Source organism: Algoriphagus aquatilis (assembly GCF_042657405.1).
GTDB classification, from domain to species: domain Bacteria; phylum Bacteroidota; class Bacteroidia; order Cytophagales; family Cyclobacteriaceae; genus Algoriphagus; species Algoriphagus aquatilis.
The window spans coordinates 115343-172647 of sequence record NZ_JBHSKS010000009.1; the positions used below are offsets into that span (position 1 = coordinate 115343).

54 protein-coding genes (2 of these 54 running past the window's edge) are annotated in these 57305 nt (G+C 44.9%); 35 read left to right on the plus strand and 19 right to left on the minus strand.

The window, feature by feature from the left end; translation table 11 throughout:
* Positions 1–67, minus strand: partial view of an enoyl-CoA hydratase/isomerase family protein gene (locus ACFPIK_RS12360; RefSeq protein WP_377915691.1) — the 5' portion only. 716 nt of this gene lie to the left of the window's left edge; the window shows 67 of its 783 coding nt (coding positions 1–67); its start codon is at positions 65–67; its stop codon lies beyond the left edge, outside the window.
* 209 nt (positions 68–276) lie between these two features.
* Between ACFPIK_RS12360 and ACFPIK_RS12365 the strand changes: the two genes are divergently transcribed.
* The 7 genes from ACFPIK_RS12365 (at position 277) to ACFPIK_RS12395 (ending at position 7654) form a co-directional block, all read left to right on the plus strand.
* Entirely contained in the window at positions 277–1731 is a 1455-nt protein-coding gene (locus ACFPIK_RS12365) for an NADP-dependent isocitrate dehydrogenase (RefSeq protein WP_377915693.1), read from the plus strand.
* Between the two features lie 223 nt (positions 1732–1954).
* Positions 1955–3244 carry a glycosyltransferase family 4 protein gene (locus ACFPIK_RS12370; RefSeq protein WP_377915695.1) on the plus strand — a complete coding sequence of 430 codons (1290 nt, stop codon included), beginning with the start codon at positions 1955–1957 and terminating at the stop codon, positions 3242–3244.
* Positions 3225–4310, plus strand: coding sequence for a DegT/DnrJ/EryC1/StrS family aminotransferase (locus ACFPIK_RS12375; protein WP_377915697.1), 1086 nt, complete (start codon positions 3225–3227; stop codon positions 4308–4310). The genes ACFPIK_RS12370 and ACFPIK_RS12375 overlap by 20 nt, the downstream gene beginning before the upstream one ends.
* Positions 4311–4356: 46 nt before the next feature.
* Positions 4357–5490 (plus strand): DUF819 family protein, encoded by a 1134-nt coding sequence (locus ACFPIK_RS12380; RefSeq protein ID WP_377915699.1) that lies wholly within the window; start codon positions 4357–4359, stop codon positions 5488–5490.
* Positions 5491–5635: 145 nt separating this feature from the next.
* Positions 5636–6499, plus strand: a complete 864-nt coding sequence (locus tag ACFPIK_RS12385; RefSeq protein WP_377915701.1) for a bile acid:sodium symporter family protein — start codon at positions 5636–5638, stop codon at positions 6497–6499.
* 26 nt (positions 6500–6525) lie between these two features.
* Entirely contained in the window at positions 6526–7122 is a 597-nt protein-coding gene (locus ACFPIK_RS12390) for a hypothetical protein (RefSeq protein ID WP_377915703.1), read from the plus strand.
* A gap of 1 nt (position 7123) precedes the next feature.
* Positions 7124–7654 (plus strand): GNAT family N-acetyltransferase, encoded by a 531-nt coding sequence (locus ACFPIK_RS12395; protein WP_377915705.1) that lies wholly within the window; start codon positions 7124–7126, stop codon positions 7652–7654.
* A gap of 11 nt (positions 7655–7665) precedes the next feature.
* Here ACFPIK_RS12395 and ACFPIK_RS12400 read toward each other — a convergent pair whose 3' ends face one another.
* Complete coding sequence (locus ACFPIK_RS12400; RefSeq protein WP_377915707.1) at positions 7666–8991, minus strand: glucoamylase family protein; 1326 nt, start codon at positions 8989–8991, stop codon at positions 7666–7668.
* A 76-nt stretch (positions 8992–9067) separates the two neighbouring features.
* On the opposite strand from ACFPIK_RS12400, the gene ACFPIK_RS12405 reads away from it, so the two are divergent.
* The 4 genes from ACFPIK_RS12405 (at position 9068) to ACFPIK_RS12420 (ending at position 12962) form a co-directional block, all read left to right on the plus strand.
* A complete protein-coding gene (locus tag ACFPIK_RS12405; protein ID WP_377915709.1) occupies positions 9068–10300 on the plus strand; it encodes an alkaline phosphatase family protein in 1233 nt (410 codons plus the stop codon).
* Complete coding sequence (locus ACFPIK_RS12410; protein WP_377915711.1) at positions 10297–10695, plus strand: group III truncated hemoglobin; 399 nt, start codon at positions 10297–10299, stop codon at positions 10693–10695. Before ACFPIK_RS12405 ends, ACFPIK_RS12410 begins: the two co-directional genes overlap by 4 nt.
* Positions 10696–10855: 160 nt before the next feature.
* On the plus strand, positions 10856–11893 hold the full coding sequence (locus ACFPIK_RS12415) for a hypothetical protein (protein ID WP_377915713.1): 1038 nt from the start codon (positions 10856–10858) through the stop codon (positions 11891–11893).
* A gap of 394 nt (positions 11894–12287) precedes the next feature.
* Positions 12288–12962 (plus strand): 3-keto-disaccharide hydrolase, encoded by a 675-nt coding sequence (locus tag ACFPIK_RS12420; protein WP_377915715.1) that lies wholly within the window; start codon positions 12288–12290, stop codon positions 12960–12962.
* A 1-nt stretch (position 12963) separates the two neighbouring features.
* Here the strand turns inward: ACFPIK_RS12420 and ACFPIK_RS12425 are convergent, their stop codons facing one another.
* The 5 genes from ACFPIK_RS12425 to ACFPIK_RS12445 form a co-directional block, all read right to left on the minus strand.
* On the minus strand, positions 12964–13920 hold the full coding sequence (locus ACFPIK_RS12425) for a DUF1295 domain-containing protein (RefSeq protein ID WP_377915717.1): 957 nt from the start codon (positions 13918–13920) through the stop codon (positions 12964–12966).
* 79 nt (positions 13921–13999) lie between these two features.
* A complete protein-coding gene (locus ACFPIK_RS12430) occupies positions 14000–14461 on the minus strand; it encodes an RES family NAD+ phosphorylase (protein WP_377915719.1) in 462 nt (153 codons plus the stop codon).
* Positions 14462–14466: 5 nt separating this feature from the next.
* Positions 14467–14928: an antitoxin Xre-like helix-turn-helix domain-containing protein gene (locus ACFPIK_RS12435; protein WP_377915721.1), complete on the minus strand. Its 462-nt coding sequence runs from the start codon at positions 14926–14928 to the stop codon at positions 14467–14469.
* 301 nt (positions 14929–15229) lie between these two features.
* Complete coding sequence (locus ACFPIK_RS12440; protein ID WP_377915723.1) at positions 15230–18196, minus strand: DNA polymerase III subunit alpha; 2967 nt, start codon at positions 18194–18196, stop codon at positions 15230–15232.
* Between the two features lie 423 nt (positions 18197–18619).
* Complete coding sequence (locus tag ACFPIK_RS12445) at positions 18620–18847, minus strand: hypothetical protein (protein WP_377915725.1); 228 nt, start codon at positions 18845–18847, stop codon at positions 18620–18622.
* A 248-nt stretch (positions 18848–19095) separates the two neighbouring features.
* On the opposite strand from ACFPIK_RS12445, the gene ACFPIK_RS12450 reads away from it, so the two are divergent.
* The 14 genes from ACFPIK_RS12450 (at position 19096) to hisIE (ending at position 31708) form a co-directional block, all read left to right on the plus strand.
* Complete coding sequence (locus tag ACFPIK_RS12450; RefSeq protein ID WP_377915727.1) at positions 19096–20508, plus strand: anthranilate synthase component I family protein; 1413 nt, start codon at positions 19096–19098, stop codon at positions 20506–20508.
* 59 nt (positions 20509–20567) lie between these two features.
* Positions 20568–20936, plus strand: a complete 369-nt coding sequence (locus ACFPIK_RS12455) for a four helix bundle protein (protein ID WP_377915729.1) — start codon at positions 20568–20570, stop codon at positions 20934–20936.
* Between the two features lie 160 nt (positions 20937–21096).
* Positions 21097–21663 (plus strand): anthranilate synthase component II, encoded by a 567-nt coding sequence (locus tag ACFPIK_RS12460; protein ID WP_377915731.1) that lies wholly within the window; start codon positions 21097–21099, stop codon positions 21661–21663.
* A gap of 32 nt (positions 21664–21695) precedes the next feature.
* Entirely contained in the window at positions 21696–22706 is a 1011-nt protein-coding gene (trpD, locus tag ACFPIK_RS12465) for an anthranilate phosphoribosyltransferase (protein ID WP_377915733.1), read from the plus strand.
* A gap of 9 nt (positions 22707–22715) precedes the next feature.
* A complete protein-coding gene (gene trpC, locus ACFPIK_RS12470) occupies positions 22716–23531 on the plus strand; it encodes an indole-3-glycerol phosphate synthase TrpC (RefSeq protein ID WP_377915735.1) in 816 nt (271 codons plus the stop codon).
* On the plus strand, positions 23531–24172 hold the full coding sequence (locus tag ACFPIK_RS12475) for a phosphoribosylanthranilate isomerase (RefSeq protein WP_377915737.1): 642 nt from the start codon (positions 23531–23533) through the stop codon (positions 24170–24172). The genes trpC and ACFPIK_RS12475 overlap by 1 nt, the downstream gene beginning before the upstream one ends.
* Before the next feature lie 21 nt (positions 24173–24193).
* Positions 24194–25372, plus strand: coding sequence for a tryptophan synthase subunit beta (trpB, locus tag ACFPIK_RS12480; protein ID WP_377915739.1), 1179 nt, complete (start codon positions 24194–24196; stop codon positions 25370–25372).
* An 88-nt stretch (positions 25373–25460) separates the two neighbouring features.
* A complete protein-coding gene (trpA, locus tag ACFPIK_RS12485) occupies positions 25461–26237 on the plus strand; it encodes a tryptophan synthase subunit alpha (protein ID WP_377915741.1) in 777 nt (258 codons plus the stop codon).
* Between the two features lie 142 nt (positions 26238–26379).
* Complete coding sequence (locus ACFPIK_RS12490; RefSeq protein ID WP_377915743.1) at positions 26380–27399, plus strand: bifunctional 3-deoxy-7-phosphoheptulonate synthase/chorismate mutase; 1020 nt, start codon at positions 26380–26382, stop codon at positions 27397–27399.
* A 217-nt stretch (positions 27400–27616) separates the two neighbouring features.
* Entirely contained in the window at positions 27617–28399 is a 783-nt protein-coding gene (locus ACFPIK_RS12495) for a phenylalanine 4-monooxygenase (RefSeq protein WP_377915745.1), read from the plus strand.
* A gap of 74 nt (positions 28400–28473) precedes the next feature.
* On the plus strand, positions 28474–29070 hold the full coding sequence (hisH, locus tag ACFPIK_RS12500) for an imidazole glycerol phosphate synthase subunit HisH (protein WP_377915747.1): 597 nt from the start codon (positions 28474–28476) through the stop codon (positions 29068–29070).
* A gap of 234 nt (positions 29071–29304) precedes the next feature.
* Positions 29305–30018: a 1-(5-phosphoribosyl)-5-[(5-phosphoribosylamino)methylideneamino]imidazole-4-carboxamide isomerase gene (gene hisA, locus ACFPIK_RS12505; RefSeq protein ID WP_377915749.1), complete on the plus strand. Its 714-nt coding sequence runs from the start codon at positions 29305–29307 to the stop codon at positions 30016–30018.
* 189 nt (positions 30019–30207) lie between these two features.
* Positions 30208–30963 (plus strand): imidazole glycerol phosphate synthase subunit HisF, encoded by a 756-nt coding sequence (gene hisF / locus ACFPIK_RS12510; protein ID WP_377915751.1) that lies wholly within the window; start codon positions 30208–30210, stop codon positions 30961–30963.
* Positions 30964–31102: 139 nt separating this feature from the next.
* Positions 31103–31708 (plus strand): bifunctional phosphoribosyl-AMP cyclohydrolase/phosphoribosyl-ATP diphosphatase HisIE, encoded by a 606-nt coding sequence (gene hisIE / locus ACFPIK_RS12515; RefSeq protein WP_377915827.1) that lies wholly within the window; start codon positions 31103–31105, stop codon positions 31706–31708.
* Between the two features lie 40 nt (positions 31709–31748).
* Here the strand turns inward: hisIE and ACFPIK_RS12520 are convergent, their stop codons facing one another.
* Positions 31749–33068 carry a S41 family peptidase gene (locus ACFPIK_RS12520; protein WP_377915753.1) on the minus strand — a complete coding sequence of 440 codons (1320 nt, stop codon included), beginning with the start codon at positions 33066–33068 and terminating at the stop codon, positions 31749–31751.
* A 52-nt stretch (positions 33069–33120) separates the two neighbouring features.
* Positions 33121–33516, minus strand: coding sequence for a Dabb family protein (locus tag ACFPIK_RS12525; RefSeq protein WP_377915755.1), 396 nt, complete (start codon positions 33514–33516; stop codon positions 33121–33123).
* A gap of 133 nt (positions 33517–33649) precedes the next feature.
* Between ACFPIK_RS12525 and ACFPIK_RS12530 the strand changes: the two genes are divergently transcribed.
* A complete protein-coding gene (locus ACFPIK_RS12530; RefSeq protein ID WP_377915757.1) occupies positions 33650–34636 on the plus strand; it encodes an aldo/keto reductase in 987 nt (328 codons plus the stop codon).
* Between the two features lie 152 nt (positions 34637–34788).
* Here ACFPIK_RS12530 and ACFPIK_RS12535 read toward each other — a convergent pair whose 3' ends face one another.
* Positions 34789–35682 (minus strand): hypothetical protein, encoded by an 894-nt coding sequence (locus tag ACFPIK_RS12535; protein ID WP_377915759.1) that lies wholly within the window; start codon positions 35680–35682, stop codon positions 34789–34791.
* A 123-nt stretch (positions 35683–35805) separates the two neighbouring features.
* Positions 35806–37611: a translational GTPase TypA gene (gene typA / locus ACFPIK_RS12540; RefSeq protein ID WP_377915762.1), complete on the minus strand. Its 1806-nt coding sequence runs from the start codon at positions 37609–37611 to the stop codon at positions 35806–35808.
* 166 nt (positions 37612–37777) lie between these two features.
* On the opposite strand from typA, the gene ACFPIK_RS12545 reads away from it, so the two are divergent.
* Positions 37778–38839 carry a bile acid:sodium symporter family protein gene (locus tag ACFPIK_RS12545; RefSeq protein ID WP_377915764.1) on the plus strand — a complete coding sequence of 354 codons (1062 nt, stop codon included), beginning with the start codon at positions 37778–37780 and terminating at the stop codon, positions 38837–38839.
* 11 nt (positions 38840–38850) lie between these two features.
* Here ACFPIK_RS12545 and ACFPIK_RS12550 read toward each other — a convergent pair whose 3' ends face one another.
* Positions 38851–39501, minus strand: coding sequence for a GDSL-type esterase/lipase family protein (locus ACFPIK_RS12550; protein ID WP_377915766.1), 651 nt, complete (start codon positions 39499–39501; stop codon positions 38851–38853).
* A 233-nt stretch (positions 39502–39734) separates the two neighbouring features.
* Here ACFPIK_RS12550 and ACFPIK_RS12555 point away from each other — a divergent pair, with 233 nt between their 5' ends.
* The 3 genes from ACFPIK_RS12555 (at position 39735) to ACFPIK_RS12565 (ending at position 41588) form a co-directional block, all read left to right on the plus strand.
* Positions 39735–40835 carry a DUF4407 domain-containing protein gene (locus ACFPIK_RS12555; RefSeq protein ID WP_377915768.1) on the plus strand — a complete coding sequence of 367 codons (1101 nt, stop codon included), beginning with the start codon at positions 39735–39737 and terminating at the stop codon, positions 40833–40835.
* Positions 40836–40917: 82 nt separating this feature from the next.
* On the plus strand, positions 40918–41175 hold the full coding sequence (locus ACFPIK_RS12560) for a DUF6364 family protein (protein WP_111391991.1): 258 nt from the start codon (positions 40918–40920) through the stop codon (positions 41173–41175).
* Complete coding sequence (locus tag ACFPIK_RS12565; RefSeq protein ID WP_377915771.1) at positions 41172–41588, plus strand: type II toxin-antitoxin system VapC family toxin; 417 nt, start codon at positions 41172–41174, stop codon at positions 41586–41588. Before ACFPIK_RS12560 ends, ACFPIK_RS12565 begins: the two co-directional genes overlap by 4 nt.
* A gap of 11 nt (positions 41589–41599) precedes the next feature.
* Here the strand turns inward: ACFPIK_RS12565 and ACFPIK_RS12570 are convergent, their stop codons facing one another.
* The 5 genes from ACFPIK_RS12570 to ACFPIK_RS12590 all read right to left on the minus strand — a co-directional run bounded on the left by ACFPIK_RS12570 (position 41600) and on the right by ACFPIK_RS12590 (position 46306).
* On the minus strand, positions 41600–42364 hold the full coding sequence (locus tag ACFPIK_RS12570; RefSeq protein WP_377915773.1) for a DUF5995 family protein: 765 nt from the start codon (positions 42362–42364) through the stop codon (positions 41600–41602).
* Between the two features lie 6 nt (positions 42365–42370).
* Positions 42371–43090 (minus strand): VIT1/CCC1 transporter family protein, encoded by a 720-nt coding sequence (locus tag ACFPIK_RS12575; protein ID WP_377915775.1) that lies wholly within the window; start codon positions 43088–43090, stop codon positions 42371–42373.
* A gap of 3 nt (positions 43091–43093) precedes the next feature.
* Positions 43094–44257 (minus strand): dipeptidase, encoded by a 1164-nt coding sequence (locus ACFPIK_RS12580; RefSeq protein ID WP_377915777.1) that lies wholly within the window; start codon positions 44255–44257, stop codon positions 43094–43096.
* Between the two features lie 71 nt (positions 44258–44328).
* Entirely contained in the window at positions 44329–44715 is a 387-nt protein-coding gene (locus ACFPIK_RS12585) for a DUF779 domain-containing protein (RefSeq protein ID WP_377915779.1), read from the minus strand.
* Between the two features lie 64 nt (positions 44716–44779).
* The gene (locus tag ACFPIK_RS12590; RefSeq protein ID WP_377915781.1) at positions 44780–46306 is read right to left on the minus strand and encodes an aldehyde dehydrogenase family protein; all 1527 of its coding nucleotides are present in this window, start codon (positions 46304–46306) and stop codon (positions 44780–44782) included.
* Positions 46307–46473: 167 nt separating this feature from the next.
* Between ACFPIK_RS12590 and ACFPIK_RS12595 the strand changes: the two genes are divergently transcribed.
* Positions 46474–47400 carry an AraC family transcriptional regulator N-terminal domain-containing protein gene (locus tag ACFPIK_RS12595; protein ID WP_377915783.1) on the plus strand — a complete coding sequence of 309 codons (927 nt, stop codon included), beginning with the start codon at positions 46474–46476 and terminating at the stop codon, positions 47398–47400.
* A gap of 492 nt (positions 47401–47892) precedes the next feature.
* Here the strand turns inward: ACFPIK_RS12595 and ACFPIK_RS12600 are convergent, their stop codons facing one another.
* Together ACFPIK_RS12600 and leuS are read right to left on the minus strand one after the other, a co-directional pair.
* Positions 47893–48912: a glycosyltransferase family 4 protein gene (locus tag ACFPIK_RS12600; RefSeq protein WP_377915785.1), complete on the minus strand. Its 1020-nt coding sequence runs from the start codon at positions 48910–48912 to the stop codon at positions 47893–47895.
* Between the two features lie 86 nt (positions 48913–48998).
* Complete coding sequence (leuS, locus tag ACFPIK_RS12605; RefSeq protein WP_377915787.1) at positions 48999–51773, minus strand: leucine--tRNA ligase; 2775 nt, start codon at positions 51771–51773, stop codon at positions 48999–49001.
* Positions 51774–51944: 171 nt separating this feature from the next.
* On the opposite strand from leuS, the gene ACFPIK_RS12610 reads away from it, so the two are divergent.
* From ACFPIK_RS12610 to ACFPIK_RS12625, 4 genes are all read left to right on the plus strand, one after another.
* A complete protein-coding gene (locus ACFPIK_RS12610; protein ID WP_377915789.1) occupies positions 51945–53534 on the plus strand; it encodes an amidohydrolase in 1590 nt (529 codons plus the stop codon).
* 141 nt (positions 53535–53675) lie between these two features.
* A complete protein-coding gene (locus tag ACFPIK_RS12615; protein WP_377915791.1) occupies positions 53676–54128 on the plus strand; it encodes a GNAT family N-acetyltransferase in 453 nt (150 codons plus the stop codon).
* 615 nt (positions 54129–54743) lie between these two features.
* Positions 54744–55394, plus strand: a complete 651-nt coding sequence (locus ACFPIK_RS12620) for a 7-carboxy-7-deazaguanine synthase QueE (RefSeq protein WP_377915793.1) — start codon at positions 54744–54746, stop codon at positions 55392–55394.
* A 4-nt stretch (positions 55395–55398) separates the two neighbouring features.
* Positions 55399–57305, plus strand: the 5' portion of a protein-coding gene (locus ACFPIK_RS12625; protein ID WP_377915795.1) for an OmpA family protein. It continues 16 nt past the right edge of the window; the window shows 1907 of its 1923 coding nt (coding positions 1–1907); it begins with the start codon at positions 55399–55401; its stop codon lies beyond the right edge, outside the window.

Sequence of the window (57305 nt, forward strand, 5' to 3'; positions counted from 1 at the left end):
CCCGATTGACGGTCAGGTATAGAACTCCGTTTTTTTCTTCTGTGAGGATGTTGACAAATTGAGACATAATCTTGAAGTAAGGGGAAAGCAAATATAAGTCAGTGGGCTACAATGCCAAATTTGTCTTTTTGTGAAAAATCAAAAAGACCTAATTCTGAGCTGTTTCACAAGATTTTTAATCTTTTCCATTAGGCAATTTTAGTATGAAAGTCCAAGCCCTTCAGGCAATTTTGATTACTTTTGCGGCAGCAAAATTCAAACTAAAACAACTACTATATGTCCTCCAAAAGAAAAATTACCGTGGCCTATGGCGATGGAATCGGCCCAGAAATCATGAAAGCAACCCTGGCAATCTTGGAAGCTGCCGGAGCACAATTGGAGTACGATGTAATAGAAATTGGGGAGCAAGTGTACCTCAAAGGAATCAGCTCAGGGATGGAGCCGAAGTCATTTGATTCCTTGAGAGAGACGAAAGTTTTTTTAAAGTCTCCCATCACCACGCCTCAGGGCGGTGGTTTCAAGTCGCTCAATGTAACTACCCGAAAGTCATTTGGTCTCTATGCCAACGTGAGACCTTGCAAAGCTTATTCTCCTTTCATTAAGACCTATTTCCCGAAGACTGACCTAGTCATCATTCGGGAAAATGAGGAGGATCTATACGCTGGCATCGAGCACCGTCAGACCAATGAAGTCTATCAGTGTCTGAAAGTGATTTCTCAGCCAGGTTCCGAGAAAATTATCCGCTATGCTTTTGAATATGCTAAAAAGTACGGCCGTAAAAAGGTAACCTGCATGACCAAGGACAACATCATGAAGTTGGCCGATGGTCTATTCCACAAAACTTTTGATGAAATCGCAAAAGAGTATCCTGAGATCCAAACTGACCACAAGATTATCGATATCGGAACTGCTCTGATTGCAGACCGTCCAGAGATTTTTGATGTGATCGTTACCCTCAACTTGTACGGTGATATCATTTCTGACGTCGCAGCACAGGTAACCGGTTCGGTAGGTCTTGGAGGCTCTGCCAACGTGGGTGAGGAAGTGGCCATGTTTGAGGCAATCCACGGTTCTGCTCCTGACATTGCAGGTATGGACATTGCCAATCCATCGGGTTTGCTCAATGGAGCGATCATGATGCTCGTCCATATTGGGCAGCCGGAAGTCGCTGAAAAAATCTCCAATGCCTGGATGAAGACTTTGGAAGACGGAATTCACACCGGAGACATCTATCAGGAAGGACTTTCTTCCAAAAAAGTAGGTACTCAAGAGTTTGCTCAGGCGGTAATTGAGCGCTTGGGACAATTGCCAACTTCGATGGCTCCTGCTGAGTTTGAAAAAGGGGAAATCAAGCCGATGGACACCAAACTCAGACCCAAGGCAAAAGCCAAAAAGGAATTGACTGGTGTGGATGTATTTATCGATTGGGATCAGGATGGAAGAGATCCAAATGTCATTGGAGAGAAGCTTCGTCAGGCCAATGCCAACGGACTTCAGCTGCACTTGATCACGAACAGAGGGGTGAAAGTTTTCCCTGAAGGAATGAAGGAAACTTTCTGCACCGACCACTGGAGATGCCGATTCAAGACCGACGATGGCAGTGTGGTGACTCACGCCCAAGTGTTGGACTTGCTACAGCAAATCGAAAAGTTGGGCTTCGACTTTATCAAGACAGAGCATCTATACACTTTCGATGGAGTGAGAGGTTACTCTTTGGCGCAGGGGGAATAAGAATATCGGATTTTTGATTTCGGATTTCGGATAAACCTTCGAGGTTACTCAAACATCTAAGGCTTATTTAAAAAAAATATCGAACACTGAATATCGATTGAAGAAATATGAAGAATAGGGGAGAGAAAACTTTCCCCTTTCTTTTTTGGGTAACCCTTGTGGTTTTCAAAACCTCAAGGGTTTGATTTACTTTGTTAGGCTTAACCTAATTTCAACTCAGCAAATGACCCGACGCGTACTTATCATTACTTACTACTGGCCTCCAAGCGGTGGCTCCGGAGTGCAGCGTTGGTTGAAGTTTGCCAAGTATTTGCCCGACGCAGGTTGGGAACCGGTGATATTTACCCCCGAAAATCCGGACTTTGACCTCAGGGATGAAAGTCTGGAGAAAGAGGTGCCCAAGCAGCTGGAGGTAATCAAATTCCCGATTTGGGAGCCGTACCAACTTTTTTCCAGAGTGAAAGGGAAAACCAAAACTCATCCCGGACGTCTTTTGGAGCAAAAAGAAAAGGGGTTCTTGGAGAAAGCAGCAATCTGGGCAAGAGCCAATTTATTGGTCCCAGATCCCAGAGTATTCTGGGTGAAACCTTCCGTGAAATTTTTGACAGATTTGGTGCAGAGTGGGCAGTTTCAAGCCGTTATTACCACGGGCCCACCGCATAGCATGCATTTGATCGGGCGAGAACTGAAGCGTAAGACCGGATTGCCCTGGATCGCTGATTTCCGGGATCCTTGGTCGCAATGGGAGTTTTTGGACACGCTTCCGATGACTTCCTTTATCCGAAAAAAACATCAGCAGTTGGAGCAGACTGTACTGAAAGAAGCCAATGTAGTGTTGACCATTTCTCCGACTTTTCAAGGGGATTTGGAGAAGCTTGCCCGTCGAAAAATTAACCTGCTAACCAATGGTTACGATCCCGGTGATATCCCTCTTGGCTTTTCTCCAAGAGAAAAAGAAGCTGGAAAGCTCCATTTAGTCTACTCAGGAATAATCGATGCTATCCGAAACCCACTTCCTTTGATGGAGGCATTGAAGGCCGAGTTTGAAGGTGGAGTAGAAGAAGTGAAATGGACTTTTGTGGGCAAAGTCAGCGAACAGGTTCAGGCATATGTCAAGCAAGACCCTTGGCTAAGTGAGCGGATTCATTTTGCTGGGTATGTTTCGCATGGTGAGGTTTTTGGATTTTATGCCAAAGCTGATGTGTTGGTCTTGATCCTGACAGATACTAAAAATGCCCAGGGGAATATTCCCGGGAAACTGTTTGAATATCTGGCAACCGAAGTGCCTGTTCTGGCTTTGGGTGATCCCAAAGGAGACTCTGCCAAAATCCTAAAAGATGCCGGTGCCGGGGAGGTGATCGCTCATACAGATGCGTTAACCATAAGAGGGCAGCTGAGGGCCTTGATGGATTCTTCTGCGAAAAAGGTTGATCCAAAAGATCTAGAAAAATACTCCCGTCAATACCTCAGTCACCAACTTGCCAAAATCCTCGATGAACATACCCTTTCTTGATCTAAGCCGAATGGAAGAAAGCCTAAAATCAAGGCTAAAATCACGGTTCTCAGAAGTGTTGGAGGCAGGAATTTTTTCAGGGGGAAAGGAAGTTCAGGCCTTGGAACAATCCGTTTCCGACATCCTGAAATCGAAGCATTCCATCCCATGTGCGAATGGAACCGATGCGTTGGAGTTGGCTTTGCGTGCTTTGGGTATCGGCGTTGGAGATGAGGTAATCGTCCCGGCTATGACCTGGGTCAGCACTGCAGAGGTGGTGGTGTTAGTTGGAGCGAAACCAATTTTTTGGGATACAGATCCGCAAGGTTTACTGAGATCAGATTGGGAAAAGGCAGTGACACCAAAAACAAAAGCGGTGATTCCGGTCCATCTCTATGGAAAAATGGTGGAAATGAAATTGCTGATGGAAAAAGCCAAGCTTCATCATCTTTTTGTGATTGAAGATTCTTCTCAGGCATTTGGTTCTTTTCAACATACCAAGGCTGCGGGAACTTGGGGAGATATCGGTTGCTTGAGTTTTTACCCTACCAAAAATCTCGGAGCACTCGGAGAAGCGGGGATGTGCCTGACTCAAGAAGGTGAATTGGCGAAAAAAATGAGGCTTCTACTCAATCACGGTCAGCCTATCCGAGATCAGCATGAGACAGTTGGTAGAAACAGTCGCATTGATACAGTGCAGGCAGCTTTTCTGAATGTCATGCTGGAGGATTTTGAGAAAAATCAGGCAATACGCAAATCAATCGCTAAGACCTATTTGGAGGCTTTTGGAGGTATTTCTGAGTTGATTTTGCCAGAAGATATAGTAGGAGAGGATCACAATGCCCATTTGTTTGTGATTCAGACTCAGCGGCGAGATGAACTGAAACAGTTTTTGGCTGAAAGGGGAATCGGAACAGCTATTCATTACCCTGCCATCGTACCGGATTTGAAGCCCTATTTGACAAAAGGAGATTTTCAAAGTGCAAGAAATCTAGCCAATCATGGGCTTTCCCTTCCCTTGAATCCGTATTTGAAGGTGGAGGAGTTGGGATTTGTGATTGATTCGGTTTGTAAATTTTTTAGATGAGAATTTCACTTTGGGTGGATTTGTCTAATTTTTTCTATTTTCCTGAATGACATTTACCCAAGAGCCACTCTTTATTGCCGGAACCCTCTGTATTGCTGTTTTTTTTGCCACATGGTTGACCCGATTTTCTTGGGGTAAAACTGTCGGCATGCCCATTTGGGCGATTTTGATTTGCGCCTTGCTTTCGAATTTGGGTGTAATTCCAAGTGCGATGGATGGCAGTCCGGTGTATGATGGAGTTTTTCTATACCTCGCTCCCTTGGGTATTTTCATTACCATGCTGGAGGTAGATTTGAAAAGTATAAAAAAGGCAGGATTTCCGCTTTTGATGATGTTTCTGTTGGGTTCTCTTGCTACCGTAATTGGGGTATTGGTTTCTTGGTATTTGGTGAATCCGGCTGTTCAGATTGGGGAGTTGGCACCTGCCATTGCGGGAATGTTCACTGGGACTTACATCGGCGGCTCGATCAATTTCAATGCGATTGCCCTGCATTATGAAGTCAACCAAAGCGGAAATCTCTATGCTGCTGCCACGGTGGTGGATAATCTGATTGGTACTCCTTGGATCATTGCCATGCTTATCCTGCCAAAGTATCTGCAAAAGTTATTTCCGCGAAAGAAACTTGCTTCTGCACATACTGGAGAAAAGTCACAGGGTATCGAATACGTATCGATTTCATCCTTGGCTTCGCTGTTAGCTCTGGGTTTCTTGGGAATTACGGTGAGCAAAGTCTTGGTGGGCTGGTTTCCTCAGGTGCCTGAAATCATCTTTCTCACCACCTTGGCCTTGATTCTCGCCCAGTTTCCTTCTGTGCAGCAGCTGTATGGCAAGCATACGGTCGGATTCTTTATGATCTTGATCTTTCTTGCGGTGATCGGGACGCTGTGCGATTTTGGGGCCTTGGCACAGACCGGTGAGTTGGCGGGGACGCTGATGCTGTTTGTGGGTTTACTGGTTCTGATTCATGGGTTGGTGATTTTCGGGGTGGGGGCGCTGCTGAAGATGGATTGGGATGTGATAGCAGTAGCCTCGCAGGCAAATGTGGGAGGGAATACCACCGCCATTGCATCAGCCGAAAGTTTGAACCGACCCGATCTGCTTCTACCCGGTATGCTGGTTGGGACCCTTGGGAATGCGCTTGGAACGTATGTTGGGTTTGCGGTGGCAGGACTGCTGTAGAGGCAAGAGAAAGGGAAATTCAATAACCAATAACCAATGACCAATGATCAATGACCAATAATCAATGACCAATAATCAATGACCAATATTCAAATCTCTAGGATTAGATTCTGATCACCCCAAAAAACTTCAAACCCAAAATATCATGGAATCCAGCATTCTTACCGAGCTATTTCTGCCACTGGTATTGGCAGTGATCATGTTCGGGATGGGGCTTAGCCTCACTTTGTCAGACTTTAAGCGGATCTTGATTTACCCCAAGGCTGTTTTGCTTGGGCTTTTAAATCAGATTGTCCTGCTGCCTGTAGTCGCCTTTTTTATCGCCAAAGGCCTCGGGCTTTCTCCCGAGTTAGCGGTGGGCTTGATGATTTTGGCGGCTTGCCCCGGTGGCGCTACATCCAATCTGATCACGCACCTAGCCAAAGGAGATACCGCGCTTTCGATTACCTTGACAGCCTTTTCTTCCATGATTACGGTGTTGACTATACCGTTTGTGGTCAATTTTTCGATCGGCTATTTTATCCCGGGTGGTGAAGAGCAACAGCTTGAAATCTTAGGCACGGTAATCTCTGTGTTGGTCATCACGATTATCCCGGTGGCGATCGGTATGTTGGTCCTTAAGAAAGTCCCTGCCCTCGCCAAAAAGTTGGAAATTCCATTTCGGCAGTTTTCAACGGTCTTTTTTATACTGATCGTAGTTTCGGCTTTTGTCAAGGAAAGAGACAACTTGGTTCAGTTTTTTATCGATGCGGGACCTGCTTCTCTCGCATTAAACCTGGCAACCCTTGGATTGGGATATGGAGTTGCAAAGGTGGCTGGGCTGAATTTCCGGCAAAGCCTCACCATAGCTGTCGAGTCAGGAATCCAAAATGGCACCTTGGGGATTACCATCGCTGCTACGTTGATTGTCAATTCGGTGATGACGATCCCATCGGCGATTTATAGCCTGATCATGTTTGGAACGGCAGCGTTGGTGATTTTTTGGGGGAATAAGGTTGAAAATAATTAATCTTTAATCATTTGGAATATCAGTTAATGAAGAAACTATTCTTGTTAAGTTTTTTCCTATTTGATTGCGGAGTCCTTTTTTCCCAAACCTACTTCAATGAGTTGGGAAGGAGGATTGTCAAGACCGAGTACGAGGACAAAATCCTAAACGGGCCGTATTTTGGTGTACCGGGTGATCAGGAGGGAGATATGAAGCTGGTGCACCGAATGCCTGTCGGTTTGACGGATGCCAGGCTTTTTTATCAAAAGTTGGGTCGGGAGGCTGATTTTGCAGCGGGCAAACCCTTGATTGTAGTCTATTATCCCGGTAAGGATGAGTGCAATTCCACAGGCTTGGCAAATGATCCCAAAAATCTGGCAAATGACCACAAAGCCATTCTCCGCTACGCCGAAAAGCATACTACCTCCGAACCGGTGTATGTGTACCAGCATCCCCATGGACTGGAAAAATACAAAGGCATCATGACTTGGGTTCCTGACCCGGAAGAAGTGTTTAAAGCCAATTTCTTCAAATATCCCTATCCTTGCAGGAGCTTTGTGGTAATCAGTTCCAAAGGGAATTACCGTGCTATTTTGGGTGAATTCCCCACCTCCCAGATAGATGTCGCGCTCAAGAAACTCTAACATGGAAAATCCAAGTCTCGAACCTGTCATCCGAAAAGCTACGCAATCTGACCTTGGGGATTTGCTCCACATGGCTCGAACCGCCTTTTTGCAAGCGTTTACCGCCGGAAATAAACCTGAAAATGTAGCTGCTTACCTTGCGGAAGCTTTTACGTTGAACCAGTTTGATAAGGAACTGGCCAATCCTGCTTCCACCTTTTTTGTGGCTGAGCTCGAGGGGGAAATCATCGCTTACACCAAAGTCAATCGGGTGCCTGCGCAGACGGACTTACACGATCCCAAAAGCTTAGAGATCGCTAGATTGTATGTCTTGGAAGAGTATTTGGGAAGTGGATTAGGGAAAAAGCTACTCGATACAGCCATCGACTTTGCGAAGCAACATCAGAAAGACTACCTCTGGCTGGGAGTATGGGAGCAAAATGCTCGCGCTATCCGATTTTATGAAAAAAATGGCCTCCGGATCTTCGGAAGCCATCCTTTTCCATTTGGAGATGAGATCCAAAATGATTTTTTGATGCGTCTGGATTTCTAGGATTAATTGGGCTATTGATAGCTAAAACCCAGTCTATCCAGTCCATTTTGAATTTCAGGAATTTGCATGAATAACTTCCAGCCTAGGTCGCTTCGGTAGTTTTCGATCATGGAAACCATCGGGCCTTGGTCGATCGCCAAATACCGCTGTGGGAAGAAATTATGTTCCGGACTCATCGCGTCGTAAAACCCATACGGACCAAAGACTTTCTCTCCATAATTTTCATAGAGGTTTCGGATCACTTTTAGGGATTCTTCGGGCGTGTAGACAATCGAAGATACTGCAGCCGTGGGAGAGATGACTCCGGTGTCATTTCCAGCACGATGGGCGTCATAGAAATTGATCGAATACGATGCCGTCAGTCCCCATAGATTTTCCCCATATCCTTTGAATTTTTTTTGATTTTCGATGCACCAAGCCCGATTGATCAAAGTTTGGTTCACATTCTCCTGCCAATAGTCCGCATATTGATCTTTCAGTCCTTTGGGATTGAGGCTCAGGTAAGAATAATGAGCCCAAAAAAGCGGTCCTCCCAGTTGCTCGGCACCATTGTGTCGAAGCTGGAGTGGGAAGCCATATCCTCCTGAATTTGTCGCTCGGATACCACCTGATCTTGCCCAGCCTTGGTGATAGGCTTGGCTGGAAATAGCATGGGTTGGAGAAGCCGCTGCAAGTACATAGGCGATCAGGCATTCGTTGTATCCTTCGAGCGGAAAATTCATCTCCCAACCAAACCTTGGGGACCAATGCCAATACAGCACCTCTTTGCCTTGGGTATGGAAGGTCCAGTCCATTTCCTTCCAGAGTTTGTCAATTCTTGCAGCAATGGATTTTTCGCTCTCATTTCCGCTTTTGAAATATTCTCTAACTACGAGTAATCCCTGCATTAGGAAAGCTGATTCTACCAAATCTGCCCCGTCGTCTTTTGGAGAAAAGGGTTTGACACGGCCTGTTCTCCCATCCAGCCAATGTGGCCAGATGCCATTCCAGCGATCGGCTTTTTCCAAGAAGGTGAGCATTGTGTCAAATCGTCCTACAGCCTCTTGCCGACTGATCCAGCCGCGTTCGATGGCTCCCAGAATTCCGATCAAGCCCATTCCTGTGCCTCCGGTGGTGATGATGTGTGCATCATTGTCCGGATAGACTCCATCGATGTGGATTCGCTCAGGGGCCATACCCGAGTTGGGTTCGGCACCTTTCCAGAAATATTGGAACGTGTAGTATTGGACCGTATCAAGCAGCTGCTCATCCGTTAGGATCACCTTGGGGCGAGGAGTTTTTTCTGCTTGAACACAGGAACCAAAGAGCAAGAGAATCAGGATTGGGAGATTTTTCATAGCGAAACAAACATGCCTTGAATCTCCAAAAAAAGGATTGCATACCAAGGTTTGATGGGTAATTTTGAAATAAAAAATGCGAAGGATTTTACTCTTACTTTGGTTTTTTCAGGCTTCGATTGCCTTTTCTCAAGAAAAGAAGCCCGTTGTCATTTTGATTTCCTTGGATGGCTTTCGGTACGATTACGTGGAGCGCTTTCAGCCTGAGAATCTCAGCCGATTTATTGCTGAGGGCACTGCTGCCAAGGGCTTAATACCTTCATTTCCATCCAAAACTTTCCCCAATCACTACACCATCGCTACTGGAATGCTCCCGGAGCACCATGGGTTGGTGGACAATGCCTTCTACGAACCCTTCAAAAATCAAGTCTACACGATGGGAAATCGCGAGGTGGTACAAGATGGCTATTGGTATGGCGGCACACCGATTTGGGTGTGGGCAGAGCAAAATGGAATCAAATCAGCCAGTTACTTTTTCGTGGGTTCGGAAGCACCCGTGCAGGGAGTGCGGCCAACCTATTACTATGATTACGACGGGAGTGTTCCCAATCTAACGCGTATTGCCAAAGTCTTTGATTGGCTTCAATTGCCGGCGGAAGATAGTCCTCAAATGATCACTCTATATTTTTCTGATATGGACGATACCGGTCATCGATTTGGTCCCTCCAACGATGCGGAATTGAAAAAGACCCTGACTCGTCTCGATCGCGAACTTGGAGCCTTGTTTGAAGGGCTAAAAAGCTTTGAGGAGGAAATTCATCTCATTTTGGTTTCTGATCATGGGATGGCCGATGTGAAAAAAGAACAACTGATCAATCTGGATCAGTTGACGCAAGGGATTGAAGCAAGGGTGGTCAACAATGGGGCTTTGGCACATCTTCATCTGAAAAATCCATCTGAAAAAGAGAAAGTCATCAAGCAGCTGAAGGAGCGAAGCGAGGATATTACCATCGACGATCTGCAAACCAATGAAAACTATACAGACATCAGTAAATTCCCTCAAAGGGTGGGAGATTTGGTTATTCTTCCCAGATTAGGCTATTACCTGGCCGATGAGCGGGGCATGGTCAGGTATCAAAACAACTCGGCAAGGTTCAAAACCAATGTGTTTGGAGAGCATGGGTTCAGTCCAAGAAACCAAGAGATGTGGGGAATTTTTTATGCCAAAGGGCCTCAGATTAAATCGGGATTTCAGATCGAGCCTTTTCAGAATATCCATATTTACCCGTTGCTGTGTCAGCTTTTGGGTCTTCCTATTCCTGATGGAATTGACGGTAACAAAGAGGTTTTAGCCCCGGTTTTAAAATGAAACGAATCCCGATCCAATCCCGAAAAGAGGTTGATCTCTTGGTTAGAAGCTTTTACAAACAGGTAAGAGTCCATGAATTGTTGGGACCTGTTTTCAATGAAGTAGTTCAGGATTGGGAGGTTCATTTGGTTCATTTGTCTGATTTTTGGGAAATGATTTTACTTCAGACTGGACCGGGGGCAGGTAAGTTTAATCCCACCCGGGTCCATCGCGAGGTGGATGAAAAAGTAGATTATTCGATTGATCAGGTGCACTTTGGCAGTTGGTTGGAATTATGGTTTGCTACTTTAGATCAGTATTTTGTGGGTGAAGTAGCTGACTATGCCAAAGAACACGCCCGACGCATGGCGCACATGCTTTTTATGAGGATTTGGGAAGCAAGGCCAAAAGTCTGACGTACCGATTTATTTTGGGAAGCTACTATTTCCTCGATTTTAAGATTAAATTATCAACGAGAGTGAGCCGGATTTGAAGCCTGTTTTGGGTAAGATGGCTCTCAACTCCTTTTCTGAGTAGCGTTTTTTATAAAAATTGAAATTTTAAACAGCAAGCCTTATGAGAAAGTCAATTTTACTTTCAGTCCTATTTCTATTCGCTTTCTGGTCCGAAGGGGTATCTCAGGAAATCGAAAAACTTTTTGACTCTGAAGTTCCGATTTCCATGAAGATGAGTTTTTCGATCAAGGAAATCAAATCCAAAACCAATGACTCCACTTACATGGATTCGGAGATTTCTGTGCAAACTTCCTCCGGGAGTTGGGAGACCTTTCCCTTTGAAATCCGGACCAGAGGGAATTTCAGGCTGGCCAACTGCTATTATCCACCCATGCGGATCAAGTTGAAAAAGGGTGAAGCAAAGGGGACCATTTTTCAAGGGAATAGAAGTTTAAAGCTGGTTTTACCATGCAGTAAAACAAAATTTGCAGATAGTTTTTTGGGTAAAGAATACCTTGCTTACCAACTTTTTGAACAGGTTACCCCTTACACATTTGACACGCGATTAGTCAAAGTAGAATTTACCAATCTGGATGATAAAAAAGGGGGGGCTGTCGTTCTGTTAGGGATTCTCATTGAAGATGATGACGAGGTAGCCAAGCGATTTGACGGTGAAATATTGACCAAAAAAATACCTCCAAGTATTATGGAAGATAGCGCTACGGTCAGGCATGACTTGTTTCAAATGATGATTGGTAATACAGATTGGTCGGGATTATATCAGCATAATCAAAAAGTAATGTTGGTAGGTGAAAAAACAATCATCCCTTTGGCCTATGATTTTGATATGACCGGGTTGGTAAATCCACCTTATGGTCAAGTTAATTCAGCAGTTGGGATTGAAAAGATAACTGATCGGATGTTTCGTGGATTTTGCAGAGATCCAGCTCTTGTACAGACGATTAGAAAAGAATTTTTGGCCAAGGAGTCAAAGATTTTTCAAACGATAGAGCTGAACAAACAATACTTCTCTGAGGCTGATGCCAAATGGGTAAATAACTTCATCAAAGAGTTTTATGACATCTTAAAAAACGACAAACTCTTTCAGCAAAAGGTCTTGGAGTCCTGTCGAAAGGCTGATGGTACTTATTCCTTCTAAGTTGTTTTTTGCAGATTTTACTAAGAACGACTGTTTCATTTTGGTTTTAGTAAAATCTGCAAATACTCAAGGGTGAGGACTTCCAAATACTCAGAAAACCCAAAACAAAAACGGGGCTCCAAATTTCAAAATTGGAGCCCCATTCTTTTTGTAGTCTATATTCATGTCAACATTACGGTTGCACAAAATTTTAATGATAAGGGTGATTTTTTAGACACGTTCTTTTTTCAATTCAATCCCAAAGTATAAGGAATTAAAGCCTTAACTATGAGTTTTTGAGGACTGATTTTTTTTATCTTTTCTTTCTCCCTTGTACATCAAGCATAGCCTCTCAAATAACTGGAGGTTTTGCCTTTGGGTAATTTTTTGGATATTCCCATAAAAAGTCGACCTCATGAAAAAATCCCTGGCCCTGGTATTTCTTTTCCTTTTTTCCTTCGGTTTGGTCCAAGGACAAGTTTTATTGTTTGATGGAAAAAGTCTATCAGGGTGGTACATGGATGTTCCAGACTTGCAAAAAGACAGCAGCTTGAGGAGGCCATTTATCGTAAGAGATGGGTTATTGGTGAGTTTGGGTACACCGGGAGGACACCTGATTTCGGAAAAAAGCTATGAAAACTATATTCTGGAATTTGAATATCGCTTTGCAGGGAAGCCCGGAAACTGTGGGGTATTGGTTCATGCATCCACCCCAAGGGCATTGTATGATATGTTTCCCAAATCAATCGAAGTGCAGATGATGCACAGCAATGCTGGGGATTTTTGGTGTATTCAAGAAGATATTCAGGTCAATGATATGGAGAAAAGACGTGGGCCAAAGGAAAATTGGGGAGTTTCTGAAGGGAAAGAACGAAGAATTCTCAATCTCACAGATGACTCAGAAAAACCATTAGGCGAATGGAATCGGATGAAAATCAAATGTGAGGGAAACCAGGTGACGGTTTGGGTGAATGGTATTTTGGTTAATGACGGCTACGGCGCAACCGCCCAACGAGGACAAATTGCCCTTCAGGCAGAGGGTGCCGAGGTGGAATTTAAAAAGTTGATTTTGACTTCGATTAGACCTTGATTTAAGCAGTCGGTGCAGGGTTTCGCTGCGGTTCGCCTTTGGTTCCGGGGATAAACCGGGGAACTCTAGATTGATAGTCCTTATATTCTGGATATTTGGAGGCGCTGATTTCTTCGCTGAAGTTTGAGCTACCCTGAAAGAGAATAAGCAAGAGCATGGCCCCAACTATCGACCAATTGAGCCACTGTCCGGACACCACGACTGAGAAAAAGTAAAAACAAACCCAAATCCCTTGCTCACCAAGGTAGTTCGGGTGTCGGGATATAGCCCACAGCCCTTTATCCAAAAAGCCTTTGGCAAAATCTCCATGCAGGAGTTTTCCTTCTCGGATGAGTCTCCATTTTTCACTTTGAAACTTCCAATGTTGCTCATCAGCGATAGTTTCTATTAACAAGAAGAACAACACCCCTGCGGAGACTACCAAATCCCAAACTCCCAATGGAATCCCGTCAAACTGCATTGTCACCAGCATAGGAAGGGTGAAAAGAAGGATCAATACATTTTGATAACCAGAGATAAAAAACAGGTTGAACAAAGTCCACTTCCATCGGGGCTGAAACTCCGGTTTTTTCCTCAAAATCTCCCAGCGGTAGTCTTCCTCACCTTCCCAGAATTTCAATCGATAAGCACCTTTTCGGGCAAAGTTGTAGGTGAGTCTCGATCCCCAAGCTGTTACCAAAATAGCCATTAGGATCATCCTTGGACTGAAATCCCCATAGTAGGCCATCACCCAAGCGTAGATGATAGGAAGGATGCTCCAATACTTGTCCACCTGACTGTTGTTGTTTGTTAGCTCCCCAACCAAGAAGCAATAAGCTATGGAAAAGCCGCAGATTTTCATGAGGACACCAAGGGTTTCCCATTCTTTTTCTCCCAACGGAATACCGAAAAAATAGGTAAAAACAGGGACAACAAGCAGGGTAAAAATCAGGATAAGAGCGGTCTGGATGATTTTCATGGTGGTGGATTTTTCTTGAAAATTAATCCAATCTAAAAAGTTTCCAAATTTGACTGTTGTTCTTTTTGACTTCAAAAGTCTAGGTGGATCTTAGAATCCGCTTGTCCAGTTCGAGCCTGTAAATTCTATATTCCAAGGTATGGAATTTTTCCGATAGAGGATTGATGACAAAATTAAGCGAACTTGGGTCTACCACCGAGGGAACTGCAAAGCAGGTAATTCCTGACTTTAACAAGTTGGCACCAAACTCCATCGAGCTTCGAACTGCCGGAATCTGATTCCAATCCAGCGGTAAATCTTCTTTTTCGGGAATGAAAATCAAGGGCTCGGGAATGCTGAATTCCATTACTGAGTAGCGTATATAACGCTCAGATGAAAGCAACTCCGAGTCAATGGTGAGCCGTTCTAAAAGTGATGCAGAAATGCTTGATCCCGCGTAAATAGCAGGAAACCCCGGGAGATTCCACCTGCCTCCATAGATCTTGGCGCCTTCACCGCTCAGATCGCAGTACTGCGTTAGTGCAAGTCTGTAGACTTTCATCCGGCTCAAATAGCGATCCCGTGCTGTAGTCGCATGATCTCTGCCTTGAGCAAGTCAATACCCGTCGATACATCAATCAAATCGAGCGGAATACGATTACCGAGGGTAAAAAGCGGCCGCTCCATCCATCGTCTGAATCCTTCCCTTCCAAAATAATTGATCCCCATGGCATAAAGATCAGCTAATTGGTATAGCTTCTCAGATTGCCCGGTGTCAAACACTTCCTTGCGCTGAAGTGTCTTGGCAGAGACTCCCAAAGCATCAGCCAAGGTCTCATAGTCAAGGCCGGATAGCGCCTTGAGGCTTTCGAAGGCGTTTTTGTCAAGACCATTGCGGAAGGTTTCTACTCGGGCTAGTGGCTCATAGAGTCCCTCTGCATCTAGATGAAGGATATCCTCTACCGTCATCGTGGCTTTTTCATAAACTGCAGCAGCGGCTTCACTGACTTTGAAGATCTTCTTTGCCATGGTTTTATCGGTAATTTGTCCTCTAAGATAACGTAATTTGTCTGAAATTGATTCTTCCTTCAAAAGTTTTTTGTCTCAAAATCAAGTGGATCGGCGTTTGAAAGTTTCGTTAATAGATATTTTATTTTTACAGTCCTGACTAGTTAAGGAGTTTGTATGGTGATGCACAGGCAGTAAGATAAAGTCATTTCCAATAGTTAAGATTTGGTTTTATTCTGTGCTGTGCCTTAATCAACCAATAACTCATTAACTATTTTTCAATAACTCCCCCTAGCGTCTTCCTGCCTTTGCGGCTAAAAACCTAATCCGCAGCATTCCAATACGCCATCCGCTCCAGCTTGTCCACTTCGATCGAGTAGAAGCCAAATTCCTCCGTCACTTTCCCCTCGATCCGGTAGATTGCCCGACCTTTGAAGGGGTATTTTTTGACCACAGGAGGAAAGTGCACCGTGTCAATCCAGTCTCCGTCCCGATCCAGAAAAGTACCGAAGTTCATCACTTCGCCCCTGACCGTGCGGGTGTATTTGACTGTGACCAGGTAGCCGAGGATCATCACCGTTTTTCCCAGATGGCTTTGCAGATCCTTGGCTTTAATACCTTGGACACTTTGGTCTTTGACTAGGTGAAAAGGCGAGTCAAGCGGAAACTCCAAAATATCGATCTGATCGAGGATGTCCTGTCGAATGTCGGTTTCGTCCAGTTCGGGGACTTGTGGAGGCTTTTTGCCAAAGATGATCTCTGTCGTGGCTGAGCGAAAAAGCTCATTCGTGCTTGCCACGGCCTTTCGCTTGTTTTGGAGAAAATGCGCCTCCCATAGCAGTTCCTGCTTGGTTTTGCCGGTAAACCGAAAGCAGGTCATCCGGATCAGAATCAGGAGCTGCTCCAGTCCGATCTCCACCCTGGCTACAAAGTCTGCTAACCCCAGAAATGGCCCATTCATTCGCCGCTCGGAGAGGAGCTTTTCCACGGTGGCTTTTTCCAAATATTTCATGTGGATAAAGCCTAAGAAAACAGTTTTTTCAATGATTCGAGTGAGATATTCACTTTCGTTCAGATGCGGAGCCTGGATGTCGGCTCCGTTCATCCGGAGCTCGTGTACATAGAATTCGGTGTGGTAAAATCCCCCGAAGTTGTTGATCACGCCGACCATAAACTCCAGCGGGAAGTAGGCCTTGAGGTACAGACTCTGATAGCTCTCCACCGCAAAGGAGGCCGAGTGTCCTTTGGCGAAGGAATACCCCGCAAAGCTCTCAATCTGATGCCAGACTTCGGCAGCGACTTTTTCCTCCCGGCCCAGCTTCTTGCAGTTTTCGAAAAACTGCTCCTTCACCCGCTGGAATTCATCCTTGGAGCGGGATTTTCCGCTCATTCCTCTGCGCAGTACGTCCGCTTCGCCCAAACTCAGTCCGGCAAAGTAGTGCGCTACCTTAATCACATCCTCCTGATAAACCATGATGCCGTAGGTCTCAGGCATGATGTCAGCCATCACGGGATGGGCGGTTTTGCGTCGCTCATGGTCGATGTGACGGAGAATATATTCCCGCATCATCCCAGATCTTGCCACCCCTGGACGGATGATAGAGCTGGCGGCGACGAGCTCGAGGTAAGTATCGGCTTTCATCTTGGCCAGCAGCATGCGCATGGCGGGCGACTCCACGTAGAAGGCTCCGATGGTGTGGCCGGTGCGAAGGTGTTCCTTGATTTTGGGATCTTTTTTGAACTTTTCCACCTCCCGGATATCGACTTGGATACCTTGGTTTTGGTAGATGATCTCCAGACTGGACTTGATGTGTCCGAGCCCCCGCTGACTCAGGATGTCAAACTTGTGCAGTCCGATATCTTCCGCTGTGTACATGTCGATATGCGCGAGCGGAAACCCCTTCGGAGGCATATCCGTCGCCGTGTAGTAGTGGATCGGTTTATGTGAAATCAGGATCCCGCAGGCGTGAATCGTCAGATGCGAAGGCATGTCGTGCAGCACCTTCGAGTATTTGATAATCAACTTGCCAAACTGATCGGGTTCATAGTCTTCCTTATCGGCATGATGAATCAGCGACTCGATGTCGGTCTTAGGCAGGCCAAAGACCTTACCCAATTCTCGCAGCATCGAGTTGTACTGAAAAGTACTGTAAGATCCCAGCAGGGCCACATGCTCTTCTTGCTTTCCGTTGTATTTGCGGAAGATGTAGTCCGTCACTTCATCCCGATCCGTCCAGCTGAAGTCGATGTCAAAGTCGGGGGGATTTTCCCGATAGAGGTTGATGAAGCGCTCGAAGTACAAGTCCAGCTCGATCGGGTCTACGTCCGTGATGCCCAGGCAATAGGCCACGATGCTGTTGGCACCGGAGCCTCGACCCACGTGATAGAAGTTTCGGTGCTGTGCAAAAGTCACGATGTCGTAATTGATCAGAAAGTAGGACACAAAGCCCTTTTGTCGGATGAGTTCGAGTTCCTTGTCGATCCGTTTGTTGATTTCCGGAGAAAAATTCGGGTAGCGATTGAGGGCACCCTTGAAGGTTTCCTGTCGGAGAAAATCGAAGTCCTCCCAGTCCGAGCCGAGAATATCCCTACGGTTTTTGACCGCTTGGAAGTAAAAGGAAAACTGGCATTGCTCGAGGAGTTTTTGGGCATTGACGAGGAGGTAGCTATGGCTTTCGCAGCGAGCAATCAGGTCGGCATAGGAGTAGAGTTGGTCGGAGGAGTCTGCCTGTTCCGATATCGGAAGCTTGCTTAGCAAGGTGTTTAGATCCATGCTGCGCAGGAGTCGGTGCGCGTTGAATTCGAGCTTGGATGAAAAGGTGGCTGGTTGCAGGAGAACAAGTTTTTCCTTTCGTCGATACCAAGGGGAGGTCAATACTTTGTTGAGTTGGCTGGGATGTACGCCGACGAATTCATTTTCCCGTAGGGGAAAGGCCTTCTCCGAAAAGGGATAGATCACAAAGCTGTTTTCAAAAGCCGGAGCTTTGGACTTAAACTCCCGTTTGCGGGTCAGGTGCTCGGAGAGGTGTTTGTTCAGTTCGAAAAAACCCTCTTGATTCCGCGCCAGGCCGATGTATTGCTGCTGCACGCCGTTGCGGAAGTCGATGCCGATCACGGGGTGTATGCCTGCTTTTTGCGCGGCACGGATAAAAGGAAATAAGCCGGCCGTGCAGTTGATGTCCGTTAGAGCGAGGGAATCGAGTCGTTTGCCTTTCGCCTCAGCGATCAGCGCTTCCACAGACATCGTCCCGTATTTGAAGCTGAAGTGAGAATGGCAGTTGATGAACATGTCCGATTTATAATTGGGTAAAACTTTTGAGGTTTTTGACACCTCGAAGGTTTCGAGATCACTCCGGGAGATACGCTTCGCGAAATGCGCTCCCTGTGGTCGCGAGATAGTTGCGGTCATCGATGTCCTGCGTCTCCAGACCCTGGACTGACTGGATTGATGTGAATGCTGCTTCTAGAGAATCAGCATAGCAGTAAAGACCTTCAAGGTTTTGGAAACCTCAAAGGTCATCAAACATTAAAATGTCAATAATTTCAACATTTTAATGTTTATAAATTAAACAATAGGATTGAAATCAAGTCAAGAGATTGACTGATTTTTGGAGGAAGATGTCGGGAAGAAGATTTAGGATTTAAAAAATGTAAAGTCTAGAAATCAAATGAGGAATCTTCAAATCTTTCAATTTTGAAATAAAAATAGCCTTTAAGCCTTCGCCAGCGTAAGCTGAAACTCTAACGGACTGCAAGGCTGGAACTCATCGGCGGCCAAATCTTCAAAAATCTCCTCGTCGGCCTGAATCTCCGTCTTTTCGATCTTGCCATCCGGATGGACAATCAGTTCGATCCCTGTAAAATCCATAGGGTTTACCATGACCAAAACCTGATAATCGTCAAAAATCCGCTTGAAGTATTGTGAAATTGCTTTTGCCATGGTGCTTCCTTTAAAATTTTTTCAAAAATAATGCGAAAAAACCGAACCGATGCTTTGTCTTTTCCAATCCCTTTCTAAATTTGCTTACCTATTATGAGAACAATCGCAAACAAGTACTGGTGGTGGCATTCTTCAACTTTCCAAGGGAAAGCTCAGAAAGCCGTTGCCTAAATTTTGCGCAGCACATATCACAGAAGGCTTACTGGATTTCCCGGTAAGCCTTTTTTTATGCAAAAAATTAATCCCTGATGAACCACGTCAAGTATCCGATTCTCACTAACTACCGCAAGCGACTGGCTGATACCATCACGCCGGTGAGCATTTACCTGCAGATCCGGGATCGATTTGCCAATCCGATTTTGCTCGAGTCCTCTGACTATCACGGACAGGAAAACAGCTATTCCTACATCTGCTTTAATCCTTTGGCGACCTTTGACTTCAATGCCGGGAAGGTCACCGAGAAGCTCCCCGATGGCAAAGAGCAAGTTTACGAAGTCACTAGGCAAAAGCGTCTGATGGACTGTCTGCGTGCTTTTGGGAATAAATTTGATCCGACTCCGGATAAGTTTAAGTTCAGCACCAATGGGCTGTTTGGATACATTCAATACGATACGGTGGGCTGGTTTGAGGATATCAAACTGAGCAAAACCACTCCCAACGAGATCCCAATGATGCACTATGCGATGTATCAAAACATCATCGTGGTGGATCACTACAAAAACGAACTGCACCTCTTTGAGCACCGAGTGGCTGGGGCAAACAATCCCGAATACATTGCTGAGATTGAAACGCTGCTTAACAATAAGAACATCCCGGCTTATTCCTTCAAAACCGTAGGCGAAGAAGTTTCCAACTACACGGATGAAGAGTTTTTGAAAATTCTCAATCAAGGTCGTGAGCATTGCTTCCGAGGAGATGTGTTTCAGATTGTGCTTTCGAGACGCTTTTCCACCGAGTTTAAAGGCGATGAATTCAACGTCTATCGGGCGCTGAGGTCGGTCAATCCTTCTCCTTATTTATTTTACTTTGATTACGGTTCTTTCAAGGTCTTTGGCAGTTCGCCCGAGGCACAGATTGTGGTCAAAAATCGTAAAGCTACCATTTTCCCGATCGCCGGCACGTTCCGAAGGACAGGCAATGACATTGAGGATGCCGAATTGGCTAAGAAGCTTTTCGATGATCCCAAGGAAAATTCTGAGCATGTGATGCTGGTGGATTTGGCCAGAAATGACCTTTCCCGATCATCAGATGTCGTGGAGGTGGAGGTTTTTAAAGAGATTCAATATTACTCCCACGTGATTCACTTGGTTTCCAAAGTTACTGGTCAGCTCGCTCCAGGTGCTAATCCGCTTCAACTGGTGGCGGATACCTTTCCGGCGGGTACCCTTTCCGGTGCTCCTAAATACCGGGCGATGGAACTCATCGATGGACTTGAGAATGTAAGTCGACAATTCTACGGAGGTGCGATCGGCTACTTGGGTTTCAATGGAGACTTCAATCATGCCATTTTGATCCGTTCGTTTGTCTCCGAAAATAATCACCTGAGATTCCAAGCTGGTGCGGGAGTGGTAGCGAAAAGCTCGATACCTTCGGAATTACAAGAAGTAGCAAATAAGTTGGAAGCGTTGAGAGTGGCGCTGAGGGCGGCAGAGAGTATTTGAGTTGAAATGTTGGAAGGTGGCAAGGTTGTAAAGTTGGTTGAAACCTTAATCCTATAATTATGAAAGTTAACAGTTTCGAGGAGTTGGTTATCTGGCAGCGTGCGATTAAAATTGGTGTTCAGATTTATCGTCTCGCAGATCAAAGTCCTCTTAAGAATGACTATAAATCTCGAGACCAATTGATAGGTAGTGCTGTTTCGATTTCCAACAACATTGCTGAAGGCTTTGAATACAATAATCGAGTTCAATTCATTAAGTTTTTAGGATATGCGAAAGGTTCTGCTGGAGAACTCAGGAGTCAACTAGCATTTTTAGTTGAAGTCAACAGAGTTTCGAAGGAAGAATATCTGAGCATTAAGGAACAATTGATTGGGCTTTCAAGGCAGATAAAAGCTTTGATTACTTATCTGAAAAACAAAAAAGATTAAATCAGGAGAGATGAAAAAATGGAAAGAATTATCCTGGGATGCTCCTTAAGCTAGAAACTTAATCCATTTAAAATCAGACATAGTTTAGCGAGACCCAACCACTCTCAACTTTGCAACCTTCCAACTTTACCACTTTACAACCCTATTCAAAAATAAAACGATGCGTATTCTAGTTCTCGATAATTACGACTCCTTCACCTATAACTTGGTCTATATCGTCCGGCAGTTGGGTTATGGATCGCAGATGGATGTCTTCCGAAATGATAAAATCAACTTGGAAGTTGTTGCCAACTACGATAAGATTCTCCTTTCTCCCGGTCCTGGAGTTCCTTCCGAAGCTGGGATTATGCCGGAGTTGTTGAAGAAATATGCCTCTTCCAAATCGATTCTTGGTGTTTGCCTGGGACATCAGGCGATCGGGGAGACATTTGGCGGTAGCCTCATCAATCTATCGGAAGTGCTTCACGGAGTAGCCTCTGAGGTGACGGTGCAGGATGATTTGTTGTTCAATGGTGTTCCCCAAACCTTCAAAATCGGTCGTTACCACTCTTGGGTGATTGATGAATCCACGCTATCTCCCGATCTGGAAGTAATCGGTAGGACGCCTGACCAGCAGATCATGGCTGTGCGCCACAGTCAGTATGATGTTCGTGGAGTCCAGTTTCATCCGGAAAGTATATTGACCGAAAATGGAGTCAAAATCATGCAAAATTGGTTAGAATCTTAACCTCAAAGTTCACCCTATCACCAACCTTGAACATGAAAGATATTTTAAACCAATTGATCGCACATCAGACACTGTCTCAAGATCAGGCACGTGAAGTGCTCAAAAATATCGCTACTGGAGTCTACAATACCAGTCAAATTGCAGCTTTTATGACGGTTTACTTGATGCGGAGTATTACAGTGGAGGAGCTTCGAGGATTCCGTGAGGCCATGCTAGAGCTGTGTATTCCTGTGGAAATCGCCGAATACGATGCTATGGACCTCTGTGGCACAGGAGGAGATGGAAAAGACACCTTCAATATCTCCACACTTTCCTCATTTATTGTGGCCGGAGCTGGGCAAAATGTGGCTAAACACGGCAACACGGGTGTTTCCTCCATCTGCGGTTCATCCAACTTACTTCAGTATTTCGGGTATCAGTTTACCAATGCCATCGGAGAAATCCGACGCTCCTTGGATGAAGTCGGTCTTTGCTTTCTTCATGCCCCGCTTTTTCACCCTGCGATGAAAAATGTAGCTCCGATCCGAAAAGAGCTTGGTGTGAAAACCTTCTTCAATATGCTTGGCCCGATGGTCAACCCAAGTTTTCCAAAAAAACAATTGGTTGGGGTTTTTAGCCTTGAACTGGCTCGTTTGTATGGGTATTTGTACCAAGAGACCGAAGGGAAATTTTCCATCCTTCATGCCTTGGATGGCTATGATGAGATTTCGCTTACAGGTCCTTTTAAAATGATTTCCAATTCGGGGGAAAAGCTTTACCATCCTGAAAATATCGGCCTTGCCAAGCTTACCGCTGAAAGTATCAAAGGTGGAGATACCGTCGAGGAATCGGCCAAGATCTTTGAAAATATCCTTCGGGGAAAAGGCGAAAAAGCCCAAAATCAAGTGGTCATTGCCAATGCAGCAGCAGCCTTGGTGACAGCTCGGGAAGGGTTGAGCTTCACAGACGCGGTATTGGAGGCTGAGGAGGTTTTACTAAGCGGCAAAGCTCTCCAAGTGTTTAATGGCCTCGTCAATCCCCAAACCACCGTTTCATTTGCCTAATTATTGATTATGAATATTTTAGAAAAAATCATTGCAGACAAGTACAAAGAAGTCGAAGAGAAAAAAAGCCTGACTCCAGTCAAATTGCTGGAAAAAAGCGCCTTTTTCTCTGGACCAATTGTCTCCATGAAAAAGTATGTTACCCATCCTGAAAAGTCCGGAATCATCTCCGAATTTAAGCGAAAATCTCCTTCCAAAGGTTGGATTAATGCCTCTGCTGCTATTGAGCAAGTGAGCATTGGGTACATGCAAGCTGGCGCTTCAGCGTTGTCCGTTTTGACAGATAAGGAATACTTCGGCGGCACCAATGAGGACCTCAAAACTGCCCGGAAATTCAACTATTGTCCGATTATCCGAAAGGACTTTATCGTGGATGAGTATCAAATCCTGGAAGCAAAGTCTATCGGTGCGGATTGCATTTTACTGATTGCTGCGGCTTTGGAACCGGAGAAACTAAAATCATTGGCCTATTTCGCCAAGAGTCTTGGGCTTGAGGTACTGATGGAAGTGCATGATGGAGAAGAGCTAGACCGCAGCCTTTGTGATGGTTTGGATTTGGTTGGGGTGAATAATCGAAACCTCAAGACTTTTGAAGTATCCATAGATACTTCCCTCGCCTTAGTAGACCGTATTCCTGCCAATTTTATAAAGGTTTCCGAAAGTGGGATTTCTGACCCTGCTACCTTGATTCAGTTGAAAAAAGCCGGTTTCGATGGGTTCCTGATCGGTGAAAACTTCATGAAATCCAGCCGTCCGGAGCAAGCGGCCTATAACTTCATTAAGGAATTTCGAAAGCTACTAGAAACCGAACTGACCAAAGCCTGATGGAACTCAAAGTTTGTGGCATGCGGGAACCGGACAATATCCGACATCTGATTTCGGAAGTTGCTCCGGATTGGATGGGATTGATCTTTTATCCCAAGTCTCCTCGCTATGTTTCAGATGAAAAAGCTGATGAATTGAAGGGCAAGCCAGTGAAAAAAGTTGGGGTATTTGTCAACGAAAGTGAAACCGAAATCTTAAGAAAAATAGACCAATTTGGCCTTTCTGCCATTCAGCTTCATGGAAATAAATCTGTGGAATTTGTCAAAGATCTTTCAGGAAAAACCGTTGCTGAACTCTGGAAAGTAGTTTCGGTTGGAGACGAGATTGATTGGGAAAGTCTGGAAGGCTACCTGCCATTTGTGACCAAATTCTTGTTTGACACGGCCACAGCTGCACATGGTGGTTCGGGAAAGCGCTTTAACTGGAAAGTTTTGGAAACTTATCCCTTCGACAAAGGCTTTCTACTTAGTGGAGGATTGGATGGAGAAAGTGCTGAAGAGGTCTTGGCTTTGCAACAGCAAATCCCCCAACTCCAAGGAGTGGATCTGAACTCAAAGTTCGAAGATGCTCCTGGGGTGAAAAACATTGAAAAACTGAAGAATTTCAAAAGTCTTCTGATTTACAAGGAGACTAATAACTGAAAACTTATTAACTAATAACTCATGATTAGGGTAGATGAAAAGGGATTTTACGGAAAGTTTGGCGGGGCTTATATCCCCGAGATGCTTCATCCGAATATTGAGGAGCTGAGGGATAACTATGAGGCGATTGTGGCAAGTCCGGAGTTCCAGCAAGAGTTTCAGACCCTGCTGAGAGATTTTGTGGGACGTCCGACTCCGCTCTATTTCGCCCATCGTCTTTCTGAAAAATACGGAGCCAAAATCTACCTCAAGCGAGAAGACCTCTGCCACACCGGCGCGCACAAAGTCAATAATACCGTGGGGCAAATCCTTTTAGCCAAAAGACTGGGCAAAAAGCGCATCATCGCCGAGACGGGAGCCGGTCAACACGGTGTCGCGACGGCCACGGTTTGTGCCTTGATGGGCATGGATTGCACGGTGTACATGGGCGAGTTGGATATTCAGCGTCAGCGCCCCAATGTGGAGCGGATGAGAATCCTCGGTGCCAAAGTGGTACCTGCTACCTCTGGATCCAAGACCCTCAAAGACGCGACCAACGAAGCCATGCGTGCCTGGATCAATGATCCTGTCGGAACGCATTACATCATCGGTTCGGTCGTAGGTCCACATCCCTATCCGGAGATGGTAGCCCGATTCCAATCTGTGATTTCGGAGGAAATCAAGTGGCAGCTGAAGCAAAAAGAAGGACGTGAAAATCCTGATGCCGTCATCGCCTGTGTGGGTGGAGGATCGAATGCTGCAGGTGCCTTTTACCATTACTACAATACACCTGAAGTCCGCCTGATCGCAGCCGAAGCAGCTGGACTGGGCGTGTATTCCGGTAAGTCAGCAGCAACAACCGCGCTCGGTACTCCAGGGATTTTGCATGGCTCCAAGACCATCCTGATGCAGACTGAAGACGGACAAGTGGTGGAGCCTCACTCCATTTCTGCAGGCTTGGATTATCCGGGAATAGGGCCGGTTCATGCGCATTTGTTTGACATCGGAAGGGCTGAGTTTGTCGCTGTGGAGGATGAAGACGCGATGAAAGCTGGAATTCTACTCAGCCGAACAGAAGGAATCATTCCTGCTATCGAAACTGCCCACGCCATCCATGCCCTCAACATGATCGAGTACCGCAAAGACGACGTGATCGTGATCAACCTTTCCGGCAGAGGAGACAAGGATCTGGAGACGTATATCAAGTGGGGAGGATATTAATAACAGTCCGATGCTGGGTGTCGGATGTCCGATGGCCTAATTAGGTCATACAGCGGTCATCGGACATCGGACATCAAACAACAAAGAAATGAACAGAATTCACTACTTATTCAATACCAAACAGGATCGGGTGCTCTCGATCTACTTTACGGCGGGTTTTCCCAAGCTGGAGGATACCATTCCGGTCATGGAAGCCATTGAGGCGGGAGGCGCAGACATCATCGAAATCGGGATTCCCTATTCCGATCCGATTGCCGACGGTCCCACCATCCAAGACAGCAATATGATTGCTCTCGAAAATGGCATGAGCATGAAGAAGCTTTTTGATCAACTCAAAGGTTTCCGTGCCAAAGTCCATCTGCCGGTGGTCTTGATGGGATATCTGAATCCGATCATGCAGTTTGGGATGGAGGAGTTTTGCAAAAAGTGCAAGGAAGTCGGAGTGGACGGACTTATTGTTCCTGACTTACCCATGCAGCAGTATTTGGATGAATACAAAAACTTATTTGACTCCTACGGCTTGGTCAATACCTTTTTGATCTCTCCGCAGACTTCCGAAAAGCGTATCCGGGAAATCGATGAAAACACCGACGGTTTTATCTACATGGTGTCTTCCCATTCGATTACGGGAGCCAAGGCAGATATTTCGGATGAGCAGATTGCCTATTTCGAGCGGGTGAAAGCCATGAACCTCAAAAATCCCCGACTGATCGGCTTCGGTATTTCCGATGCCCAAACCTTTACTACCGCTTCTCAGTACAGCAATGGAGCCATTATTGGTTCGGCATTTATCAAAAAGATTAAAGATGCTCAAGATCTAAGTCAGGATATTCAAGCCTATTTGAGAGCAGTAAAAACACAGTAAACCAAAATCAATTTCAGAATTTTGACTTACGATTGATGATCCTTTGGCCACCCAAATCCCCAACCGAGAATTCAACTTTTGGGTTTGAGGATTGAGGTTCAAAATCACCTCGTAAATCGTACTTCGTAACTCGTACTTCCCCATGATTATCCAACTTCAACTCGATATCACTGATTCCCAAAAAGAAAAACTGATCTCCAAAGTCAATGAAATCGGCTATAAAACCACCGAGGTCAAAACCCAACTCGGCGATTACATCATCGGTATCGGCAAAAATGAATTTGACATCCGCCGCATCGGTCAAATGGACGGCATTCAGGACATCCACATCGTCTCGGACGAATACAAGCTCGTTTCCAAAAAGTGGAAAGCCAAGCCGACTTCAGTTGATCTAGGCGATGGCGTCTTTATCAAGGATGGGGAAATGGCCATCATTACCGGCCCTTGCTCCATCGAGTCCGAAGAGCAGATCCGCAAAGTCGTCAACCACTGCGTGGAAAATGGCATTACCATTATGCGTGGTGGGGTGTTTAAGCCTCGTACTTCTCCTTATGCTTTCCGAGGCATGGGCATCGAAGGGCTACAGTTGTGGCATTCGATTGCTGCGCCTGCCGGGATCAAGATTGTAACTGAAGTGATGCAGCCTTCTCAGATCGAGGATATGTATCCGTATGTAGATGTTTACCAAGTTGGTGCGCGAAATTCTCAAAACTTCAATCTCCTCGACGAGCTCGGAAAAGTAGACAAAGCCGTGATGATCAAGCGGGGGATTTCTGGCACAATCGAAGAGCTATTGCAATCGGCAGAGTATGTTTTTGCAGGAGGAAATGAAAAATTGATCCTCTGCGAGCGAGGCATCCGAACCTATGAGCGCGCTTCCAGAAATACGCTTGACTTGAATGCCATTCCGATTTTGAAAGCAAAATCACACTTACCGGTAATCGTCGATCCATCTCATGGGATAGGAATTCGAGCCTATGTGCCTCAGATGGCCCTAGCCGGAGTCATGGCCGGAGCGGACGGCATCATCTACGAATCTCATGAAGTACCTGAGAAAGCTTACTCCGATGGTCAGCAGACGCTGGACTTTGCCCAAAGTGCAAGACTAGCTGCTTGGATCCGAGAGATTTTCGCGAAAAGGAAAACATTTGAGTTGCTGTAAAATTTGTTTGTGCTTAGCCAAAACCCTGTGTAAATTCACCACATGAATCCAACTCCAAGAACCTACGTACATCATTCTTATCATCTTCTTCATTGAAGGAATAGGGATGACTTTGGTTTTTGCTGAATAAATTTAAAAGGCCTATTCCCAATCCGGTATAGGCCTTTTTTAGTTTTTGAGTACGATTTAGATTACCACATATAAACCCAAATAGTAAATGAAAACCCAACTTAAAGACTGGGTCTTTTCTGACCCGAGATTAAAAGACTTGAGGCAAGATTATGCCGCTTACACTGAAGAGGATTTCAACGTGTGGAAGATTCTCTTCGATCGGCAAATGCCAAACCTGCCCAATGCAGCCTCCAAAGCTTACTTGGAAGGGGTAAAGGCTGTGAATTTCACTGCCGAGCGCATTGCCAACTTTGAGGAGCTAAACGAGATCCTCGCCAAGACCACCGGATGGCAGGTTCATGTGGTGCCAGGATTGATAGATGACGATTTGTTTTTCGGATTGATGAACAATAGGCGTTTTCCCTCATCCACTTGGCTGCGCAAAATGGAACAGCTGGACTACCTCGAGGAACCGGACATGTTTCACGATGCCTTTGCCCACATGCCTTTGCTGACCAATCAGCACTATGTGGATTTCCTGGAAAAGCTCAGCGGAATTGCGCTAAAGCACATTCAGGATCCTTGGGCGATTCAGTTGCTGAGCCGGATTTATTGGTTTACGATTGAGTTTGGATTGATCAGAGAAGATGGCGAATTGAAAGTGTATGGAGCAGGGATTTTGAGTTCTGCGGGTGAGACCAAGTTTTCTCTTTCAGACGAACCCAGGCACTTTCCCTATGATGTGCGCCACATCATGAGTACCGAATACTGGAAAGATCGCTTCCAGGATAAATATTGGGTGATCGACAGCTACGAGCAGCTTTTCAATTCCCTTCCCGAAATCGAGGAAGTGCTTGAAGAAATGTTGAAAGAAAAGATGGAAAATTAAACAGTCCGAAGACCGAAGACCGAAGACCGAAGCACAGACTTCCGTCTTCCGTCTCCTGTCTTCCGTCTTCACACATGAAAATAGCAGTAATCAAATACAACGCGGGCAATGTCCAGTCTGTCCTTTACGCCTTGGAGCGATTGGGGGCTGATGCGGTTTTGACGGATGATCCGGAGGAAATTCACGCAGCTGAAAAGGTCATCTTTCCCGGTCAGGGAGAGGCGAGCTCGGCGATGACCTACCTCAAAGCCCGCCAACTTGACCAAGTGATTAAAGACATCAAACAGCCATTTTTGGGCGTATGCTTGGGTTTACAATTGCTCTGTGAACACTCAGAGGAAAATGACACCGAGTGCTTGGGGATCTTTCCGGTGAAGGTGAAGCGCTTTATTCCGGAGAATTCACAGGAATTCAAAGTGCCTCATGTGGGCTGGAACGAACTCGAAAATCTAGCCGATAACGTCTTGCTGAAGGACCTTCCCGATTCGAAGTTTCTGTACTATGTGCATAGCTACTATGCCGAGTTGAGCGAAGCCACAATTGCCACCACGCATTACATCCATGACTTTACCGCCATCCTTCACCGGGATAATTACTGGGCGATTCAGGCCCACCCCGAAAAAAGCAGCACGGTAGGGGAGAAATTGCTAGCTAACTTCTTAAACATTTAAAGGATTTACGATGTACGATTTTTGATTTACGACATGTTGAGGAACTTCAGACGAAATTCTCAAAGTTTAAATTTTGGGTGGCATGATTGAAGTTCAGAAAAGGTCGTAAATCGTCATTCGTAGATAGTAAATTAATCCCCCAGCCCCCTTTGAAAGGGGGAGTTGGCCTAATAGAACCTCAAACCTTAAATCCCGCAAGTCTTGTGTCTTAGGTCTTGCATCTAAAGTCTTATCATGTATATAATACCAGCAATTGATCTCATCGGAGGCAAGTGCGTTCGCCTCAGTCAGGGCGATTACAGCAGCAAAAAAGAATACCACGACGATCCGCTCGAAATGGCGAAGCGCTTTGAAGGCGCCGGGATTTCTCGCTTGCATCTAGTGGACCTCGATGGGGCCAAAGCCAAAAAAATCATCAATGGAGATGTCTTGGAGCGAATTTGTGCGGGGACGAGTTTGCAGGTGGATTTTGGTGGAGGAATTCAGGCCGATAAGGAGATTGAAAAAGCCTTTTCACTAGGAGCCAAGCAAGTGACCGGAGGAAGCATCGCAGTGAAAAATCCGACTCTATTCGACGAGTGGATTACTAAATACGGATCGGAGAAAATTATCCTCGGAGCCGATGCAAAAAACAAGAAAATCGCGGTCGGAGGTTGGGAAGAAACGACTTCCGTGGATTTGATACCTTTTATCCAAAATTACTTCGACAAAGGAATTCGCTATGTGATCTGCACCGACGTGGCCAAGGATGGGTTGCTTCAAGGCCCTTCGGTGGACTTGTACCACGAGATTTTACAGGAAATTCCCGAGTTGAAGCTCATCGCCAGTGGAGGTGTATCTTCAGTCAAAGACTTGGAAGAACTCGAGAAAGTTGGTGTCTACGGGACGATTGTAGGCAAAGCGTACTACGAGGGGAGAGTGACGTTGGAGGAATTGGCAGCCTTTTAAGTTACGAGTTACGAATGACGATTTACGAGATTGTTAGGATCCACAAATCCCAAATTCAAAGGTTTTGATTTCCTGTTTTAGGATTGAAGTTAAGCTTGATGTCGTAAATCATAAATCGTAAATCGTAAATAAAAAAATATCGAACACCGAACTTCGAATGAAGAATAATGAAGTTTTGAATACTATAAAATGCTAACAAAGAGAATCATCCCCTGCCTCGATATCAAAGACGGCCGTACGGTCAAAGGGGTCAATTTTGTCCAGCTTCGAGATGCCGGGGATCCGGTAGAGTTGGCGAAAATCTACTCGGACGAAGGGGCGGACGAACTCGTCTTTTTGGACATCACAGCAACAGTCGATAAGCGAAAAACACTGGCTGAATTGGTGACCAAAGTGGCCAAAGCGATCAATATTCCATTTACCGTAGGAGGAGGTATTTCCACCGTGGAGGATGTGAAGGTACTTTTAGCGGCAGGCGCAGATAAGATTTCAATCAACTCCGCAGCGGTGAAGAATCCCGGAGTAATCGACGAAATGGCCAGAGAATTTGGCTCCCAATGTGTCGTCGTGGCCATCGATACCCGAAATGTGGACGGGATTGATTTTGTCCATACCCACGGGGGAAGAAAGCCCACGCTACTTCGAACCCAAGCTTGGGCGGAGGAGGTAGCTGATCGAGGTGCGGGTGAGATTTTACTTACTTCTATGGATCATGACGGCACTAAGGCAGGCTTTGCTAACGAACTGACGGCTGAGATTTCTTCGGCTTTGTCTATTCCCGTGATTGCCTCGGGCGGTGCGGGAAGCATGCCGCATTTCAAGGATGTGTTTACCTTTGGAAAAGCCGATGCGGCATTGGCAGCAAGTATTTTCCACTTTAAGGAAATCGGGATTCCTGAGTTGAAGGAATATTTGATTGGAGAGGGGATAAGTATTAGGAAATAATTAGAAGTACGGTTGAAATACAATAGAAATAGATCCTGAAAAGTCAGGATGAAATAGCAGGAGTTGAATTGATCTCTATTTATTTCTGCCCGATTTATCGGGCTATATTTCGAGTGTATTTCTTCCGTATTTCAAAGAAATAAAAAACATGAACATCGACTTTACTAAAATGAACGGCCTTATCCCTGCCATTGTCCAAGATGCCTTGAGTGGAAAAGTCCTCATGCAGGGCTTTATGAATGCCGAGGCCTTGGCAAAAACGCAGGAAACTGGGATGGTGACTTTTTTCTCTCGAAGCAAAGATCGTCTGTGGACCAAAGGAGAGACCTCGGGCAACTTTATGGAGTTGGTGTCGGTCGCCGCTGACTGCGATGGAGATTCTATATTGATCAAAGCCAATCCAAGAGGTCCCGTGTGTCATACCGGAGCAGATACCTGTTGGGATGAAGAAAATACCTCAAAAACTGGCTTTATCGACCAGCTTCGCGCCATCATCAAAGACCGAAAAAACAATCCTTCCGATAAATCCTACACGGCATCTCTTTTTGCCAAAGGCATCAATAAGATCGCTCAAAAAGTAGGGGAGGAAGCTGTGGAAATCGTGATCGAAGCCAAGGACGATAATAAGGAGCTTTTTCTTGGAGAGGCGGCAGATTTGTTTTTTCACTACCTCGTGCTGCTCGAAGCCAAAGGCTATGAGCTGGATGAAGTGATGGAAGTGCTGATGCAGCGGCATAAAAAGTAAGAAAACCAAAAGCCCGGTCAATTTGGCCGGGCTTAGTTTTTTAGAAGGCTGGGAACTCTTGCTGAAGTCCTTTGAAGGCATCTATCATTTCCCACTTGGGTTTGTAGTAAGTGTCGACCATCCTCCCACTCACATTTCCCGTCTGAATGTATTGCAAGGCCGCAGCTAATCTGAGGTCCCTTTGATCACCCCAAGGAAACTGAGGGCTGTCACCTACTTGATAGTTTGCAGGAAATCCATCAAAATATTCTGCCTTTCCCTGTGCGTTAGCAGTGGCGAAAGTGATCGGAACAAGCTCTACATTGTTGTCTACCAAGGTTCGGTTGTACCGTGAAAGGGGAAAAGAACCTACAGGCTTTCCGAAAGTATTGTCACCGATCAGCACTACTTGTGTATATGGAGTGAGATTGTTTATAACCAATTCGGATGCTGATGCAGATCCGCGGGAAGTGATGAAAATGATACGATTGAGGTTCAAAGAACCTATTTTGGAGAAGTTGACTGAATTATTGTTGCTGGATTTTTGGGAGTTCAACTTATTGGTATACATCAGTTTTCCTGAATTGGCAGATTGGATGAGGTAATTGCTGATTTGCTCACAGACCGCTACCGAACCACCGCCATTGTATCTTAAATCAATGATCAACTCCTGGATTCCCTGATTTTGAAAAAACTCCATGGAAGACTGTACTTCAGCACTCCGGGTAGGGGTCAGTCCTGCCGTCGCTCTGAAGCTTTGATAGGCCCAATAGCCCACCTTTTTGCCTCCCACTTCCAATACTCTTCTGTCCAATACAGAATTAGATTGATATTCTGCTTTTACATTGGTGCGGGTGGTGGTAGTTCCGTCAGGAAGTTTGAAGGTGAATGTATTACTGATACCTGGATCAGGTCCGCCTAGTTTGAAATCATATCCGCCTGAAGCTAGCTTATATTCAGAAATTGGTTTTCCATTGATTTGCGTGATTTCCCAACCACGTTTCCAACCGTCTTTACCGGCAGGAGCCTCATCAAAAACAAAGGAAACAAACAATCTTTCATCTGAAGTAAAGGCAAATCCAAACCCATGACCTGCATTTCTGCCTACAAATGAATTATTGAAAGCTTCCTGAGTAGTGAGATAAGAAAATCGGTCAAGTGGTTTGAATATGATCCCGTTGAGCAATTCCTCGTTTGTTGCAAACTTGGTGAGGTCTACTGTGGCAGGGATTTTATCATTCCAGAAGTACCATTCGCGCATGGTGTCCACAATAGCTTTTTTGATGTCAGATCCATTTTGATTGGGGGTTGGATCTTCTTTGGGATCACAAGCCGCAAAAGCTATCCACACCATCCCGATTATCCACTTGAGCTTTTTCATAATCCTAATAAGTTTGTTTCCCTAAACGTCCCAAGTTGGGGTATTTGTTTTCTTAGATCGCGATATCGTAAACTTTTACCGTCTTCCACATGTGTGAATATTTCTTGATAAACTCCAGATGAAGTGGGTCGGTTTGATAGGCAGCCTGTGCTTCCAAAGAATCAAAAAACATCGTACAAGACACGTGGAAGCTGTGGTCTACCACTTCTCTTTTTTCGGTTGGAGCAGGAGTGCCCATGATGAATTGGGATACGTCTTTACAGCGACCCAACATAGGCGCCGCATCTCTCATAAATTCTTGAAGGTCGGAGTCTTTGTGAAGCCAGAAATAAACTTGGTGAATCATTTTTTGTGATGCCATGGTGTTTGATAAGCTAAGGTGAATAGGTAATACAGCAGCAGCACTCGCTACGCTAACAGATTTGATAAAGTTTCTACGTGATTTCATTTCAGATTTGCAGCCTTTTTGAAGGTTATGGGAAAGGCTTTTGAAGGGTGATAAAGATAAAAATATAAATTGCTTTTCGGTAGCAAGTAGATTTTCTGCAAGGTCAGAATCTTTCAAAAAAAAGATCAATTCAATGAAATACAGGGTTTTTGGGAAAACAGGATGGAATGTTTCTGAAGTGGGATTGGGTACTTGGCAAGTAGGAGGTGGCTGGGGGAAACCCTTTGATCTGAAAAAAGCTGAAATAATCCTTCATTCCGCGATTGACCAAGGGATCAATTTTGTGGATACGGCTGATGTCTACGATGGAGGCTTAAGCGAGTCGGCAGTGGGTAAAGTGATCAGGGAAAGAAAAGAGAAAATTTATGTCGCTACCAAATGTGGTAGAAGAATTCAACCTCATACTCAAGATGGCTATACACCTGAAAGGCTCCGCAAATACGTGGAAGATAGCTTGAGGAATCTGGGTTTGGAGCAAATCGACCTCATCCAGTTGCACTGTCCGCCGACGCCTGTGTATCAGCGAGATGATATTTTTGGATTGTTTGAGGACTTGAAAAAGGAGGGCAAAATCGCTGCCATGGGGGTCAGTGTGGAGTTGGTTGACGAAGCTTTGCAAGCCATGAACTATCCAATCGTGTCTTCCGTACAGGTGATTTTCAACCTATTTAGACAAAAGCCAATCGAGAAATTATTTCCCAAGGCCGAATCTGAAAATATTGGTTTGATCATCCGGGTGCCGCTCGCAAGTGGCTTGCTTTCTGGGAAAATCACCCCGCAAACCACTTTTTCGAAGGATGACCATCGCTTTTTTAACCGAGAGGGAAAAGCCTTTGATAAGGGAGAGACCTTTTCAGGTGTCCCGCTTTCAATGGCATTTCCTGCGGTCGATGCATTGAAAGAAGACTTTGCCGATGATCATGAATTGGCAGCACAGTCGCTGAGATGGATTTTGATGTTTAAGCAGGTGAGTACGGTGATTCCAGGAGCGTCTTCGGTGGAGCAGGTTGAAAAAAATGTGCGTGCAGCTCAACTTCCGACCTTAAGTCCACATCAGATGCAAGAGGCTAAAAGGATTTATGAGGAATTTATCAAAGGAGAAGTACATCACCAATGGTGAAAAAGAAGAGGTTGTCTCACAAGGTATCTTGGAGTCAGCCTGAGCACCTGAGAGATGGGAGTCTCGAAGTCGAAGGCCATTTCCTGTAAATAGGACAAGATTTCGACTACGCTCAATTTGACAATCGATACTCAGGAGACGCCCCCTTCTTTTTACAAGACAACTCTAGATGCCAGATTTTTGAAGTACTTGTTTTGATCGGTGATCAAGTAATAATTGATCGTTACTTTTTCATTTCGTTCCATTAGGATCAGGGCGTGATCCTCAATGTGAATGACTTTTAGATCGCGGGTTTTGGTCGGAAGGCCTTGGGTTTTTACATAAAGTTCTCCGTCTTTTTCAATTACTTCGTCGATAGAAAACATTACAGGCTTTCTCGCTTGGTCATATTGAGTGGCGATGGTACGCTCAGGAGACCAAGAATTGCGGTTCAATCTGTGCGTTTGGTAATGGTGAAAAGTCCTGGAAGCCACCATTGATCTCACGGTTTCTGAATTGATTTTTTGAGTGGAATATCCCACTCCACTAAATACGGTTTGTGTGGAGCTACCTGGTTGATTTTCTCCGCCAAACTGATTTCCTCTTTGAAAGGTGTTTCCGATAAAGACGACATTGGCTCCAGTCATGGCAGCCTCTGCCTTTAGTTTGTCTAAAGCACGGTTTTTCACCTGATTGATGCTCGAAAGGGTAGTTACTCCGGTGGCTTTGCTGAATAGCTCTCCTTTGTGCTGCAGTCCAGCGATGTCTTCGGGATTATAGGTGATGAACACTTTTTCAAAATCATCCAAACCATTGACAGGTTTGATTGGGCTTTCGAAGACTTCTTCTCTACCCGATGCAAATACAATTCGACTCACTTGATGCTTGCTGATGGTGTACACAGTCTCTTCATTGGGATGCGTGTACTTGATATTGGTGAGACCCACTTCTTTGACTTTTACTTCCATTTGACCTTCCAATAGGTAAAGCGTGTCTGGATTAGTTTGAGCGAAAGCAGAAAATCCTGCGGTTAAAAAGGCGAGGTAAAGAATTGTTTTTTTAATCATTTGAATAAGCATTTGAAATAGTGCACGGGATAACCTCTCTGAGGTTTGGGTATTTTCGGTTTTTTTCCATAAAAAAAGCCCTTCAAGTGTTGAAGGGCTTTGGGCTTTTATAGTTGACTAAAATCAATCCTCTTTTTTGGCCATTCTGGTTCTCTCATTTTCATCCAAATAGATTTTTCTCATTCGGATAGATTTTGGAGTGATTTCCAAATATTCATCTTTCTGGATGTATTCCATGGATTCTTCCAAAGAGAAACGCTTTGGAGGAGCGATACGCACGTTGTCATCAGATCCTGATGCACGCATGTTGGTCAGTTTCTTGCCTTTCTGGACGTTGACGACAATGTCATTGTCACGTGAATGCTCCCCGATTACCTGTCCTGTATACAGATCGTCTCCCGGTTCGATGAAGAAAATACCTCGATCCTGAAGCTTGTCAATGGCATAGGCCGTACAAGGACCGCCTTCCATGGAGATCAATGAACCGTTGATTCGTCCTGGGATTGAACCTTTGAAAGGTTCATAGGCAGTAAATCGGTGATTCATGATGGCTTCACCTTGGGTGGCAGTAAGCACGTTGTTTCTCAATCCGATCAAACCTCTGGATGGAATCTTGAACTCCAAGTGCTGAAGATCGCCTTTTGGCTCCATAACCAACAGTTCACCTTTACGCTGAGTAGCCAATTCGATTACTTTTCCGGCGGTTTCCTGCGGAACGTCTACCACCAAGGTTTCGATTGGTTCGCATTTCACCCCATCTATTTCTTTGTAGATTACTTGAGGCTGACCTACTTGAAGTTCATATCCTTCACGTCTCATGGTCTCGATCAACACTGACAAGTGAAGAATGCCTCGACCATATACCAAAAATCGATCCTCTGAATCAGTAGTCTCGACTCTCAGAGCCAAGTTTTTCTCCGTCTCTTTCATCAATCGGTCTCTCAAGTGACGTGAGGTCACAAACTTTCCTTCTTTGCCGAAGAACGGAGAGTTGTTGATGGTGAAGAGCATGTTCATGGTAGGTTCGTCGATGGAAATTCGAGGAAGTGCCTCTGGATTTTCCACGTCGGCGATGGTGTCACCGATTTCGAAGTCTTCAATACCTGTCACAGCGCAGATGTCACCTGCTGTTACGGTCTGAACTTTATTTTTTCCAAGCCCTTCAAAAGTGTGAAGCTCTTTCACTCTCATTTTTTTGATAGAACCATCCGCTTTGCAAAGCGCAATCTGCTGATTTTCAGAAATGGTGCCTCTAGCAACACGTCCGATTGCGATACGGCCCACGAAGTTGGAATAGTCCAACGAGGTGATTTGCATTTGAAGCGTTCCTTCGGAGATTTTTGGAGCAGGGATGTGATCCAAAATCGCATCCAAAAGTGGAAGGATAGAATCGGTAGGGTTTTTCCAGTCAGGACCCATCCAGTTTTGCTTAGCCGAACCGTAAAGTGTCTGGAACTCCAACTGCTCTTCGGTTGCGTCCAAGTTGAACATCAATTCGAATACAGACTCATGAACTTCGTCAGGTCTACAGTTTTCTTTGTCTACTTTATTTACTACCACGATTGGAGTAAGGCCCAACGCAAGAGCTTTACCCAATACAAATCGGGTCTGAGGCATTGGTCCTTCGAAGGCATCCACCAAGAGGATTACCCCATCGGCCATTTTCAACACCCGCTCTACTTCCCCGCCAAAGTCGGCGTGACCAGGAGTATCAATGATGTTGATTTTGTGGTCTTTGTAACGTACGGATACGTTTTTAGATAGAATGGTGATACCGCGTTCACGTTCCAGGTCATTGTTGTCAAGAATCAGGTCGTCGAATTGCTGATTCTCTCTGAAAATTTTTGATGCGTGGATGATTTTATCCACCAAAGTTGTTTTACCGTGGTCAACGTGTGCGATGATCGCGATATTCCGAATATTCTGCATGGTTTGCCTTATTGAGGGTGCAAAAGTAGGAATAAAATTTGGGAGTAAAGTTATCCACCTATGAAGTTTCTGACTTTGCAAAAGGCCAATCTATAGGGAGTTACCCATTTTTCTGTTTGAAAGACTCGAGAAAAAAGCACTAATTCGAAACCCTAACCTCGCACACATGTACAAACTCTGTCTCTCCTTTTCTCCGATTTTACTTTTGCTTTGGCTTGGTATGTGGTGGTTTACAGGATTAGAATCCTCGGGTTGGGCGTTGGTGCTCTTTTGGCTGGTTTTGGGTATCGGACTTCGGTCCAAGGACTCTCTTAAAGCATTCAGTTTTCCGGTTTCGATTTTGGGTGTAGTGGCTTTGGCGATGTTTTTTCCTGAATATTTTCAGGAGATGAACGGATTCAAGCTTACCGGACTTATCAATCCGCTAATCCAACTGATCATGTTTGGGATGGGGGCGACGCTGAGTTGGAAGGATTTTGCGGCTGTGGCCAAAAGTCCCAAGTCTGTAGGAATTGGCGTATTGGCTCAATTCATGATTATGCCCTTGATTGGTTTTGGGCTGGCAAAACTCAGTGGCTTGGAACCTGAAGTAGCGGCAGGAATAATCCTGGTAGGTTGCGCACCAGGTGGTACGGCTTCCAATGTCATGGCTTTTTTGGCAAGGGCTAATGTGGCACTTTCGGTAACTTTGACTTCGATTTCGACGTTGCTTGCTCCTTTTATGATGCCGGTGCTGATGAAAGTATTGGCAGGACAGTTTATCGAAATTGACTTGCTGAAAATGATGTGGGATATTTTCAAAATCATCCTTTTGCCCGTTGGTGCCGGATTGGTGATCAATCAATTGCTGAAAGGTGAGTCGACTGTAATCGAAAAGCTTCTGCCTGTAGTTTCGATGGTGGGCATAGCCCTAATTATTTTAGTGATTACCGCAGCAGGCAGGGATGCTCTCCTTCAAATCGGTCCGATTTTGATTTTTTTGGTAATGATTCATAATCTGTTGGGATACGGTGTGGGTTATGGTTTTGCCAGGGTCATAGGTATGGAAGAGCGCGATTGCCGGACGCTGGCTATTGAAGTCGGGATGCAAAATGCCGGCTTAGCCTCTGGGCTTTCGAATATCCTTGGGAAAATCGCCACTGTTGGTTTAGCCCCAGCTGTGTTTGGGCCGATGCAAAATGTGACTGGGTCGGTTTTGGCGACTTTTTGGAGTAGGAAAAGTATTTAGGCTCCAAAGTTTTAAAAATATTTCTTGAAGATTTCAGCCCATACCTGATATCCGTCCTGGTTTAGATGAAGTTGGTCTTGGATATAAAGTTCGGGTCTTGGGCTTCCATCGGGATGGGTGAGGGCTTTCCAGGTGTCCACAAATTCGACGTTTTCCTTAGCTAAGCAATATTCTGACAGTTTTTGGTTGAAAATCTGATAGTTGGTCTTTTTCTCCCATCTCGAAGGGCTTGGTTTTGCACCAATAAGGAAGATTTCGGTAGCTGGGTTGACTAGGTGAATGCGGGTCACGATATTGTCAAGGCTAGTCAAAATATCCGCAACTGCTACACTCGCCCAAATGTCATTGTCGCCTTCGTAGATGAATACTCGGGAAGGTTCAAATTTGATCACCAACGGAAATAGGTGGCGCTCTAAGTCGGCTGCCTTTGAGCCTCCGAAACCTGTATTAATCAGGTTTTCCTGAGGGTAAGTCTCCTGCAGTTTACTCCACATGCGGATCGTCGAACTACCCGTAAACAGGGTAGATCCCGGTTTCCATCCTAGACTATCATACTTTGCCGAAATCTGCCTCACTTCATTTTCGAAAGGGGCTTGTTGGGCGAAGATGAGTGGACTGGTGAATAGGAAAACGATGATGAATGGGAGCGCAAATCTGTTCATAGGATCAAACATAAATCAAAATTACACTGAACCAAAACCGTTCATCCACCTGCTCGTATTCGGACATCACGTGCAGATTTGGATTTTGTCCAAGGGTTTTTTGGATTAGTAAAAACGCCTTTCTATCCCTTTTTTACCTCTTTTCGTCCCTAAGGCACTATTTATAATGCTGATGTAATCTCTTTGGTCATGTTTTCGCGTTAGGTAACTGTCCAAATTCAACTCTTCTTTCTATGAATTCAATCACCCGGTTTTTTTGGTTTTGCAGCGGTGCTAATTTTGCCATTTTGAAGCGTACACCAACCGAGTCCAATAAGTATGTAGGGATAGGTGCGACAGTATTTTTCACTGGAGTTTTGGCAGCATTGGCTGCGGGTTATGCCTTGTTTACTGTATTCCAAACCATTTTGCCGGCCATCTTTTTTGGCCTGCTATGGGGATTGATGATCTTCAACCTGGATCGCTTTATCGTCTCCAGTATGCGGAAAAAGGAGAATGCTTGGGCCGAATGGAAGCTGGCTATTCCGAGATTGGTCTTGGCGGTTTTACTTGCTCTAGTGATTTCCAAGCCGTTGGAATTAAAGATGTTTGAGCGGGAGATCAACCGTAAGTTGGATGAGAAAAAGACCGAATTTATCGCCCAGTCCAAAGCCAATCTGGCGAAAGGCTTTCCTGAAATTCAGGAATTGCAGTCCAAAATTGATACGCTGAAATCAGAGGTGTCACAGGCTGAAGCTTTTAGAGATCAGCTTCAAAAAGAATACGATGCAGAGCGTTTCGGAGAGAAAACCTCCGGCACCAGCGGAATTGTAGGTTTGGGCACCAATGCCAAAAAGAAAGAGCAACAATTGGACGCAGCACAGCTTGCTTTGGATGACTTGCGAGTGCGAAATCAAGTAAGGATCGATACCTTGGAAGCCCAAATTCGGGAATTTACAGCGCTGAGGCAGAAAGAGTTTGAAAAACAGCAGCCCGGAATTGAGGGATTTGACGGTTTGGCGGCACGGATGGATGCGCTTTCTGCTTTGACTACAGAGAGCTCCGCCATGGCACTTGCCAATATATTTATCCTATTGCTTTTCATCGCAATTGAGACGGCTCCGATTTTTGTCAAATTGATCTCCAGTCGTGGGCCGTATGATGAGCTGTTGGAACTACATGAAGATAAAGTGAAGCTTTTTAAAGGAGAAAAATGGACGATCGCGAAGGGCGAATCCGAAGCTCGGGTGGGCTATTTTCAGGATACCCATTTCTATGCGACAAACTTGAAGAAGGAAAAAACCAATCGAAAAAACCGATCAGAAACTGACCGAGAATTGGCCCAGTGGGAATGAGAAAGGATAGAAAATCAGAGAGTTGCTTTGAAATACGTGTAAATTTATTTTTCTTTACGGCATATTTAAAAATCAAAGAGTTATGGACACCAAGATCACATTGTCTTTCAATAAAGACATCATTGATCGAGCCAAAGATTTTGCCGATCAAAATAACATCAGTCTTTCCCGATTGACAGAATTTCTCTATGCCCAGATGACCTCCAAAACCTACAAGTCCCTGGAAGAGCTTCCGATTTCTGATTGGGTGAATATGGTGTCCGAAGGTGAGGTAGAATATAAGCGCATGCCTTCGAGTCGAAAAGCAATGAAGGATGAGTTCTTCGAAGGTAAAAAATGAAGGTGTTTCTGGATGCAAACGTGTTGGTGTCCGTGTTGAATAAGGAATACCCACTTTTTCCCCATTCTGCCAGGATATTGAGTTTGGCAGATCAGCGGCGATTCCAACTCTACACCTCTCCGATTTGCTTGGCTATAGCTTTTTATTTTGCGGAGAAAAAATGCGGAACCGCCCAAGCCAAGCAGAAAATGCAGGTTCTTTCTTCCAAACTTCACATTGCGGCTGTGGACTCGCAAACCGTTACAAACGCTGTTTCAAATCTCAGCGTGATGGATTTTGAGGATGGTTTGGAGTATTATTCAGCTTTGCAGCATGACTGCAAGGCCATCATTACCGAAGATTCCGAAGGTTTCTATTTTTCAGAGATTCCAGTCTTTGATTGTCGGAAGTTTCTGGAAGAGGTCGTGTTTTAAATATTTTAACCCTAGAACCCGTGGAGGGTTTCATTGGCCACCTGATCCAATTGCTCCATCGTTTTTTTCGCTGATTTCCATTCGGCAAAGGTCACGATTTTGATTAGGAACCCTAAGAGTTTTCCGGGATTGATCAGTTTTTTAGCTAAAAAAGAGATGTTTTTGTCCCGGTCCTGAATCTGGAATTCTTTATTGGAGTCGGCGTGATATTCACCTGCATACTTCCAAGCTCCGTCCCGGGCGATTTGGATGGAGAAGTTGAGCAATAGTTCATCTTTGCCTTTTGCCAATGGAATCAGTAGTCCAAAAACCGGAGATACGGCACTGATATTTGCTTTTACACCATCGACCAATTCAGCCAAAACAGAATTGATCTTGTCGAAATCTCCTTTGATTCCAGCCAAATCTTTTCCTGCCATGGTTTCCGAGGCTGCAATTCCGAGGTCCAGATTGATGTGTGCATTGATCCCAAGAAAAAGATGCTGAAGGACGAGTAGACTTGAGTTTTTGCTGGCTTCAAAAGCCAATCTCCAGCTTTCGGTAGGATTTTTTCCGGACTTCCAGAGCTCGTAAGCATCTATAAACCGCTTGGCAAAAATCACGTCCAAGATTTCCATTCGGGGATTGTCTTCAAACTCTCCAGCTAAAATTCCGTCCCGAACCCGCCTCGTGACTTGTCGATATAGGATGGAGAAATAGCCGATTCGGCTTTGCTGTTGTTTGCATTCTTCCACGATTTGGTCCATCCGAACCAGCACATCTTCAATTGTATTCATCTATCCTTATTTGAAAAATTGCTCTAAAATATCGCCCACATAAAAGGCTACCACCGCGGCAAGTAATCCCAAACCAACGGTTTCAAGTATGCTTCTCAAAGCGGAAGTCTGGTTGACAATTCCTTTGAGCCACCCCACAATCAAAAAGGCTAGTCCAGTCAATATGCTCGTCCACAGGAAAGTGTTGATCTCGGAAGGAAAAAAGAAATCCCACAAGTAAACCAACAGCGGAATCAATCCGACCAAGACAAAGGAGATCAAGGTGGCGAGTCCGATTTTGAATGGACTTTTGCTATCCCGCATCATGCCGAGTTCGTCCTTCATCATTTCGGCTACCCAAAGATCCTTATCGGAGCAGATGTGGTCCACGATTTTCTGAAGCAGATCGCCTTTGAAACCCTTGGCTCGGTAGATGTCTTCTATCTCTGATCGCTCGACTTCGGGTAGATTTTCCACTTCCCAATATTCGATTTTTTCGTGCTTGTCGTAGTTGTCCTTTTCACTTTTAGCAGACAGGTAGGCTCCTACCGACATCGAAAAACCATCGGCAAGGAGATTTGCGAATCCAAGAATGATCAAAATGCCCGCATCCAGATTAGCCCCATAGCCCCCTGCCACCACGGCAAAGGTGGTGACGGCACCATCGATCCCTCCATAGACAAATTCACGTAAGTACTCTTGAAGTTTTCCAAAACGGGTATTTTCTAAATGTATTTCTGACTCCATGGTTTAATTGAGGTTTTTAAGGAAAAAATCCTTGACATTTTCACCCATTACTGCTCTGATTTCTGCTTCTGAAAAACCTGCTTTCATCAGGCCTTCTACGATCAAGGGCAATCCGGTGATATCAAATGGTACGGCCACCGAACCGTCATAATCCGATCCAAGAGCAACATATTGGATGCCTACTAGATCGCGAACATGCTTGATGGAAGCGATAATGTTTGGAAGCTCGGGTTCGCCTACTGCCATGTCAAAAAAGGCGATACCGATGATTCCTCCATTTGCTGCGATTTTTTGGATTTGGGCATCACTGAGGTTTCGTTGTGAATCGAGAACAGCTCTCACCCCGGTGTGGGAGACCATGACGGGCTTGGTGGTGAGGTTTAGTACATCTTCTACAATAGCAGGTGAGGCATGAGCCAAATCAATAAAAATCCCCAGTTCATTCATTTTCTGAACCGCTGATTTCCCGAAATCTGAAAGTCCAGCTCCATTTTCTCCATGTGCGGAACCGCCAAACTCGTTGTCAAAAAAGTGGGTCGGCCCGATCATGCGTACTCCGGCGGCATAGACTTTTTCCAGATTTTCAAGTGAAGCCTCCAAAGCATGACCTCCTTCTATTCCCAACATAGCGCCGATGACTTGATTGTCGGATTTTCGAGCATCGATCAACTTTTCTAGGTCTGACTTTTTCTTGATGAAAATGGCTTTATCTCCTTCATTTTCTACAAAATCAGCCAAAGCCTCGGATTGTGAAAGGGTTCGGTTGATCAGGCTGAACCAATTCCAAGGGCTTTCTCCTTTGGCTATGGTCAGTGGAGTGATATTGTCAAAGGCATCCTCGCTGTTGCTTTGCATATTTTGACCCGCAGGAGATTTGGATACGATGGTAAACATCTCCAAGGCTACATTGGCTTCCCTCATTCTGGGGAAATCTACATGGCCACGATCTTCTCGCTTATTCAGATTTCGCCCCCAAAGGAGCGCGTCACAATGAAGGTCTGCAATAAAATCCAATCGGTCGTAAAGGGACTGAGCCTCGGGAGACACTGTGTAGGGAGCGGCAAGCTTGACTGGATTTCTTTGTGATTCTACATATTGGGGCACGGTATTAATCCCAATGAGGTAGATCACAAATAGGAGGATGAGGAAAAAGAGGAACTTCTTCATAGGTTGGGTTTACCTTTTGAAGATAAGAAAAATCCAAGGCAATGATCAACCAGAAGTCGGTTACTCTTTTCTTACAGTTCATCGGCCATTTTTACGGGAGGTAAAGATTCATATTCCTCCAAGCTGAAAAGACGCGAACGAATAATGAATCGGACTCCTAGCGGAATCTCTATCGAAAAACTGCTTCCTCGGCCTGGGGTAGCATCCAAGGTAAGTTGAGTGTGTTTCCAATACTCAAATTGGTCAGCAGTCATGAAAAAGTCGCATCCGGAGACCTTTCCTATCCAGACGTCCTGCGAACCTAATCTAAACTCTCCTTTTTCAAAGCACATCGGAGCCAAACCGTCACAGCATCCACCGCTTTGATGAAACATGAGCTCGGTGCCATGCTTTTTGCGAAGCTGATCAATTACTGCTTCAGCAGCCGAAGTGGATAGGATACGTTGGATTTGATTCATGTTTTTGGCAAATGAAAAGAGAGAAGCAGAAAAATCCTGCTTCTCTCGGACAATAAACCCAGCGTTAGAAAAATCCTAGTTTCTGCTTGCTGTAGGAAATCAGCATGTTTTTGGTTTGACGGTAGTGATTGAGCATCATCAAATGAGTCTCTCTGCCAAAACCTGACTTTTTATAGCCGCCAAAAGGCGCATGAGATGGGTATGCATGGTAGCAGTTGACCCAAACGCGGCCTGCTTGAATCGCTCGAGGTACCTGATAGAGCTCGTGAGCGTCTCTGGACCAAAGTCCTGCTCCAAGACCATACATGGTGTCGTTGGCAATTGCGATCGCTTCTTCGGTGGTTTTGAAGGTGGTAACACAAGTGACTGGGCCGAAGATTTCCTCCTGAAAGACCCGCATTTTGTTGTGGCCTTTGAGAATGGTGGGCTGAATGTAGTAGCCGTTTTCTAATCCTGAATTCAATCCTGTTTTAGCTCCGCCTACGAGTACTTCAGCCCCTTCTTCTTTGCCGATTTCGATGTAGGAAAGAATTTTTTCATACTGATCATTGGAAGCTTGAGCACCCATCATGGTGTCTTCTGCCATGGGGTGGCCTAATTTGATTGCCTTTGTACGGGCAATCACCCGCTCCATGAAGACGTCGTAGATGTCCTCATGAACCAGAATTCTGGAAGGGCAGGTACAGACTTCTCCTTGGTTCAGAGCAAACATGACGGCTCCTTCTACTGCCTTGTCGAAAAATTCGTCGTCGGCATCCGCTACGGATTTCATAAAGATGTTTGGAGATTTTCCGCCCAATTCCATGGTGACCGGGATCAGATTTTCAGATGCATATTGCATGATCAGTCTGCCTGTGGTCGTCTCACCGGTAAATGCCACTTTGGCCACTCTCGTAGATGTGGCAAGAGGTTTTCCAGCTTCAATTCCAAATCCTGTGACCACATTGATGACTCCCGGAGGGACGATGTCAGCAATCAGATCCATCAATACCATGATACTGGTTGGGGTTTGTTCGGCTGGTTTTACTACTGTGCAGCAGCCGGCTGCCAGGGCAGGAGCGATTTTCCAGGTAGCCATGAGAAGCGGGAAGTTCCAAGGGATGATTTGACCCACCACGCCCAGAGGCTCATGGAGGTTGATGCTGACGGTAGTCTCATCATGCTCTGACATGGAGCTTTCATCAGCTCGGATTACACCGGCAAAGTATCTGAAATGGTCAATGCAAAGCGGAAGATCAGCCGCGCGTGTTTCTCGGATAGCCTTTCCGTTGTCGATGGTTTCTACTCTCGCCAAAAGTTCAAGATTTGCTTCCATCACATCTGCGATCTTTAACAGAATTCTGCTTCGCTCCGCAGCTGGGGTTTTGGACCAGGTGACAAATGCAGAGTGAGCGGCATCCAAAGCCTTTTCGATATCCTCTTTATTTCCTCGGGCCGCTTTTGCAAAGGGCTTTCCATCTATAGGGGAGATGTTTTCAAAGTATTCTCCAGAGGATGGTTTTACCCACTCACCACCGATGAAGTGATCGTATTTTTCTTTGATCAACGGGCGATCTACAGGCTTGGCCTGAGCATACGTTAGTGTTTCCATAGTTTTGGGTTATTTTGGTTACATCCAAAATTCCCAATGTTTATTCTGTAAAAATTGTACTCGATGATCAAGAAATCTGCATAAAGTGACTTTTCTCAGGTTTCTTTTTTCAAAAGCTCATTATTTTTCATTCTCTTCCAATTGGTTAAAAATTAGGATACCATACAATGACCCAAAAAACACAGTTCCCAGGAGTATTCTGGAGAAATCCTCATGACCTGAAAACGCTGGTGGAGAATCGGACTACTTACACCCTTGATAATTGTGAGTTGAATATTTTTGAAACCCATCAATCAGCCGAAAAAGTCAATTTGGTTTTCGGAGATTTGGTCTTGACTACCATGTTGAAGGGAAAAAAGGTAATGCATCTTTTTGACCGGCCCGGTTTTGACTACATGCCAGGTGAATCGGTGATCGTGCCTCCCAATGAAGTGATGAAGATTGATTTTCCTGAGGCTCATTGGGATAATCCCACCCAATGCATTGCGCTGTCGATCTCCAAAGAAATGATTGAGAATACTTTCAATCTTCTGAATGAACGATTTTCGTCCAAGGTATTGACCCAAGAATGGGGCTTGGATCTTTCCTACTTTCACCTGATCAATACTCAAGATCTTTCTGAAATCATCAATCGTTTTGTGAGAATTGGTGTCAAGGAAAGATCGCGTGAAAAAGATCTCATTGCCTCATTGGCTTTGAAAGAACTTTTGATTCGGTTGACTCAGACCCAAGCGAGAGAAATGCTGGAGAAGACGTACAAGGAATTGTCTGGAAGTAATCGGCTCGCTCATGTGGTGGAGTATATCAAGAAGAATATTCGGGAAAATCTGCAATTGGAAGAATTGGCTTCCCAAGCCTGTATGAGTAAAGCGCACTTTTTGAGGACCTTCAAAAATGAGTTGGGTCTTACCCCCATGGAGTATGTGGTCAAAGAGCGATTGAAGTTGGCTAGGTATTACTTAGTCATGGGTGGATTTCAGATTCAGGAAGTCTGTCTGATGTCTGGTTTTAACAATTTGACCAATTTTATCAGGGCCTTCAAGAAGGAATTTCAGCATACTCCGAAAGCATTTCAGAGAATTAGTGAAAAATAAATGAGAAATTTTTTATTGAAATTTTGATTGTTTGTTCTGTTTTCATACGTTTAAGAAACTTTTGCAGACATAATAGTTGCTCAACCCAGCGCTTTGCCAAAGTTTATATGGTTTTAATCCATTAACAATAAACCCTCCCTGGGAGCCTAATTTCAAAAAGGCTCCCTTTTTTTATGCTTCTTTTTTTGAAGATTTTGTAAGATTTAGAAAATCTGGTTTAAAAAATCATTGGTTTTTGGATAAAAAATGTAAAAAGTAGAAAAAGTGGTTTTCAGGTGTCTAAAAATTTGATTTTCAAAAGATTCTGAATTTGGGCGCAAAAACAAAAAAACCTTCACGAAAATTTCGTGAAGGCTTTCCCATTTAATTAACCCTTTAATCCAAAATCCTTTTTTCTCATTTCTATTCAGCTCTCTTAGACAAGCTTGCTGAACGGAGTAAAGAATGTGAGTTAAAGGTAAATGCTACAAAATGCGGGTTCAGTGATAGGAGTCACAGGCCTAGGCAGTTGATCAGCTTTGTTTTCCGGTTGGTAAACGAAAAATGGGTTTTGATCCGCTTACATGCCGAAGAGAGCGGGATGGGTTGGGAGATTAATTTTTGTAATTGATTTTCCAAAATAGAGATGTTTTTTTTAGCCAATACAATTCCCGTATCTCCAATAATCTCCGGAATCGCCCCAACAGCGGACCCAATCGGTACACAACCTGCAGCCATGGCTTCGCCTAGCGCATTTGGGAATCCTTCGGAAGTGGAAAGCTGAAGGTAGAATTGGTGTGAATTGTAAAGGTCCAAAAGATCAGTGGGCTTCATTTTTCCCAAAACGGTCACATTGGGATTTGGAGAGGAGTAGACTGAATCACCCACTAAGGTAAACGTCCAATCGAGATGGTGCTCGGCCAATTTTTCGATCAAATCATAGCCCTTGACTATTGCCCTTGAAGGATTGGAAGTGCCTGTGGCTACGGAAATAAAGCTCAAAGGCTTTCGTGTTTTTCCGAGATCTCTCCAAAAATCTGTATCAAACCCGTTTGGAATCACCTGAATCGGAGTCTTCAAGTCAGGAATTAAATTCAGCAATCCTTGCATTGGATTGATCTGTGGATCATAAGAATAGTCCTGCTTGACCAAAGCTTCTGCCACCGGCAAAATCAATGAGCAATTTTTGAAAGAATAAACCGTGGCTATACGCAGCCATTTCTTCCTGAAATTCCCATAACCGATCTCAGGCATATGGATGCAATCGGTGCCTCCGGCTTGGATGGTGCACTTTTTTCCAAACACTTTTCCAAACCAAACCGGCAAGACGCTGTGATACCCCCCGAAAAAGCAGAGGTATTGGCTGGTGCGAGGCAAAAACCAAAGCAGTTGAAAAAACTGGAGAATAAAGTAAAATGGAAGTTTTACCGGGCTTTGAGTAAATTCCAACGATTTAATTTCAGCCACCGGACGGATCATTTCCAGGTCACGGTCGATAAATGCGGTGCGTACGGGAAAGGTGTAGAGGATCATTTTTGGCTGAAATCGAAAACAAGGTAAATCAGAAAATGAAAAAGGGGAAACCAAGTCTCCCCTTTAATTTTTTCTAGTACATGAGCCTAAACCACCAAATTCACAATCTTACCTGGTACGATAATCACTTTCTTAGGAGCTTTTCCTTCCAGCCATTTTTGAACGGAAGCATCAGCCAAAGCAGCTTTTTCGATTTCGGGAATAGAAAGTGTAAGAGGTAAATCCAACTTTGCACGCATCTTGCCATTGATCATGACCGGATATTCAAAGTTGCTTTCAACCAAGTACTCTTCCTTAAACTCAGGGAAATTCGCAGTGGTGATTGACCCTGAATGACCCAACAACGACCAGAGTTCTTCAGATATATGCGGTGCGTATGGAGAAATCAAAACCGCCAAAGGCTCCAATACTTCCCGCTTGTTGCATTTTAAAGCTGTCAGCTCGTTGACGCAAATCATAAAGCTGGACACTGAGGTATTGAAGGAATAATTGGCCATGTCTTCCTCCATCTTCTTGATAGCTTTGTGAAGGGCTTTGAGTTCTTCCTTGCTAGCTTTTTCATCGGAAACGGCAAATTCACCAGCTGCATTATGGTAAAGGTTCCACACCTTTCTCAGGAATTTATACACCCCGTCGATGCCATTGGTATTCCAAGGTTTGAATTGCTCCAAAGGTCCCAAGAACATCTCATACAATCTCAGGGTATCGGCCCCGTAGCGCTCGATGATGTCGTCGGGATTGACCACGTTGTACTTGGATTTGGACATTTTTTCTACTTCCGATCCACAGAGGTACTTACCGTCTTCCAGGATAAATTCTGCATCGGCTAAGTCAGGTCTCCAAGCTTTGAACTTCTCCAGATTCAGATGATCGTTGTGGACGATATTTACATCCACGTGCATGGCGGAGGTGTCGTATTGGTCTTTTAGACCATAAGAAACAAATGTATTGCTGCCTTTCAATCGATACACAAAATTCGACCTTCCCTGAATCATCCCTTGGTTGATCATCTTTTGGAAAGGTTCGTCGATGCTCACCACACCCAAGTCGTACAAAAACTTGGTCCAGAAACGGGAGTATAGCAAGTGGCCGGTTGCATGCTCGGAACCTCCGATGTACAAGTCCACGGCACCCCAGTAATCGGTTTTAGCTTTGTCTGCAAAGACCGCGTCGTTTTTCGGATCCATGTAGCGGAAAAAGTACCAGCTCGATCCCGCCCAACCCGGCATGGTGGAGAGTTCTAAAGGATATTCTCCGTCTGCCGTTTTGTAAGTCCAGTCTTTGGCTCGTCCGAGTGGAGGTTCGCCGTCTTCGGTAGGTAAATATTTGTCTACTTCAGGAAGAACCAAAGGCAGGTCTTTTTCTTCGATCAAGTAAGGCAATCCCTCTTTGAAATAGACAGGTAGCGGTTCGCCCCAATAACGCTGCCGGGTGAAGATCGCATCCCGCATTCTGAACTGGATTTTGCCCTTTCCGATTCCTTTTTCTTCTAGAAACTCAATGCATTTCTGCATCGCTTCCTTCATGTAAAGCCCAGAAATAAAGCCCGAATTGATGATTAAACCGCCTTTTCCCGGGAAGGAACCGTTTTCCATCGAGCCTTCAATCACTTGGCGAATTTCCAAGTCGAAGTGCTTGGCAAAGTTGTAGTCACGCTCGTCATGTGCAGGAACGGCCATCACTGCACCAGTTCCGTATCCAGCCAAAACGTAATCGGCCACCCAGATTTGGATTTCCTCCCCATTAAACGGATTGATCGCGAAGGATCCGGTGAAAGCACCGGAAATGGTCTTTACATCGCTCATTCGCTCGCGCTCTGAGCGGTTTTTGGCTACTTGGATATAGGCTTCGGCAGTTTCCCGCTGATCGTCGGTGACGAGTTCGGCCGCCAAGTCAGATTCCGGTGCCAACGCCAAATAGGTTACTCCGAAAATGGTATCCACCCGGGTGGTGAACACTTTGATTTTTTTATTAGAACCCTTCACATCGAAGAGCACTTCCGCACCGATCGACTTTCCGATCCAGTTGCGTTGCATTTCTTTGATCGGTTCGGACCAGTCCACTTTTTCCAAGCCTTGCAAAAGCCGGTCTGCATAAGCAGTGATCCGCATGGACCACTGCATCATTTTCTTGCGCTCCACAGGATGGCCGCCTCGCTCGGAGAATCCGTCTTTTACTTCATCATTTGAAAGTACGGTTCCCAGTGCCGGACACCAGTTTACAGTCGTCTCAGCCAAGAAAGTCAATCGGTATTTGAGCAGCATTTCCTGCTTTTCTTTTTCAGAAAAAGCATTCCATTCCGCTGCGCTAAAAGTTGGGGTATCTTCATCACACACCGCTTTGACATTGGCATTTCCTTCTTTTTCAAATCGGGAAATAAGCGAAGAGATCGAAAGCGCTTTGTCCGCGTCGTGGTCATAGTAGCTGTTGAACAGCTGCATGAAAATCCACTGAGTCCACTTGTAATAGGATGGATCTGAAGTACGGACTTCCCGATCCCAATCAAAGGCGAAGCCAATATTCTTTAGTTGCTCGGTATAGCGGGTGATATTTTGCTCGGTGGTGATGGCGGGATGCTGCCCGGTTTGGATCGCGTATTGCTCAGCAGGCAATCCAAAGGAATCATAGCCCATCGGATGCAGGACATTGAAGCCCTTCAGCATTTTGAATCTTGAGACGATGTCAGAAGCAATATAGCCCAGCGGGTGACCAACGTGAAGCCCAGCACCGGATGGGTAAGGAAACATGTCGAGGGAATAAAACTTGGGACGATGGGTGTCCACTTCGGCTTTAAAGGTGCCTTTTTCTTTCCAGTAGCCTTGCCATTTTTGCTCGATTTCCCTGAAGTTGTACTCCGCCATGATTGAAATTTTCTTGATTTTTTGACTAAATGCCTGCAAAAATAGAAAAATCAGGCGGCTTTGGTAGTCAAATTTCCAATTCCTCCCAAATCGGGATTTTGTCCACTGATCAATTTTGTTTGAGGCACTTGGAGCTTTTTTGTACTTTCCCAAACCTAACCAACCGACCTTATGAGGAAGAACTTACTGATCACACTTGCCTTGGCCGGAGGAATCTGCCTTTCGGCTTTTCCCCAGAAAAAATACACTCCCAAGCAAATCGAGGCGCTCAAAGCCGAAGCTGCCCAAATCGTCCAAGCCAATCACAAGCAAAGCCAGGTGATGGTGGACAAGATTTTCTCCTTCGCTGAGCTTGGCTTTCAGGAAGTCGAGTCATCGAAGTACCTGACGGGGATTTTGGAGAAAAATGGGTTTACTATCGAACGAGGTGTTTCAGGAATCCCGACCGCATGGTTTGCTACTTGGAAAAATGGTGAAGGACCTGTGATTGCTTTGGGTTCGGACGTGGATAATATCCCTAAAGCCTCCCAGTATCCAGGAGTGGCTTACCACAAACCCATGGTCGAAGGAGCTCCGGGACATGGTGAAGGTCACAATGCAGGAATTCCGCTGAATATCACTGCTGCCTTGGCCGTAAAGCAAATCATGGAGCGTGAAAAAATTGGCGGTACACTGGTTCTTTGGCCTGGAATTGCAGAAGAATTGGTGGCTGCGAAAGCTTGGTTTGCAAGAGATGGGAAGTTTGATGGAGTGGATCTCTGCATTTTTACCCATGTGGCCAATAACCTGGGTGTGAGCTGGGGTCAGGCGAGCGGTACGGGCTTGATCTCTGTGGAATACACCTTTTCGGGAGACGCCGCTCACTCAGCCGGTGCGCCTTGGAGAGGGAAAAGTGCTGCCGATGCCGTGGAACTGATGAATATCGGCTGGAACTACAAGCGGGAGCATTTGCATCCTTTGAAACGGTCGCACTCGGTCATTACAGATGGGGGAGATCAGCCGAATGTCGTACCTTCCAAAGCTTCGATTTGGTACTATTTCCGCGATGTGAAGTATGACGGCATCATGGAAATGTATGCCCAAGCCAATGATATTGCCAAAGGTGCAGCCTTGATGACGGGTACAACCATGACTTCGAAAGTATTGGGAACGGCTTGGCCAAGACACTTTAATAAGGTGATTGCGGAAAAAATGTATCAAAACATCCTCAAGGTGGGCTTGCCGACTTGGGATGAAAATGATCAGACCTTGGCGAAAGCCATTCAAAAAGAATTGGGCTCCAAAGAGGAAGGAATGCCTACCAAGTTAGATACGTTGGGGCTTCCTGTAGTAGAGCCGATTTCAGGCGGTTCGGATGACATTGGAGATGTGTCTTGGGTGGTACCGACGGTTACTTTGAGGTTTCCTTCCAATATTCCCGGACTTCCCGGTCACCACTGGAGCAATGCCATTGCGATGGCGACACCCATCGCTCATAAGGGCGTGACTGCTGGAGCAAAAGCTGAAGCCATGACGATTTTGGACTTTTTACTTCAGCCTGAGTTAGTCGATCAGGCCTGGGATTATTTCAAAAATGTGCAAACCAAAGAAGAAACCTACAAGCCGATGATCACCAAAGATGATGCACCACCAATCTACCTGAATGAAGGCATCATGAAGCAGTTCCGTCCTCAGTTGGAGAAATTCTACTACGATGAAACGAAGTACGATACCTATTTGCAGCAGCTCGGGGTGACGTATCCGACGGTGAAAAAGAATTAATCCTTAATTACGATTTACGAATGACGATTTACGGCCTAAATCTGAACTTCCGTCCTAATTTCCAGAAGGTTACCTTCAGGTTACAACGATTGAGGTTCAAAACAGGGTCGTAAATCGTAATTCGTACCTCGTAAATCAAAAATGACAACTTCAAATTTCACATTTAAAATTAGAGAAGCTTCTCCCGCAGAGCTCCTCTGGGTTCACGAGCAGATTCCTGAGTTTCCGGGGAAGGCGTCTTTGGATTTTTATACCGAACGCTTGAAGCATCGACTTCATTTGGCTTTGGTAGCTGAAAAAGATGGAGAGTTGTTGGGTTTTAAAGTAGGCTATCAAAGTGACACACCGGATTCTTTTTATTCCTGGATGGGAGGAGTTAGGCCTGAGTTTCGCAAACAGGGAATTGCAGATACATTGGCAGAGTATCAGGAGAATTGGGCAAGGGAAAAAGGCTTCAAGTCAATTTATTTCAAAACTCGCAATCGCTTTCCAGCCATGATTACCTTCGGATTGAGCCGAGGCTTTAAAATCATGGAGGTTATCCCAAAGGGTGGGGTGGAGGATTATCGGGTGGTGATGTGGAAGGAGTTGTGATTTGTGTACTTCGTAAAAAGTTGATTCACTGATTTTTTGCCAAGAAAACTATGAAAAATACCCTATTCAGGGTATTTTAATACTTTACGATCCTCGGTAAAATTGAAAATGAATTAAATGGCTATGGGAAAGAGTAATAAACAGATGTTAAAACTGATTTTATTTAGTTATTGGGGAGCTTTTCTAGGTGCCTATTTTAAAATCAATGGAAACCCAAATGGGGATTACCTACTTATGTTGGCGATTCTGTTTAAGATTGTCGGAATAGCCGGATTGATTTATTTCAACAGAAAAAAGATCATTGAATTTCTAAGTTAGAGCGTAAGGCAGGGGATTTTTCTCCAGCTTTTTCTTGCCTCAATGTCTGCTGGTTTTTTAATGTTGGTTTGAGAATTATAGGATTTTGATGTGGAAGGAGTTGTGAGGTTTTATTGACGATTGACGATTTCGGATTTACGACTTTTGTTGCACATCAATCCTAAATTCAAAAGGGTAACTTCTAAGAATCAGGTTTGAGGTTCTCAGTGATGTCGTAAATCGTCATTCGTAAGTCGTAATTTCCTCCTACCTTTGTGCTTCATTCAGCGGTCGAATCACCCGCTTTACCAAAAATTCATGCACACACTCGATTTGGTAGCACAGACTACCCCGCAATTAGTAGCCTCAGGGCTTCAGCTTCCCATCATGGAAGCTTTTTACACCATCCAAGGAGAAGGCAGATTTACCGGACATCCCGCTTATTTTATCCGGCTGGGAGGTTGTGATGTGGGTTGCGTCTGGTGCGATGTTAAGGAATCCTGGGAAGCTGCTAAATGGCCTCTCCTATCCATTGAGAAAATCGTTGAAGATGCTTTGGCTTTTCCGGGAAGATTGGTTGTCATCACCGGAGGCGAACCTTTGATGTATAACCTCGATCCGCTGACTAAGTTGTTGAAGAAAAAGGGATTCACTACCAATATCGAAACTTCCGGAGCGCATCCATTTTCGGGAGACTTTGATTGGGTGTGCTTTTCTCCAAAGAAATTCAAAAAGCCACATCCTTCCATTTATGCTGAAGCAGACGAGCTGAAAGTGGTCATATATAATAAGAGTGATTTTGATTTTGCGGAGGATCATGCCAAGTTGGTGAATGAAAGCTGCGAACTTCGCCTTCAACCCGAGTGGAGCAAGTCCTCCAAGCTCACTCCTGAGATCATTGAGTACGTGAAAAATCACCCGACTTGGAAAATATCCCTCCAAACCCATAAATTTATGGACATCCCCTGAGTCCATGCGCCCTGTTCTCTATTTAGTTTTCCTACTGCTCCTTGCATTTTCTGCCCAATCGCAAACCTATTCGATAATAGATGGGAGAGCCATAAAACTTTTTCAGGAGGGTGAGGAATTGACCGCGCTGCGGAAATACGAGGAAGCCTTACTGAGTTATAAATCAGCGATTACACGTGAAGCGTCATTTTTGGAAGCCTATGTCAAAGCAGCCCAGGTGTTGATGACCTTAGGAAGGCTGGAGGAAGCAGAGAAAATAGGTTTGCAGGGGAAAGCTAAGCTTACAGGGAAAAATGCAAAGCCAAAGAATGTGACTGATTTTGGATGGCTTTTTACCAATCTTTATTTGAAGCAAGGTAAATTTACCGAAGCCTATCGGCAGTTTCAGGAGGTGGATCCCTTGTTTGATGAGGGTTTTAAGAAAAACCTTTACTATGTCCAGATGAAGGAGAAAATTGATTTTCTAAGTCATCAATTGGATAAAGTGCAAACTATCCAAAAAGAGGTTCTTCATTCTCCTCTCAATGAGTTTCAGCTTCAATATTTTCCAGTATTGACTGCGGATGGTGAGCAAATTTTGTTCACGAAAAGAGATGGTACCGGAAATTTTGACAAAGAGGATATTTATACTGCTTTTTTAACCAACACCGGTGGTTGGACCAAGCCACAAAGTATTGCCCAAACGATCAATTCACCCTATAATGAAGGGACCTGTTCGATTACTGCAGATGGGAATATCTTAATATATACTTCCTGTGACGCACCAGACTCTCAGGGAAGCTGCGACTTGTATGTCGCTTATCGAATTAATGGAGCCTGGCAAAGGCCAACCAATATGGGGCCTAAGGTAAATTCCAGATCTTGGGAATCTCAACCTTCTCTTTCAGCAGATGGCAGAATTCTTTTTTTCTCTTCCAATCGTAAAGGCGGTTATGGTGGAAACGACATTTGGTATACGGTGAGACAAACAGATGGCGGTTGGTCGGAGGCAAAAAATCTGGGAGCTATAGTCAATACGCAAAAAGATGAGATTTCCCCCTTCATGTTCTTCAACAATGAGATCCTGTTTTTCGCATCCGACGGACACCAGGGATTTGGAGGCATGGATATTTTTCTTTCTAGGGTTAAAAATGGAGTTTTTAATTCTCCCGAAAACCTTGGCCTACCCATCAATGACCATTTGGATCAAGTAGCCTTATTCATCACAGCAAAGAAAGATTACGCTTACTATACTGAGTTGAATACTTCTGATGGTACAAAAGATAGGTCGCTACTTTATCGATTTAAGTTTCCAGAAGAGATTTACATTGGTGAAAATCTTACAGTCACTGAAGGCAAGGTCTTTAATGCAAAAACGGGACAACCAATCAGTGCGACACTTTCCCTTGTCTCTCTAACCAATGATAGCACCCTTTACGAGTTTCAGTCAGATGGAAAGACTGGGGATTTCATGATGCTGTATCCCGACAAGGCGATATCGGGCCTATACGTGGAAAAAAAAGGGTATTTACCCAAAATTTACAATGTTGAACGGGATAAAATCAAAAATGTAAAAGATCTTAAAGTCGAGCTGGTACCTGTATCACCGGGAGAGGAGTTTGTGTTTGAAAATGTATTTTTTGATTTTGACAAGTTTGATCTCAAGCCAGAATCTCTTTCTTCACTGAAAAGGTTGCAAAAGTTTCTCCTGGAAAATCCAAACGTGAATATCCTGATTTCAGGGCATACCGATAATGTGGGAAGTGCGAGTTATAACCAAACCTTAAGTTTGCAACGAGCCAAAAGTGTCCAACAATTTTTGGTTAATGCGGGTTTGCACCCAGGTCGAGTCCTAGTCGAAGGAAAAGGAGACAAAGAACCAATGGTGCCCAATACCACTGCTGAAAACCAAGCACTCAATCGAAGAATTAC

Bases quoted from the DNA above. Each gene is read 5' to 3' on its own strand.
- leuS (WP_377915787.1), bottom strand. From the start codon at position 51,773: ATGGCGGAGTACAACTTCAGGGAAATCGAGCAAAAATGGCAAGGCTAC.
- ACFPIK_RS12430 (WP_377915719.1), bottom strand. From the start codon at position 14,461: ATGAAAGTCTACAGACTTGCACTAACGCAGTACTGCGATCTGAGCGGT.
- ACFPIK_RS12620 (WP_377915793.1), top strand. From the start codon at position 54,744: ATGCACACACTCGATTTGGTAGCACAGACTACCCCGCAATTAGTAGCC.
- ACFPIK_RS12390 (WP_377915703.1), top strand. From the start codon at position 6,526: ATGAAGAAACTATTCTTGTTAAGTTTTTTCCTATTTGATTGCGGAGTC.
- ACFPIK_RS12365 (WP_377915693.1), top strand. From the start codon at position 277: ATGTCCTCCAAAAGAAAAATTACCGTGGCCTATGGCGATGGAATCGGC.
- ACFPIK_RS12590 (WP_377915781.1), bottom strand. From the start codon at position 46,306: ATGGAAACACTAACGTATGCTCAGGCCAAGCCTGTAGATCGCCCGTTG.
- ACFPIK_RS12375 (WP_377915697.1), top strand. From the start codon at position 3,225: ATGAACATACCCTTTCTTGATCTAAGCCGAATGGAAGAAAGCCTAAAA.
- ACFPIK_RS12415 (WP_377915713.1), top strand. From the start codon at position 10,856: ATGAGAAAGTCAATTTTACTTTCAGTCCTATTTCTATTCGCTTTCTGG.
- ACFPIK_RS12585 (WP_377915779.1), bottom strand. From the start codon at position 44,715: ATGAATCAAATCCAACGTATCCTATCCACTTCGGCTGCTGAAGCAGTA.
- hisH (WP_377915747.1), top strand. From the start codon at position 28,474: ATGAAAATAGCAGTAATCAAATACAACGCGGGCAATGTCCAGTCTGTC.
- ACFPIK_RS12490 (WP_377915743.1), top strand. From the start codon at position 26,380: ATGATTATCCAACTTCAACTCGATATCACTGATTCCCAAAAAGAAAAA.
- ACFPIK_RS12440 (WP_377915723.1), bottom strand. From the start codon at position 18,196: ATGTTCATCAACTGCCATTCTCACTTCAGCTTCAAATACGGGACGATG.
- ACFPIK_RS12545 (WP_377915764.1), top strand. From the start codon at position 37,778: ATGTACAAACTCTGTCTCTCCTTTTCTCCGATTTTACTTTTGCTTTGG.
- ACFPIK_RS12575 (WP_377915775.1), bottom strand. From the start codon at position 43,090: ATGGAGTCAGAAATACATTTAGAAAATACCCGTTTTGGAAAACTTCAA.
- typA (WP_377915762.1), bottom strand. From the start codon at position 37,611: ATGCAGAATATTCGGAATATCGCGATCATCGCACACGTTGACCACGGT.
- ACFPIK_RS12560 (WP_111391991.1), top strand. From the start codon at position 40,918: ATGGACACCAAGATCACATTGTCTTTCAATAAAGACATCATTGATCGA.
- ACFPIK_RS12405 (WP_377915709.1), top strand. From the start codon at position 9,068: ATGCGAAGGATTTTACTCTTACTTTGGTTTTTTCAGGCTTCGATTGCC.
- ACFPIK_RS12410 (WP_377915711.1), top strand. From the start codon at position 10,297: ATGAAACGAATCCCGATCCAATCCCGAAAAGAGGTTGATCTCTTGGTT.
- trpC (WP_377915735.1), top strand. From the start codon at position 22,716: ATGAATATTTTAGAAAAAATCATTGCAGACAAGTACAAAGAAGTCGAA.
- ACFPIK_RS12535 (WP_377915759.1), bottom strand. From the start codon at position 35,682: ATGATTAAAAAAACAATTCTTTACCTCGCCTTTTTAACCGCAGGATTT.
- ACFPIK_RS12555 (WP_377915768.1), top strand. From the start codon at position 39,735: ATGAATTCAATCACCCGGTTTTTTTGGTTTTGCAGCGGTGCTAATTTT.
- ACFPIK_RS12565 (WP_377915771.1), top strand. From the start codon at position 41,172: ATGAAGGTGTTTCTGGATGCAAACGTGTTGGTGTCCGTGTTGAATAAG.
- ACFPIK_RS12435 (WP_377915721.1), bottom strand. From the start codon at position 14,928: ATGGCAAAGAAGATCTTCAAAGTCAGTGAAGCCGCTGCTGCAGTTTAT.
- ACFPIK_RS12600 (WP_377915785.1), bottom strand. From the start codon at position 48,912: ATGATCCTCTACACCTTTCCCGTACGCACCGCATTTATCGACCGTGAC.
- ACFPIK_RS12400 (WP_377915707.1), bottom strand. From the start codon at position 8,991: ATGAAAAATCTCCCAATCCTGATTCTCTTGCTCTTTGGTTCCTGTGTT.
- ACFPIK_RS12445 (WP_377915725.1), bottom strand. From the start codon at position 18,847: ATGGCAAAAGCAATTTCACAATACTTCAAGCGGATTTTTGACGATTAT.
- ACFPIK_RS12425 (WP_377915717.1), bottom strand. From the start codon at position 13,920: ATGAAAATCATCCAGACCGCTCTTATCCTGATTTTTACCCTGCTTGTT.
- ACFPIK_RS12370 (WP_377915695.1), top strand. From the start codon at position 1,955: ATGACCCGACGCGTACTTATCATTACTTACTACTGGCCTCCAAGCGGT.
- trpD (WP_377915733.1), top strand. From the start codon at position 21,696: ATGAAAGATATTTTAAACCAATTGATCGCACATCAGACACTGTCTCAA.
- ACFPIK_RS12550 (WP_377915766.1), bottom strand. From the start codon at position 39,501: ATGAACAGATTTGCGCTCCCATTCATCATCGTTTTCCTATTCACCAGT.
- ACFPIK_RS12460 (WP_377915731.1), top strand. From the start codon at position 21,097: ATGCGTATTCTAGTTCTCGATAATTACGACTCCTTCACCTATAACTTG.
- ACFPIK_RS12475 (WP_377915737.1), top strand. From the start codon at position 23,531: ATGGAACTCAAAGTTTGTGGCATGCGGGAACCGGACAATATCCGACAT.
- ACFPIK_RS12610 (WP_377915789.1), top strand. From the start codon at position 51,945: ATGAGGAAGAACTTACTGATCACACTTGCCTTGGCCGGAGGAATCTGC.
- ACFPIK_RS12615 (WP_377915791.1), top strand. From the start codon at position 53,676: ATGACAACTTCAAATTTCACATTTAAAATTAGAGAAGCTTCTCCCGCA.
- ACFPIK_RS12380 (WP_377915699.1), top strand. From the start codon at position 4,357: ATGACATTTACCCAAGAGCCACTCTTTATTGCCGGAACCCTCTGTATT.
- ACFPIK_RS12495 (WP_377915745.1), top strand. From the start codon at position 27,617: ATGAAAACCCAACTTAAAGACTGGGTCTTTTCTGACCCGAGATTAAAA.
- ACFPIK_RS12420 (WP_377915715.1), top strand. From the start codon at position 12,288: ATGAAAAAATCCCTGGCCCTGGTATTTCTTTTCCTTTTTTCCTTCGGT.
- ACFPIK_RS12525 (WP_377915755.1), bottom strand. From the start codon at position 33,516: ATGAAATCACGTAGAAACTTTATCAAATCTGTTAGCGTAGCGAGTGCT.
- hisA (WP_377915749.1), top strand. From the start codon at position 29,305: ATGTATATAATACCAGCAATTGATCTCATCGGAGGCAAGTGCGTTCGC.
- hisF (WP_377915751.1), top strand. From the start codon at position 30,208: ATGCTAACAAAGAGAATCATCCCCTGCCTCGATATCAAAGACGGCCGT.
- ACFPIK_RS12530 (WP_377915757.1), top strand. From the start codon at position 33,650: ATGAAATACAGGGTTTTTGGGAAAACAGGATGGAATGTTTCTGAAGTG.
- ACFPIK_RS12450 (WP_377915727.1), top strand. From the start codon at position 19,096: ATGAACCACGTCAAGTATCCGATTCTCACTAACTACCGCAAGCGACTG.
- ACFPIK_RS12570 (WP_377915773.1), bottom strand. From the start codon at position 42,364: ATGAATACAATTGAAGATGTGCTGGTTCGGATGGACCAAATCGTGGAA.
- ACFPIK_RS12595 (WP_377915783.1), top strand. From the start codon at position 46,474: ATGACCCAAAAAACACAGTTCCCAGGAGTATTCTGGAGAAATCCTCAT.
- ACFPIK_RS12455 (WP_377915729.1), top strand. From the start codon at position 20,568: ATGAAAGTTAACAGTTTCGAGGAGTTGGTTATCTGGCAGCGTGCGATT.
- trpB (WP_377915739.1), top strand. From the start codon at position 24,194: ATGATTAGGGTAGATGAAAAGGGATTTTACGGAAAGTTTGGCGGGGCT.
- ACFPIK_RS12520 (WP_377915753.1), bottom strand. From the start codon at position 33,068: ATGAAAAAGCTCAAGTGGATAATCGGGATGGTGTGGATAGCTTTTGCG.
- ACFPIK_RS12395 (WP_377915705.1), top strand. From the start codon at position 7,124: ATGGAAAATCCAAGTCTCGAACCTGTCATCCGAAAAGCTACGCAATCT.
- ACFPIK_RS12580 (WP_377915777.1), bottom strand. From the start codon at position 44,257: ATGAAGAAGTTCCTCTTTTTCCTCATCCTCCTATTTGTGATCTACCTC.
- ACFPIK_RS12385 (WP_377915701.1), top strand. From the start codon at position 5,636: ATGGAATCCAGCATTCTTACCGAGCTATTTCTGCCACTGGTATTGGCA.
- trpA (WP_377915741.1), top strand. From the start codon at position 25,461: ATGAACAGAATTCACTACTTATTCAATACCAAACAGGATCGGGTGCTC.